Raw genomic sequence first — 56,045 nt, 5'->3', positions numbered from 1 at the left:
CGCCGCGGGGGCCGCCGAGGGGTACACGGCGCCCGCGCACGAGATCCGGGCGCGACGGGCGCAGCATCGCCGTCGCCGATCTGGCCACCGACCCGCGGTGGCCGCGGTTCGGCCCGCGGGCCGCGGCGCTCGGGGCGCGGTCGCTCATGGCCGTCCGGCTGTTCACCGACGACGAGGACACGATCGCCGTGCTGAACCTCTACGGCACCCGGCCGCACGCCTTCACCGCGGCCGACGAGGACACCGTCGCCATCCTCGCCGCGCACGCCGCCGTCGCCATCGACGCCGCGCGCACCCGCGTCCAGCTGCAGGAGGCCGTCCGCAGCCGGCAGGTGATCGGCGAGGCGATCGGCATCCTCAAGGAGCGCTACACCATCAGCTCCGACGAGGCCTTCCGCCGCCTGCGCCGCGCCTCGCAGGACCTCAACGTCAAGCTGCACGCCATCGCCCGGCACCTCAGCGAGGAGGCCAACCGTGCGGCCGCCCGGCACAGCGCCTGACGCCGTCCGCCTCAGGCCGCCAGCAGCTCGAGGAGCCGGGCGCGTTCCGGGCCGGGCGGCGCCGGCGGGACGTCGCCGGTGTGCCGCTCGACGGCGGCGCGCACGGCCGGCCGGGCGAACACCTCCGGCGGCTGGGCCGTGCAGAGCACGATCTCCAGCACGCCGCGGAAGGCGTCGGGATCGACGGCGGCCGCGGCCAGCAGGGACATGGTCGCCGGGTCCGGCGCCGGCGGCGCCGTCCCCTCGCGCGCGGCCGTCATCTCGGCGATCCGGATCCGGTCCGCGCCGATCTGGTTCCGCACGAAGGGTGCGACCACCGCCTCGGTCCGCCCGTGGAAGTCGTGGGCCAGCGCCGCGGGGTCGGCGAGGTGGGCGCGCACGGTGTGCCGCAGGAGCTGCGCGTGCACCACGCCGACCGACAGCCCGCGACCCGCCGACGGGTTGGTGCAGGCCCAGGCGTCGCCGACCGGGACGAACCCGGTCACCACCGGCCGCCCGTCCACGACGTAGCGGCGGTGCGAGTCCAGGATCCCGGCCATGGGGCGGACCCCGCCCACCGGCGTCCCGTCGAGCCAGTGCGCCTGCAGTGGGCAGTCCGCGACCAGCCGGTCGAAGACCCGCGGCTCGCGCAGGGCCCGCAGGGCGTGGTCCGCGCTCGCCCCGAAGACGGTCACCGACCACGTGTCGTTGTCGCTGCGCAACGTCAGCAGCGAGATGCTGCCCATCGGCATGATCGCCCGGCCGCGCAGCTGCGGCGGGGTGTCCCCGTGGAAGAAGCGGGTGTAGTAGACGAAGCCGCGGTCCTCGGACTCCTCGCGCAGCGGTCGCGCCCCGACGCCTCCAGCCAGGTCGCCGCCCGCGTCCGCCGGCCCGTCGCGTCGACGACGAGGTCGGCGGGCAGGGTCTCCCCTCCGGTCGTGACCACGCCGGTGACGTGCGGGACACCGTCGAGCGCCGACGCCCCGGTCGTCACTGCCGCGACCTTCGTGCCGCGCCGCACCTCGACCCCCGGCTCCCGGTCGGCGAGCTCGGCGAAGACCGCCTCGACGACCGGGCGCCGCCCCGTGACGAAGCGCAGGTCCTCGTCGCCGGGGCGCGGGGTCCGGTCGCGCAACGTCGGCGGCGCCGCGGCCAGGTAGTCGACCCACACGCACCCGGCCTTCTCCAGCAGCCCGACCACCTCGGGCAGCTCCTCGTCGCACACCTGCCGGAAGCGGGCGAACAGGTTGTGCGGCTGGCGGAACTGCGCCACCCCGGTCCGCCTCCAGCTCCCCCACGCCTCCTCGGCCGTCGCCGGTGCCCGCTCGGCGTCGCCCTCCAGCACCGTGACGTCGTGCCCGTCCCGGGCGAGCATCACCGCGGCGGCGAGCCCGATCACCCCGCCACCGCACACCACGATCGACCCCACCGCGTCACCACCCCGCTCCGGCCCGTCACTCCGGGCGAACCACCTGTTCCGGGAGGGGAGCAGTCCGATCTCGGGGCTGATACGTCCTTTCGGTCCGCTTGTCCCCAGCCGTCGCCACCTCGGCCCAGCGGCGGGCCGAGGAGGGGTGACCCCGGGCTCTCAGCGCTCGTCCACCACCCGCCGGGCCTTGAAGGTGGTCTCCGGCAAGGTGCCCGGGGCCAGGATCGTCGCGGGGACCCGGATCCCGAGCACCCGCTTGAGCGCCTCCTCGGCGGGTGCACGCAAGGCGGGGTCGCCCTCGGCCTCGACCGTCATCTCGTCGAGGGCGCCCTCCTTGCGGACCCGGATGCGGAACTCGGGGCCCAGCCCGGGCACGGAGCGGAGGGCGGTCTCGACGGCGCTGGGGAAGACGTTGGCGCCCCGGATCACCAACATGTCGTCGAGCCGCCCGAGCACGCCCTCCGGCATCCGGGGGTAGGTCCGGCCGCAGGGGCAGGGATCGGTGGCGAGGTAGGTCTCGTCCCCGGGGGCGAAGCGGATCATGGGCTGCGAGTCGCGCCAGAGGTGGGTGTAGACGACGGCCCCGCGCTCGCCGACCGGGACCGGTGCGTTGAGGTCAGCCGGCGCAACGACCTCGGTGAACACCTCGTCGGTGTAGAGGTGCGTGCCGGTCCCCTCCTCGCACCCCACGCTCGTCTGGAAGGGGTACATCTCCGAGGTGGAGCCGGCGTCCGCCACCGTGGCGCCCCAGCCGTCGGCGATGATCCGGGCGGTGCCGGGCAAGGAGCCCCCGGGCTCACCGCCCACCAGCAGGTGCCGGATCGTCGACTCCCGCAGGTCGATCCCCATCTGCTCGGCGACGGAGAGCAGGTGGATGCAGTAGGACGGCGTCGCGCTGAACACCGTGGACCCGAGCCGGGCGATCAGCTCCAGGTGCTTCTGCGACTCGGTGATGCCCAGCGGGAACAGGGTCGCGCCGATCCGTTCGGCGCCCTGCACCACGCCCCAGCCGCCGAAGAACAGACCGAAGGGGAACCCGACCTGCACGATGTCGTCCGGCCGGACGCCGGCACACCACTGCGCCATCGCGTGCACCTCGCCCGCGCGCTCCCAGTCCGCCTTCGACACCGCGTACATCGTCGGGACGCCGGAGGTGCCGGACGAGCCGTGGATCCGGGCGATCCCGCCGGGCGGCAGGTCACGGGCGTAGCTGCCGAACGGCGGGTGCGCGGCCTGGTCCGCGACCAGCATCTTCTTGGTGATGACCGGGACCTTCGTGGTGAAGTCCTCCAGCGACCGGACCTGGTCGGGGTGGAAGCCGTGCGCGTCGTAGTGGCGGCGGTAGAAGGGCAGCTCCGCGTAGGCGTGGCGGAGCTGGTGCTGGACCCGGTCGAGGATCAGCGCGTCCCGCTTGGCCGGGTCGAGGGTCTCGCGCTCCTCGTCCCAGAACCGGGGGAACCCGCGGGCGTCGGTCCGAACGGAACGGGGGCCGGTCATGGACACTCCTCAGCCGATGGCCCGGTCCCGGCCCGCCCAGTGCGGCGCGCGCAGGACCTTCTTGTCGATCTTCCCGAACGGCGTCTCCGGCAGGTCGGCGACGACCTCGACGGACTTGGGCCGGGCGTACGCCGCGAGCTCGCCGCGCGACCAGGCGACCAGCTCGTCGGCATCGAATCCGGCCCGCGGCACGACGACGGCGTGCACCGCCTCGCCCCAGTCCTCGTGCGGTACCCCGATCACCGCCACCCGCGCGACGGCCGGATGCCGGGCGAGCGCGTCCTCGACCTCCCGGCAGTAGACGTTCATGCCGCCGGAGATGACCATGTCGCTGGTGCGGTCGCGCAGGTGCAGGTAGCCCGCCGCGTCCAGGAACCCGACGTCCCCGGTGCGGATCCAGCCGTCGGGCAGGAACTTCGCCGCGGTGGCCGCCGGGTCGTCCAGGTAGGACTCGAGTGTGTAGGGCGAGCGCAGGCAGATCTCGCCGGTGTCCCCCACCGGCAGCGGGGTGCCGTCCTCGGCGACGACCTGCACGTCCGCCATGATCGATGCCCGCCCGCAGGAGCCGAGCAGCTCAGGCCGGGCGGGGTCGTGGTCGGACTTCGCCAGCCGGGTGCCCCAGTTCGGGCACTCGGTCTGCCCGTAGAGCTGCACGAACACCGGGCCGAACGCGTCGAGGGCCTGGGCCAGCCGGGACGGCGCGATCGGGGCGGCGCCGTAGACGACGGTTCTGAGCTCCAGGGTCTCGGCGGAGGCGGAGCCGACCCTCGACACGGAGGCGGAGCCGACCCTCGACACGCGGGCGGAGCCCGCGGAGCCGACCCTCGACACGGAGGCGGAGCCCGCGGAGCCGACCCTCGACACGGAGGCGGAGCCCGCGGAGCCGACCCTCGACACGGAGGCGGAGCCCGCGGCGAGGTCCAGCAGCCGGTAGATCATCGTGGGCACGAGGAAGGTCCACGTGATGCCGCGGGTCCGGAGCAGCTCCAGGGTGCGGGCGGCGTCGAACCCGGGCTCGATCACGCTCGTCGCGCCCCGGATCAGCGCCGACTGCGCGAACAGGCCCGCCGCGTGGGCGAGCGGCGTCGACAGCAGCAGCCGGTCGGACTGCGCGATCTCCGCCTCGACGATCTGCGCGTAGTGCACGGCGACGGCGGAGGCCTGGGTGTGCACGACCCCCTTCGGCAGCCCGGTGGTGCCCCCCGTGAAGTAGATCGCGGCGCGGCCCCCCGGCCCGACGCCCGACCGCTCGGGAGGGGCGACGTCCTGCGGACCGGCCAGGCGCTCGGCGGGGGGGTCGCCGCCGTCGTCGGACACGCAGAGGTCGGCCCGCCCGCCGAGGCTGGTCGCCCCGATCACGGCGCGGGCCTTCGACGCCCGCAGGATGTGCGCGACCGTGGCCTCGGGCAGCAGCGGGTTGACCGGGACCTTCACGGCCCCGAGCCGCGCCACCGCGACGTCCGCCACCACGAACTCGACGCCGTTGGTCAGGTGCAGCGCGACGGCGTCGCCCGCCCCGACACCCCGGCCGCGCAGCTGGGCGGCCACGGCGGCGGACCAGCGGTCGAGGTCGGCGAAGCTCCAGCTCCGCCCTCCCACCTCGACCGCGATCCGCTCCCGGTAGCGCGCGAACGCGGCCTCGAACTCGTCCCCGAGATTCCGGCGCACCGCTCAGGTCGGCCTCTCGACCAGGCCTTGCGCGAACGCGACGTCCCAGTACGAGTGCAGCCCGCGGACGTGCTGGCCGCCGTCGACCGGGATGAAGTGCCCCGTGATCCGTTGCGCCGCAGCGGACATCAGGAACAACGCCACGTCGGCGATGTCCGACGGCTCCTGGTTGCGCTTGTCGGCGACCAGGGTCCGGTCGGTGAACTCCTGGCCGATCTGCCCGACCGAGAAACCCTCGCCGAGCGGGGTGTTGACCAGGCCCGGGCCGATCGCGTTGACCCGCACGTTGCGCCGGCCGAGCTCCCCCGCACAGACCTCGGTGAAGCTCTTGACCCCGGCCTTCGCCGCGCAGTAGCTCCCCATCCCGTCCGTCGCCGCGATCGCGTTGAGCGAGGAGATGTTGACGATCGAGCGGGGCGCGCCGTCGTCGGGCAGCTGCCGCGCGAACGCCCGCGTGCACAGGAACGTCCCCTTGAGCAGGGTGTCGACGATGAGGTCCCAGTCCTCCTCCGTCGTGTCCTCGACGAGCGCGACCGTGGCGGTGCCGGCGTTGTTGACCAGGTGGTCGACCACGCCGAACCGCTTCGCGGCCAGTGCGAACGCCGCCTCGACGTCCGCCGCGACGGACACCGAACCCTCGTGCCACGCGATCCGGTCCCCGCCCCCGAGCTCCTCGGAGGCGGCCTTGATGTTCGCGGGCTCGATCTCCAGGACGACGACGTTGGCGCCCTTCTCCAGCAGCGCGGCGGTGATCCCCTTGCCGATCCCGCTGCCGCCGCCGGTGACGACCACGGTGCGGCCCGCGAGCTCCGGCACCGGCGAGGACAGCCCTGCCGAGGTCGACCCGGCCATCAGGCGAGCCCGAGCGCGACGTTCGCCAGCTTCTGGCGCCGGGCCAGCCGCTCCCGCTTCGTGAAGTGCGGCATGACGTACCGGGCGAACATCTCCAGCGACCGGTTCCACTTGTCCGTGGTCACCCAGTCCCGGACGTTGATCAGCAGCGTGCCGAAGCCGCCGACCTCCTCCTCCAGCTCCTTGATCTGCCGGACGCAGTCCTCGGGGCTGCCGATGATCCACGGGATGTTCTCGACCATCCAGTCGAGCGTGAGGTCGGCGTCCGTCATGCCGTCGCCGATCTTCATCAGCGCGCCCAGGCCGAGGCCGAAGAGGTAGTCGTAGGAGAGCTTGACGCCCTCGCGGATGTCGCGGAGCGCCTGGTCCTTGTCGTCGGTGACGTAGACCTCGCGCACGATCCGCCAGTTGTCCCTGGTCACGGCCGGATCGATGCCCGCCGACGCGCCCGCCTGGAGCATCGCGGCCGCCATGGCCTTGAGGTCCGGGGCGTCGGTGTAGGTGCCGTTGTCCGTGGGCGCGAAGTGCACCGAGAGCGGCTTCCAGCCCTTCTCGCCGCACTTGGCGTAGTTGTGGACGCCGGTGAGCCCGGCGATCGCGAACGGCGGCACGTCCTGGTACGGCCCGACCTGCAGCTGCCGGTTCTCGTACTTCCAGTACACGCCCTCGTAGGTGACCGGGTCCTCCGAGGTCAGCAGCTGCCAGATGATCTCCAGCGCCTCGTTGGTCCGCGGCGAGGCCTCGGAGGGCTCCAGCCCGAACAGCGCCTTGTCCGTGGGCAGGCCGCCACCGCCGAACCCGTACTCCAGCCTGCCGTGCGTGAGGTGGTCGAGGAACGCCATCCGCTCGGCGACCATGAACGGGTCCTGGTACGGCAGGTTGATCACGCCGGTGCCGAGCCGAATCCGGTGCGTGACCGCCGACGCCTTCGCGATCATGTACTCCGGCACCGGCACGTTCTCGTAGCCGCCGGTGTGGTGCTCGCCGATCCAGTACTCGTGGAAGCCCAACCGCTCCGCCTCCACGATGCCCGCGATGTCGCGGTCGTAGGACAACGTCCAGTTCTCGCGCGGCGGGTGCTCGGGCATGGTGAAGAAGCCGAACTTCATCGGTCGGGTCCTCTCGGGGTCCGGTCGCGGACCGGGCGCACGCAGGCACGACGACGTCCGGAACACGACATCAAGGACGAACACGGGTTTGCTGATCGCAGGCGAAATCACTGTGTCGCGGGCCACGATCCGTGTCAAGAGTGGCCGCCCGGGCCGTGTTGGGCACCCCGACAACCGTTGATAGCCGAACCGAGGTTTGGTTTCATGAGCCGCGTGACCACCCCCGACCCGCGCCCCCGGGTCGTCGCCGGAGCCGAGGGCGGCGGCCTGGTCGAAGGCCGCCGCTGCACGGCGTGCGCCGAGGTCGTCGCCTTCGCCTGGCCCGCCTGTCCGGCGTGCGGCGGCGCCGTCGAGCCCGCCCGGTTCGGGCCCGAGGGCACCGTGTGGAGCGCGACCGTCGTGCGGATCCCGGTGCCCGGCCGGACCCCGCCGTACGGGCTGGCCTACGTCGATCTCGACGACGGGCCGCGCGTCCTCGCCCACACCGGCGGGCCGGTCCCGATCGGGGCCCGGGTGCGCCTCGTCCCGGGCGGGAACGACGGCGACGTCCGCGTGGAGGTCGTCGGATGAGGGTCGGGATCGAGGGTGTCGGCACCTCCCACTTCGGCCGGCAGCCCGGCGTCGACCTGGTCGACCTCGCGTTCACGGCGGTCGACGAGGCGTTCCGCGCGGCGGGTGGCCCCCGGTCCGTCGACGCGGTGTGGATCGGCACGGTCTTCGGCCCGGCCGGGGTGGCGCAGCGGGTGCTGCGCGCGATGGGCGTGACCGGGGTGCCGGTGCTGACCGTCGAGAACGCCTGCGCCAGCGGCACCACCGCCTTCGCCGAGGCCTGCGAGGCGGTCCGGTCCGGGCGGTACGGGCGGGTGCTCGCACTCGGGATCGAGCGGATGGGCGACGGGGCGATCACGCCCGAGCGGAGCGACCCGGAGGGCCGCTCCGGGCTGGCGCTGCCCGCCCTCTACGCGATGGCGGCCGCGCGCTGGCTGTACGAGGGCCGCGTGACGCCCGAGCAGCTGGCCGCCGTCTCGGTGAAGAACCACGCGCACGCCCTGCACAACCCGCGCGCCCAGTACGCCGGCCGGTACACGGTCGAGGAGGTGCTGGCGTCGCGCATGATCGCCGACCCGCTCACGCTCCTGCAGTGCTGCCCGACCTCCGACGGCGCGGCCGCGGCGATCGTCGGGCCGGCGGCGCCCGGCCGGGTCACCGTGCGGTCGGTCGCGCTGCGCTCCGGTGCGCCCTGGAACCACCGGTCCCCGCACGTCTGGGGGCACGACGTCGTGCGGGACACCGCCGCGGCGGCCTTCGCGGCCGCGGGCGTCGGTCCCGAGGACGTCGACGTCGCCGAGGTGCACGACGCCTTCACCATCGGCGAGATCGTCACCACCGAGGCGCTGGGGCTCGCGGGCCCCGGGGAGGGCGGGAAGGCGGCCGCCGCCGGTCGCACCGCCCTCGGCGGGGAGCAGCCCGTCAACCCCTCCGGCGGGCTGCTCTCCCGCGGTCATCCGCTCGGCGCGACGGGGCTGGCCCAGCTCGCCGAGATCGTCCGGCAGCTGCGCGGCGAGGCCGGCGCCCGGCAGGTCGACGGGGCTCGGATCGGGCTGGTGGAGACCATGGGCGGCGGGGTGTCGGTGCTCGACGGGAACGCCTGCGTCGTCGCCGTCCTGGAGGCCCCGTGACCGTGCCGGGGCCGGGCACGCAGGCGGACCTCCTCTCCCCCGAGGCCGTTGCGGACCCGTACCCGCTGCTCGCCGAGCTGCGCGAGCACGATCCCGTGCACTGGAGCGAGCGCTACCGGTCCTGGTTCGTCACCCGCTACGCCGACGTGGACGCCGCGCTGCGCGATCCCCGCTTCTCCTCCGACCGGATCTCGCCCTACCGGCGCGCCCGGCTCGACGGCCCGGACGCCGACCCCGGCGTGCGGGCGGCGTTCGGGGTCCTCGAGGACTGGATGGTGTTCAAGGACCCGCCGGACCACACCCGGCTGCGGAAGCTGCTGAGCCGGGCGTTCACGCCGCGGGCGGTCGAGCGCGTCCGCCCCCGGATCGGCGCGCTCGCCGCCGAGCTGCTCGACGAGCTGTCCGGTTCGGCCGACCTGATCGGCGACTACGCCTACCCGCTCACGGCCTCCGTCGTCGCGGAGCTTCTCGGCGTGCCCCGGGCCGACCGGGCCCGGTTCAAGGAGTGGTCGGACCGGATCACGGGACTGGTGTTCGGCGGGATGGGCGACCCGGACCGGCACACCGACGGCGCCGCGGGCATGGCCGAGCTGACCCGTTACCTCGGCGAGCTCGTCGCCCGGCACGATCGCGAGCCCGCCGACGACCTGCTCGGCGCCCTGATCCGGGCGCGCGACTCGGGCGACGCGCTGACCCACGAGGAGGTCGTCTCCACCGGGGTGCTGCTGCTGTTCGCCGGCCACGAGACGACCACCAACCTGATCGGCAACGGCTTGCTCGCGCTGCTGCGGCACCCCGGCGAGCCCGCCTACGCTCCCGGGACCGTCGAGGAGGCTCTGCGCTACGACGGCCCGGCCAAGACCATCGCGCGGATCATGGTCGCCGACGTCGAGCTGGGCGGCCGAGTCCTCCGGCGCGGCGACCGCGTGTTCCTCTGCCCCTCCGCGGCCAACCGGGATCCCGAGGTGTTCGCCGATCCCGACCGCTTCGACGTGACCCGCCGCCCCGGCCGCCAGCTGGGCTTCGGGATCGGGCTGCACTACTGCCTGGGAGCACCCTTGGCGCGGCTCGAGGCGTCCATCGCGATACCCGCCGCGCTGCAGCGCTTCCCTGCGCTCCGGCTCGCCGACGAGCCGCTGCGGTGGCACCCGGTGTTGCTCTCCCGCGGCCTGCTCCGGCTGCCGGTGCTCACGACCTGACGGCGCGGACCTGCTCCGTGAGGCCGCTTCTCAGCACCACTGTCGTCGGATCATGATCGAACGACGCTGGTGCCGATCTCACGGCGGCGGCGGACAAGGAGGGGCGCGCTCGACCGGGTTGGTGGTGAGGGCCAGGGCGGTGTCGTACGCCTCGGCGGCGGCGTCGGCCTCCCGGAACACGGCATCCCGGAACGCCGCCTCCACAGGACTTACTCCGGCAGGTCCATGACCGGCCGGACCTCGACGTTGCCGGCCGGGCACAGCGCCGCGAGCCGCAACGCGACGTCCAGGTCGGGGGCGTCGAGGACGGAGAAGCCGCCGAGCGCCTCCTTGGTGTCCGCGAACGGCCCGTCCGTCACCAGCGGCTCGCCGGAACCCGTGCGGACCGTGCTCGCCGTCGACGAGCGTTCAAGGGCCTCGCGGCCGAGCACCGTCGCGCCCGCGGCCTTCACGGCCTCCATGAACTCCTCGTGGAGCCGCATCTCGTCCGCGACGGACTGCTCGTCCGCGGTGTCGTACCAGTCCTCGGCGTCGTACATCAACACGTAGCGGGCCATGGGGAATCCTCCCGGAATCGTCCGATTCGGTCATCCACCCGACGAACGGGTCCCGGCGGATCGGACACTCAGCGCATGGACCAGCCGCCGTCGACCGTGAGCGTGCTGCCGGTGATGTAGGAGCCCGCATCGGACGCGAGGAGCAGGAGGGGGCCGTCGAGCTCCTCCGGGCGGCCGATCCGGCCGAGTGCCGCGGACGCCGCGAGCTGCGCCGCCCGGTGCTCGCGCTCCAGCAGCGGTCCGGTCATCTCCGAGGCGAACCACCCGGGGGCCAACGTGTTCACCCGGATCCCGTGCCGCGCCCACTGCGCGGCGAGGTCCCGGGTCATCCCCGCGACCCCCGCCTTCGACGCCGAGTACGCGGCCTCCGGGAGCGGCCCGGTCGTGCTGCCCAGCGCCGACCCGATGTTGACGATCGACCCGCCCTCGCCCTGCGCGATCAGCGTGCGGCCCACGTGCACCGCCATCTGGTACGCACCGAGGAGGTTGACCGCGAACAGCTCCGCCGCCCGCGCCGGGTCGTCCTTCTCCGACCGGGCGGCGTAGCCGATGCCGGCATTGTTGACCAGGACGTCCACCCGGCCCAGCTCCTCGACGGCGGCCGCCACGAGGGCCGCGCAGTGGGCGTCGTCCGAGACGTCGGTGGGCACCGCCGCGCACCGTCGTCCGGCCCCCTCGACGGCCTCCCGAGCCAGGGCCAGCCCCTCCGCACGCCGGGCACCCACGGCGACGTCCGCGCCCGCCTCGGCGAGGACCCGGGCGAACCGCAGCCCCAGCCCGGACGACGCGCCGGTGACGACCGCGACCCGGCCGTCGAGCCTCACGGGGACTCCGGGCGGGGCTCCGGGAGGGACCGGGCGATCCCGCGCATCCCGCCGCCGGACACCAACCCGCCCAACGCGAACGCGAACAGCTGGTCGGCGAGCTCCCGGTCCTCCTCGGGTCCCCGCGGCACGAACCAGTGCTGCATCCAGTCCAGCATCCCGACGACCGCACGCGCGACCGTCCGCGGGCTCCCGGCGAGCGAGAACTCCCCCGTCCGGGCGCCCTCGGCGACGAGCGCCTCGATCGCGGCCATGTAGCGCGCGTCCATCTCGCGGAACTCGGCGAACAGCGGCGCCGTCATCCGGCCGATGTGCTGCAGGTACACGAAGGCCGCCGGATAGAAGTCGCCGAAGATCCGCACCTGCATCCGGATCAGCTCGCGCAGCCGCACCGCGACGGTCTGCCCGGTGTCGGCCTGCAGGCGTTCGAGGTCGGCGAGCAGCTGCTTGGCGGGCTGCTCGACGACCGCGAGGAGCAGCTCCTCCTTGCTGGCCACGTAGTTGTAGATGCTGCCCTTGAGGATCCCGACCCGGGCACCGATGCCCTCCAGGGTCGCGTTCTCGTAGCCGCGGTCGCGGAACTCCTCACCGGCGGCGGCGAGGATCTCCGACCAGCGGCTGGGGCGGGGCACCCGCGCAGCCTAACGCCGGCCGGCGATCACGGGCCCGCCTCGGTCACGCGGGCTCGAGGCGGAACGCGGCGCACCGCCCTGCCAGGGCGGCGAAGGTGTCGGGGTCGAGGTCGGGGACGACCCCGGCGTCGCGCATGATCTTCGCGCCCTGCGGGATGCGGACCGGCCAGGCGCGCAGGACCGGGACGGCCTCGTCCGCGGAGAGCTCGACGAGCCGGACCCGCTCCTCCTGCCGCCCGACGGCCAGCGTCCCGACCCCGGCCGCCCTCGCGTTGGCCGCCCAGTCCGCCCCGGGGAAGCCGGCGAGCAGGTACCGGCCGCCCTCGAACTCCAGCACCGAGACCGGCGTGTGCCGGAGCTTTCCGGTGCGCCGGCCGGGCAGGACGAGCACGGGCAGCTCGCGGGTCCAGCCCAGCCCGAACCGGCGCGCCACGAGCAGGACCGCGTTCACCGGCTTGAGCCAGCGCGGCGGGACGATCTTCTCGGGCATGCCGGGCGCTCTCAGCCGCGCTCCTCCTGACGCCGCGCGAGCGGGGCGCCCGCCAGGTCCTCCTCGTTGCACAGCAGCTTGACCTCGTAGTACGGCGCGCCGGCACGGTCGTCGTAGTCGAGGTGGATCGCAATGACGTCGAGCGGCTCGCCGAGCCACTCCTGCGCCCCGCGCAGCCACTCCGCGGAGCGGGCCAGCGCCGACGGGAGGTCGTCGTCGCGGAACACCACGGGCCGGAAGGGCACGTCCTGGATCTCGTCCTGTTTCCCACCGTGGGGCCGGGGCAGGTCGCCGGAGAGGCCGGCGTCGTCGAGCTGCAGTTCGACCAACTTGTCGCTCACGCCCCGAGCCTCCTGGTTCGGGCGGGGCGCGGCAAGTGCCACGGCCGGGTGTGCCGCCCGCCGTGTCGCGGCCGACATCCGGGCAGGGCGGACGGGGAGTCGAGCGGCACGCCGCCCGCCGGCCGTGCACTCCCCTCAGGAGGTCGGCGCCCCGCCCCCCGTCGCGCGATCCGGTGGGGTGGTGGCGGGCGGGCGGGTGCGAGGGAGCCGGGCCCGCACGATCCATCCGTCGCCGGCCGCCCCGGCCTCGACGTCGCCACCCAGCAGCGCGGCGCGTTCGCGCATCCCGACCAGTCCCAGCCCCGACCAGTCCCAGCCCCGACCCGGCCGTGGCCGGCACGTGGCCCGGCAGCACCCCGGCGTCACGGATCTCCAGCGCGACCTCGTCCGGGCTGTGCCGCACCATGACGGTGCTCGGGGACGACCCCGCGTGCCGCAGCACGTTGGTGAGGGCCTCCACCACGATGCGCTGCGCGAACAGGTCCGCCTCCCCCGGCCCGGCCGCGGGCTCGCCCACGACCAGCACGGTCACGGGGAGCCCGGCCGCCCGGACCGGGGCCACCAGCTCCTCGACGCCCGCCTCGGTCAGCGGTGCGCTCCGCACCGCGGGAGGGGCGAGGTCGGACAGGCCGGCCACGGCCTCGGCGATCCGCCGCCCGCCCTCCTCGATGTGCCCCAGCGCCTCGCTCAGCGCTGCGGGACCGGTCCGTGCGGCGGAGGTCTGCACCGCGACCGCCGACACGTGGTGCGCGACGAGGTCGTGGAGCTCGCGGGCGACGCGAAGCCGCTCGTCGGCGAGGTTCGTCCGGGATCGGCGCGCCGACTCGTCGGCCCGCCGGCGGCGCCTGCGCCGGGTCGAGACACGCACGAGGACCCCGATGCCCCACAGCACGAGCGGGCCGGCTGCGGTGAGCGCCGCGTCCGCGGCGGGAGGCGCGCCGGACGGCGGATCGTTACCGAGCAGGTGGGCGGCGGTCGCGGCGGCCGCCACCGCCACGACGACCGGTCCGGACACCCGGGCCGGCACGGCAACGCCCACGCGGTAAGCCAGCACGAACCCGCCGAGCTGTGCGATCGCGTTCGCCGCACCGGCCATCCGCAGCACGCAGTCCGCCGCCGTCGCCACCACGAGCGCGGGCACCGGCGCGCTCCGCCACCAGGCGACCGTGGCGACCTGGACGGCGAGCAGGCACAGGAGCGCGGGGCGGTCGACGGGCAGCCCGAGGGTCGGGACCAACGGATCGAGCTCCGGCCTCCTGCCCGGCTGCAGATCCAGCCCGGCGACGAGCACCATGGCGACCCCGCCCACCACGACCAGGAGGAGCCCCGACGTCGACGGCGGCCGCGGCTCCCACCACCGTCGCGGCGGCGCCGCCGGGACGGCTCGACCTCGGCCGAGCGCAGCACGGTGACGACGCGCCGCATCGCGGCGAGTGCGCGGCGGGCGACCCGACGCAGCTCGGCGAGCACCGGCTCGGCCGCACCCGTCGCCGCGGCCGGGCGCACCGCGTTCGTGAGCTCGACGAGAGTGCGCAGGTCGGCGAGGACCACCGCACCCAGCTCGTCGGCGATGCGCCGGCGCTCCGCGCTCACCAGCTCCGCCTGCCGCGCCTGCTCGGTCGCGGCGTGGCGGCGCTCGCCGCGCTCACGGGCGGTGCGGCGCAGCCGTCCGAGCGCCCAGAACAGCACCGTGACCAGCAGCACCGTGACCAGCAGCATCGTCGCCGCGAAGCCGACCGTGACGGAGGCCGGATGCCGCCAGCCCGAGACCACGACCGACACCGTGAACGCGAGGGCGAGCACGGCGTCGTCACCACCGTGCAGCCCGACGAGGAGCGCGAGCAGCGGCCACGCGAGCAGCCCGGGTCCGAGATCCAGGCCGGGCACCGTCGTCGCGATCGTGAGCGCCACGACGGCGCTCACCGGGGAGGTCCGCACCAGCAGGAGGGCCGCCACGCCGACGAGGGTCCCCACCACCGCGAAGGCGGTCGCCGCCGGCGACGGCGCCGCGCCCCCACCCGGGGCGCGGCGTCGCCGTGCTCTCGGGGTGTGCCGCGTCAGGGCAGGGGGCCGGTGGCCGGCATCGCGGCGCCCGGGTCGAGGTCCCGGTCGTCGGGGGCAGGGGTGCGGCCGGGGAGGAGGACCGCGGCCGCGACCGCGCCGCCGAGCGCGAGGAAGGCCAGCACGAACACGGCGAACCGCTGCCCCTCGACCGACGCGCCGAGCGGGGTGTTGCCCGCGGCGAGCGCGCGTGTCGTCGCGGTCGCGGTCAGCACGGTGACCACGGCGATCGTCACCGCCGCGCCGATGGCCTGCGTGCTGTTCAACACGCCCGCGCCGACGCCGTGCCGGGACCGCGGGACACCGGACATCGCCGTCACCGTGCAGCTCACGCTCGCGGCCCCGGTCCCCGCGCCGAGCAGCAGGAACGGCACCAGCAGGTCGGGCACGAACGCCACCGAGGGACCGTAGGCCCGGGACAGCAGCAGGGCCCCGGCCGCCGAGACCAGCATCGCGGTCGGCACCAGGACCCGCGGCCCGATCAGGTGCAGGGTGCGCGACGCGACCTGGGCGACCACCGCGGTCAGCGCGGCCCACGGCACGAAGGCCAGGCCCGCGCGCAACGCCGACCAGCCGAGCGTCTCCTGCATGAACAGCGAGGTGGTGAAGTAGGCGCCGATCCCGGTGCCCGCGGTGACCAGGACCAGCGCGAACGCGAAGGAGGTCCGCCGGCGGAACAGGCCGAGCGGCAGCAGCGGCTCGGGGCTGCGCACCTGCGAGACCACGAACGCGGCGGCGAGCGCGACGGCCGTCCCGAGCAGGACCGCCGCGACCGGGAGCCCGCCCGAGACGCGGAGCTCGCCGAGCCCGAGCACCAGCGCGGCGACGGCGGCGGTGCAGGTCGCGCCGCCGAGCAGGCCGAGCCGCGGCCGGCGTCCGCCGGGGACCCCGGCAGGGACGAGGACCAGCACCGCGGCGCCCGCGACGAGGCACACCGGCACGTTCACGAGGAAGATCCACTGCCAACCGCCCGCGGAGGTCAGCACGCCGCCGAGCACGTTGCCCAGCGTGGCGCCGATCGCACCGACGGCGGCCCACGCCCCGAGCGCGGTACTGCGGTCGCGCGGCGCGACGAACACCGATGTCAGCAGCGCCATCGCGGCGGGCGAGGCCATCGCGGCGCCCAGCCCGGCGAGGGCCCGCGCCCCGATCAGCACCCAGGACCGGTCGGCGACCGCGCACAGCAGCGACCCCGCCCCGAACACCAGCAGCCCGGTCAGGAACAGCCGGCGCCGGCCGAAGACGTCCGCGCACCGGCCGCCGAGCAGCAGCAGGCAGCCGAACGTCAGCGGGAACGCCGTCAGCACCCACTGCAGCTCGCCCGCCCCGAGCCCGAGCTCACGGCGGATGACGGGCAGCGACACCGTCACCACGGTGCCGCCGACCAGCATCATGAACTGCACGCTGCACATCAGGACCAGGAACGCGCCACGCCGGGCGACGACCGGCGCCACGTCGGGCGGGGCCGCGCCGGACGGGGCTGCGCCGGACGGAGCTGCGGGGATCGGGCCCACCCGTCAGCCGGCCCGGTCGACGGCTCGGTCGACCGCTCGGTCGACCGCGCCGACCGGGTCGACCGCGCCGACCGGGCCGAGGGCCGGCGCGCTCACCGGTCGCCCCCGAGGTAGGCGGTGATCGCCGCGAGGGTGTCGTCGAGGTACTCCACGACCATGCCGTGCCCGCCCCGCGGCAGGACCTGCAGCGTGCCGTGCGGCAGCAGCTCGGCCATCTCCACGGACTGCGCGACGGGCGTCAGCACGTCCTCGGCGCCGGCGAGCACCAGCGTGGGGGTGGTCGCCGAGGGCAGGTCGGCGCGGGAGTCGTAGACACGCAGACCCGCGGCCTGCGCCTCGAACCCGGCGAGCGTCGTCGGGTGCGGGTCCTTGCGGGCCAGCTCCGCCTGCGCCTGCGCGGCGGCGTGGTCGGCGAGCAGGCGCGGGGTGAACGCCCACGGCATCCCGTGGATCCCGACGGACACCGGGTCCACGCCCGCCCGGCGCAGTGCGAGGCCGGCGTCGAGCCAGGCGTCCTGCACGCCGGTGTACGAGGGGAAGGCGTTGAGCAGCACCGCCTTCGACAGCACGTCCCCGTGCCGGACCAGCATCGACTGCAGCACCGAGCCGCCCAGCGACCACCCGACGGCTCCGACCGGGCCGAGCCCGAGGTGCCGGACCAGCGCGGCGGCGTCGTCGCCCAGGGTGTCGATCGGGTACGGACCGGGCGGGACCTCGGACAGCCCGGTCCCCCGGTTGTCGAACGTGATCACGGTGAAGCCCTCGCGGAGCCGCGGCGCGGCAGCGGCCCACGCGAGGGAGCTGAGTCCGAGCCCCGCGATCAGCAACAGCGGCGGCCCGTCGCCCTGGACGTCGTAACGGAGCCGGACGCCGTTGACCGTCGAGGTGCTCATGCGCCCGTGACCAGCGACGGAGCCCCGACCCGGGCCTGGCTGACCGCCGGGGTCCAGTGGTCCGGCTGGTCCGCCCACAGGTCCCGCAGCTGCGGGATCACCGTGGTGCCGAACAGGTGCGTGTTCATCGCGGCCGTCTCCTCCGGCAGGTTCCCCATGTGCAGCGACGCGATCAGCTGCCCGACCCGCAGCTCGGTGGCCAGCTCGCGGAGCCGCTGCGCCACCCGGTCCGGGGTGCCGGCCACGATGTAGCCCTTCTCGTCGTACTCCCAGAAGCTCATCTCGCCGCTGACCGCCCGCCGCTTGTCCTCCACGGCCTGCGGCGACGTCGTCCGGCCGAGCATGCCGCGCAGGGCCGCGGACGAGTGGTAGCCCGGTGGCGTCGCCCACCGCGTCGCGGGGTCCCGGACGCGCTGGAAGTAGCGCACCGCCTCGGCGTACTTCTCCTCCGCCTCCCGGTCGGTGTCGGCGACACAGACGATCTGCGTGAACGCCATCCGGTGCGGGTTCATGTCGCCGTCGTGGGCCGCCACGTAGTCCCAGTAGCCGTCGACCAGCGGCTTGGCGGCCTGCAGGCCGGAGAAGGACAGGTGGCCGTAGCAGTAGTTCTCGCGGGTGACGAGCTCCCAGGTCTCCGGGCTCGTCGAGCCGGGCACCCAGATCGGCGGGCGCCGCTGGATCGGCCGCGGCCAGAGATTGACCTGGCGGAGCTGGGTGTAGCGGCCGTTGAAGGTGAACGGCTCCGGTTCCTCCCAGGCGCGCAGGATCAGCTCGCGCGCCTCGTGGAAGCGCTCGCGGAGCTCGATCGGCGGCCGCCCGTAGGCGTGGGTCGAGTCCATCGGGGTCCCGAACACGAACCCCGCGATCAGCCGCCCCTCGGACAGGCAGTCCAGGTAGGCCATCTCCTCGGCGACGCGCGTCGGCGGGTTGTAGAGGGCCAGGGAGTCGCCGATGACGAGGATCGCGGCCTTCTCGGTGCTGCTCGCGACGCTGGCCGCGAGCAGGTTCGGCGACGGCGTCATGGCGAACGGGGTCTGGTGGTGCTCGTTGACGGCCAGCCCGTCGAAGCCGTCGCGATCGGCCTGCTGCATGAGCCGGAGGAACATCCGGTAGTTGGCGCCGACCCGCTCGGCGTCGGCCATCGCGATCGGGCTGTCCACCCAGCCGCCCTGCCCCGGCGCCGGGAACCCGGGCGGCAGTCCGTCGTACGTGACCTCCGCGAACCAGTGGAACTTCACCGTTCCGCCTCCTGACCTCACCGCGGCGCCCGGCACCTGCCGGGCCCGGGGCCAGCGTGGGCGGCTGGTCGGCGGGCCGACAATGGGGATCCGCACAGCAGTTCCGGCGTCGTCGTGGGCATCGTCCCAATGCGCCGGCCGGATCGACCGGGAAACGGGGCCCGAGCGATTCTCCGGCGAAATCGGACGCGCCGCCCATTGCCCCCCACCGGTCGCCTCGCTTAGCGTCCGTTCCCGACGCCGACCGTCGATCCCCCTGCTGAGACCGGCCCGAAGAACCCGCCGACGGGTTCTGCCGTCCCCTTCCCGGGCGACCCCCGGAATGGGCCGAGTGCTGCCCGGAATTTCCCGAGAATCGATGCGCCGACTTCAACGAGGAGGTTGAGCATCCCGTGCTGAAGTTCTTTCTGACGCGCGTGGCGACCACCGTTCCCGTACTCCTGCTGGTGACCTTCGTCGTCTTCGGCCTCGTGCTGCTGATCCCGGGCGACCCGGCCGTCACGATCGCCGGCCCGGAGGCCACGGTCGAGCAGGTGGTGGCCGTGCGGGAACGGCTGGGGCTCGACCGCCCGATGGTCGTGCAGTACTGGGACTGGATCACCTCCGCGCTGTCGGGCGATCTGGGCACCTCGCTGTTCACCAGCCGCCCGGTCGCCACCTCGATCGGCGACGGGCTCCCCGTCACGCTCGCCCTCGCCGGGTCCGCCCTGGTCATCTCGCTGCTGATCGCGGTGCCGACGGCGATCCTGTCGGCGCTGCGCCGCGGGACCTGGCTGGACCGGATCTCGAGCATCGGCTCGTCCCTCGGCATCGCCCTGCCGTCGTTCTGGCTCGGCCTGATGTTCGTGCTGCTGTTCAGCCTCACCCTGGGCTGGCTGCCGGCCACGGGCTACGTCCCGATCGAGGACGATCCCGGCGCCTGGCTCGCCCACATCCTCCTGCCGGCCCTGACCCTCGGCATCGCCGGCGCCGCCGAGAGCGCCCGGCAGCTGCGCGGGTCGATCATCGGTGTGCTGCAGCAGGACTACGTCCGCACGGCACGGGCGAAGGGCCTGCGGGGGCGGGTGGTGATCGGCAAGCACGTCATGAAGAACGCGAGCGTCCCCCTGGTCACGGTCCTGGGCCTGCAGATCACCGCGCTGCTCGGCGGCGCCGTGCTCGTGGAGCAGATCTTCGGCGTCCCCGGCCTCGGCCAGGTCGCGCTGAACGCGGTGACCACCCGCGACATCCCGGTGATCCAGGGGATCGTGCTGGTCGCCGTGCTCGTCGCGATGCTCTCGAACCTGCTCGTCGACCTCACGTACGGCTACCTCAACCCGAAGGTGCGGCCCCGATGACCAACGTGGAGAAGAAGTCGGCGGCCGCCCGGGAGCCGTCGGCACAGGTCGCGCCGGAGGCACCCGCGGCCTCGGCGATGCCGGCCGGCGCCCCCGCGTCGGTCTCGGCCGAGGCCCTGGCCCACGGCGGCGGGGCGTGGGCGGACTTCCGGCGCCGGGTCGGCGGGAACCGGGGCGCGATGATCGCGCTCGGCGTCCTGTCCCTGCTGGTCGTCGTCGCCCTGATCGGGCCGTTCATCACCCCGGCGGACCCGAACGCGCAGAACCTGCGTGCCGTGCTGCTGGATCCCTTCTCCCCCGGCCACGTCCTGGGCACCGACCAGCTGGGCCGCGACATCCTGAGCAGGCTCATCGTCGGCACCCGGGTGTCCCTGCTCGCGATCGCGCTGGCGCTGGCCGTGGCGATGGCGATCGGGGTGCCGCTCGGCTTCCTCTCCGGTTTCCTGTCCGGCCGCTTCGACCAGGTCGTCATGCGGCTCAACGACGCGGCGATGAGCTTCCCGCCGCTGCTGCTCGCCATCGCCCTGGTCGGCGTGCTCGGCCCGAGCCTGCGCAACGCCATGTTCGCCGTCGGGATCCTGATGGCCCCGCGGTTCCTCCGGCTGGTCCGCGGCGTGGTCCTGGGGCTCAAGGAGGAGACCTTCGTCGAGGCCTCGCGCAGCATCGGGACCCCGACATGGATGGTCATCCTCCGGCACATCCTGCCGAACACCCTGTCCCCGTTGACCGTCGCGATCGCCGTCACCGCCGGCTACGCGATGCTCTCGGAGGCGGGCCTGAGCTTCCTCGGCCTCGGCGTCCAGCCGCCCGACGCGAGCTGGGGATCCATGATCCGCGAGGGCTTCCTCTACTTCGGGCGCTCGCCGTGGCTGGGCATCTTCCCGGGAGTGCTGATCGCGCTGACGGTGTTCACGTTCGTGACGCTCGGCGACGGCCTCCGCGACGCCCTCGGCCGCGAGGAAAGGACCGAGTCGTGACGGCGACCCCGAACGCAGCGACCCAGAACGCAGCGAACCGGAACGCAGCGACCCTGACCGACACCACCCTCGAGGTCGACAACCTCGTCGTCGACGTCCTCACCGAGTCCGGGTGGGCGACGGTCGTGGACGGGGTGAGCTTCTCGGTCCGGCGCGGTGAGACGCTCGGGATCGTCGGCGAGTCCGGCTCCGGCAAGAGCGTGACCTGCCTGTCGATCGCCGGTCTGATGCCGCCCAAGCAGACCCGGGTCCGCGCCGACACCCTGCGGCTGCTCGACCACGACCTGACCCGGCTCTCCCCGAAGCAGATGTCCGACGTCCGCGGCCCGACGATCTCGATGATCTTCCAGGAGCCGATGAGCAGCCTGAACCCGGCGTTCACCGTCGGCGACCAGATCGCCGAGGTGCTGCGCCGGCACGAGGGCGCGAGCCGGCGGGAGTCGAAGCGGCGCGCGGTCGAGCTGCTGGACCGGGTGGGGGTGCCCAGCCCGGCCCGGCGCGCCACCCAGTACCCCTTCGAGTTCTCGGGCGGCATGCGCCAGCGCGTGATGATCGCGATCGCGCTCGCCTGCAACCCCGACGTCATCGTGGCCGACGAGCCGACCACGGCCCTCGACGTCACCGTGCAGGCCCAGATCCTGGAGCTGCTCCGGGAGATCCAGCGCGAGCACGGGATGTCGGTCATCTTCATCACCCACGACCTCGGCGTGGTCGCGGACGTCTGCGACCGGGTGCTGGTGATGTACGCCGGGCAGATCGTGGAGAGCGCCGGGCTCCACGAGCTCTTCGAGGACCCCCGGCACCCCTACATGGAGGGGCTGCTCGCCGCCATGCCCCGGATGGACAACCCGTCCGAGGCGCTGGCGAGCATCCCGGGCCATCCGCCCCGGGTCGGCGCCATGCCGGAGGGCTGCCGCTTCCACCCGCGGTGCCGGTACGTCGCCGAGGACTGCACGGGCGGGCCGACGCCGCCGCTCGAGCTCGTCGCCGCCCACCACACCACCCGCTGCCTGCGCCACGCCGAGCTGACCCTGAGGGGGAACCCGTGAGCGACCGGTCCCTGCCCGGGAGGGCGGAGCCGCTGCTGACCGTCCGCGATCTCGAGGTCACCTTCTCCCCGCGCAAGCGGCTGTTCCGCGAGCGGATCGAGCTCAAGGCCGTCGACGGCGTGAGCTTCGACCTGACCGAGGGCGAGACGCTCGGCCTGGTCGGCGAGTCCGGTTGCGGCAAGTCGACGACGGCGCGCGGCCTGATGCGCCTGGTCGAGCCGACCGGCGGCTCGGTGCGGCTGGAGGGCCGCGAGCTCCTCGGCCTGCCCGCGAAGGAGCTGCGCACCGCCCGCCGGGACATCCAGATGGTGTTCCAGGACCCCTACTCCTCACTGGACCCGTCGATGCTGGTCCGGGACTCGATCGGCGAGCCGCTCGACGTCCACGTCAGGCTGGGACGCACCCAGCGCGTGGAGCGGGTCGCGGAGCTGCTGCGCCGGGTGGGGCTCCCGCCGGAGTACATGACCCGCTACCCGCACGAGTTCTCCGGCGGCCAGCGCCAGCGGCTCACCATCGCCCGCGCGATCGCCGCCGACCCCAAGATCCTCGTGCTCGACGAGGCCGTCTCGGCCCTCGACGTCTCCACCCAGAACCAGGTCATCGGGCTGTTGGAGGAACTCTCGGCCCAGATCGGTCTGACGTACCTGTTCATCGCGCACGACCTGTCCGTCGTCCGGCACATCTCCGACCGGGTGGCGGTGATGTACCTCGGGCAGATCGTCGAGCACGGCGACGCCGCGCGGGTGTTCGACGCCCCCGCGCACCCGTACACCGAGGCGCTGCTGTCCGCCGTGCCCGTGCCGTCGCCCCGGACCCAGCGCAGCCGCGAGCGGATCGTGCTCTCCGGCGACCCGCCGGACCCCTCGCGGGTGCCGCCGGGCTGCCGGTTCCACACCCGGTGCACCTACGCGATGGACGTCTGCCGCACCGAGGTCCCGCGGCTCACCCCCGCCCAGGGCTCCGGCGAGGTGGCCTGCCACCTGCACACGGCCGGCCCCCGCCTCGCGGGCGCGTCGGTCCGGACCCTGACCCGGGTGCCCGCATGAGGAGCGCGGTCTGGGAGGGAGTGGGGCGGATCGGGCTGATCGAGGTCGAGGATCCGGTCCCCGGACCCGAGGACGTGGTGCTGGACGTCGCCGCCTGCGGCATCTGCGGGTCGGACGTGCACGCCTTCGCCGAGGGCGTCTGGATCGCGCCGGGCGCGCCGATGGGCCACGAGTTCTCGGGCACGGTCTCCGCGGTCGGGACCGGGGTCCGCGGCCTGAAGGTCGGGGACCGGGTCGCGGTGAACCCCATGGGCCCCTGCGGCTCCTGCCGTCAGTGCTCCCTGGGCCGCACCAACCTCTGCGCCGCGCCCCCGAGCAGTGCCCGCGGCGGACTGTCGGACAAGGTCCTGGTCCCCGCTGCCGAGTCGGGGGCGCGGCTGCACCGGATGCCCGACTCGATGAGCGTCGAGGAGGGCGCCTTCCTCGAGCCGCTCTCCGTCGCGACCCGGGCCGTCGCGACCGCCGCGCCCGAGCTCGACGGGCCGGTCGTCGTGGCCGGGCTCGGCTCGATCGGGCAGAGCGTGCTGCGGGTGCTGCTGGCCTACGGCGCGCGGGACGTCGTGGGGATCGACGTCTCCCCCGCGCGGCTCGCCGCGGCCTCGGGGCTCGGCGCCACGGTCCTCGACGCGCGCACCGACGACCCGCGGACGTACCTGCTGGACCGGTGGGGCACGTCGACCTCGCCGTACCAGGTCGCGGGGAACGTCGGCACCTTCTTCGAGTGCTCCGGCGCCCCCGCGATGACCGCGCTCGCCACCGAGGTCGTCCGGGCGGGCGGGACGGTCTCGATCGCCGGCCTGGTCGGTGCGAGCCCGCCGGTCGACCTGGACACGGTGGTGCAGAAGGAGCTCCGGCTGCTCGGCAGCTTCGCCTACACCGGACCCGACGCGACCGAGGCCTTCCGGTTGCTCGCCGACGGCCTGGTCGACGTCGCCCCGCTCGTGTCCCACCGCGTCCCGCTGAGCCGGGTCGCCGAGGCCTTCGGCACCCAGCACGCCGTCGACGGCTCGGTGAAGGTGCTCGTCCTGCCCGACCCCGTCGCTCCCGAGGAGACCTGAGATGTACGCCGTCGGCATCCCGCACCCGGGTGGTCCCGAGGTGCTGCGGCTCGTCGAGCTGCCCACCCCCGAGCCCGGTCCCCGGGAGCTCCGGATCCGCACCACCGCCGCGGCGGTCAACCCGACCGACACCGCCTTCCGCCAGTGGGGCCCGCGGGCGTCGGAGGGCCTGCCCGCGCCGTGGGTGCCGGGGATGGAGATGGCCGGCGTGGTCGACGCCGTCGGCCCCGACAGCGCCTGGGCCGTCGGCGAACGGGTGATGGCGATCGTCATGCCGCGCCGCGCACAGGGCGGGGCCCAGGCCGAGTACGTCGTGGTCCCGGACAACGCGGCCGCGGCGGTCCCGGACGGCATCGGCGACGTCGAGGCCGCCACGCTCCCGATGAACGGCCTGACCGTCTACTCCGCACTGCTGCACCTCGGGCTCACCGCCGGGCAGACGCTCGGTGTGACCGGGGCGGCGGGAGCGGTCGGCGGGTACGCGATCGAGCTGGGCCGGATCGCCGGCCTGCGGGTCGTCGCCGACGCCTTCGCACAGGACGAGGAGCTCGTCCGCGGCCTGGGAGCCGACGTGGTGGTGCGGGCGTCGCGCGACGTGACGGAGGAGGTCGCCGCGTTCCGTGCGGCCGTGCCCGCGGGGGTCGACGGGCTGATCGACGCCGCGGTCCTCGACGCGGGGGCCCTGCCGATCGTGCGCGACGGCGGTGCCCTGGCCACCGTCCGGTTCTGGGCGGGCCCGACCGAGCGGGACATCCGCATCCACCCGGTCATGGTCCGCGACCACCTCACCGACGGCGCGGAGATCGCCAAGCTCGCCCAGCTCGTGGTCGACGGACGGCTGACCCTGCGCGTCGCCGACACCTACCCGGCCGCCGAGGCCACCGCGGCACACCGACGACTGCAGGCGGGCGGCACCCGCGGCCGGCTCGTCCTCACCTTCTAGGAGGAAACCCATGGCCATGCTCGACGGCAGACTCGACGGCGGACTCGTCGGCAGACTCGACGGCAAGGTCGCCGTGATCACCGGAGGGGCGAGCGGCATCGGGCAGGCGACCGCGGTGCGGTTCGCCGAGGAGGGCGCCGACGTCGTCGTCGGCGACCTCCGGGACGGTGCCGAGACGGTCGCGCTGGTGGAGAAGGCCGGCCGCTCCGCGCGGTACGTGCGGACCGACACGACCTCGGAGGCCGACTGCGAGGCGCTGGTCGCCGCCGCGGTCGAGGCCTTCGGGCACGTCGACGTCGGCGTGGCCGCGGCGGGCGTCGCCACGGCGCAGGGGGCCAGCAACATCCAGACCCGCGCGGCGCGGGGCGACGCCACGCACGTCGTCAACCTCGAGCCGGACAACTTCCGCCGCGTGCTCGACGTGAACGTCCTCGGCGTGCTGTTCACCGACCGGGCGCTGGCCCGGCAGATGCTGGACCAGGGCACGGGCGGGTCGATCGTCAACATCGCCTCGACCGCGGCGAAGATCCCGCTCGCCGGCGCGTCGCCGTACTGCGTGTCCAAGGCCGGGGTCTGGATGCTCACCAAGGTCATGGCCCTGGAGCTGGCGCAGACCGGGATCCGGGTCAACGCCGTCGGCCCCGGCTACACGGCGACGCCGATGATCGCCGGGCTCGAGGACAACGAGCCCGCCTACGCGACGGCCATGAGCATCACGCCGATGAACCGGCTCGGCACCGCGACCGAGTCCGCCGACGCGTGCCTGTACCTCGCGAGCGACGAGTCCTCGTTCACCACCGGGCAGATCCTGCACCCCGCCGGTGGCCAGTTCACGGGCTGACGCCCCGACCCGAGAGGAGCGCCCGGTGAGGGCTCCATCGTCCCGGCGGCTGATCGCCGGGCTGATCGCCGCGTTCGCGTTGCTCGTCACCGCCTGCGGTGGCGGTAGCGGCGCGGGCTCCGGCGCGGCCGCGCAGCCGGACCCGAACGCGATCCTGCGCTACGCGTTCGTGCAGAACGTCTCCAGCTTCGACCCGCACCGCTCCAGCAACGCCTGGGACATGGTGAACCTGCGGCTGGTCTACGACCAGCTGCTGCAGGAGGACCAGAACGGCGAGATCGTCCCCATGCTCGCCACCGGGTACGAGTTCCTCGACGACGGCAAGGTCCTGCAGCTGACCCTGCGCGACGACGTCACCTTCCACGACGGCACGAAGTTCGACTCCGCCGCGGTCAAGGCCAACCTCGAACGCGCCAAGACCCTGGAGACCAGCGCGGTCAAGGGCGCGCTGCGGGCGATCACCTCGATCGACACCCCCGACGCGACCACGGTCCGGCTGAACCTCGGCTCCCCCGGCGGCAACCTGCCCGCGCTGTTCACCGAGCGGCACGGGTCGATGATCAGCCCCGCCGCGTTCGACAACCCGGACCTGGACCAGAAGCCCGTCGGCTCCGGCATGTTCACCATGACCGAGTACGTCCCGGGCCAGGTGACCCGGTACGCGAAGGCACCGAACTACTGGGACCCCGACGCCGTCAAGGTCGCCGGCGTGGAGGTCTACGTCCAGACGTCGTCGCCGACCCGGCTGAACATGCTGACCACCGGCCAGATCGACATGACCTACCTGGACCCGTCCACCCAGGACCAGGCGGTGGCCGCGGGCCTGAACGTCGAGCCGTCGCAGAGCACGACGATCTTCCGGATGACCGTGAACACCGCCAAGGCGCCCTTCGACAAGCTCGAGGTGCGGCAGGCGATGGAGCACGCCATCGACCGCCGGGCGATCGTCGACGGCGTCCTGTTCGGCATCGGCGCACCGACCTCGCAGCTGATCCCGCCGGGGCACTGGGCCTACGACGACGAGGTCGCCTGGGACGGCCCGGACTACGCCTACGACCCGGAGAAGGCGAAGCAGCTGCTGGCGCAGGCCGGGTATCCGGCGGGGGCGGACTTCGAGATGCTCATCCCCGCGCTCGACGACCACCGCGCGGTCTCCGAGGCCGTCATCCCGATGCTCGAGGCCGTGGGCCTGCGGCCGCGGACCCGGGTGATCGAGCCCGCGACCACGCCCGCCACGTTCTTCGGCCGCCAGGAGGGCAACGCCTACATCGGCGCGAGCGCGCCGTTCGTCGACCCGTCCACCCAGTACGAGTCGAACCTGACCGGGCAGTTCACCAACCCGTGGAACACGACGTCACCGGAGTTCACCCAGGCATGGAACGACTCCCTGGTCGGCGCGACGCGCGAGGAGCGGCTGCCCGCGGTCCACCGGATGATCGAGGACGAGAAGGACCTGCGGCGCCAGTTCGGCATCTACGCGGCCCAGCCGCCGAGCGTCTGGACCGACAAGGTCATCTTCCCGCCGGGCTACCGGCCCGCGTACGCGCCCGTCTTCCGCGGCGTCGCGGTGGCGGCGGGCTGATCCGGACCCGCCGGGCCCCGGCGGTCGGTCGAGGAGACGAGGGAGCGCAACCGTGCGTGACAGGAGAGCGTCGTCGAGGGTGCTGGCCGTGCTGGTCGCCGTGGTGGCGTTGCTCGCCGCCGCGTGCGGCGGCGGCAGCGGGGGCGGGACGGGTTCGGGGCAGGCCACACGGGCCGACCCGAACGCCACCCTGCGATTCGCCTGGTCCCAGGCGGTGTCGACCTTCGACCCGCACAGGTCGGGCAACCCGTGGGACAACGTCGTCTACCAGCTGCCCTACGACCACCTGATCCGGGCGGACACGTTCGGCGAGCTCGAGCCGCAGCTCGCGACGAAGTGGGAGTTCGTCGACGACGGGAAGGCCCTGGTGCTCGACCTCCGTGACGACGTCACGTTCGTCGACGGCACGAAGTTCGACGCGACCGCCGCGAAGGCGAACCTCGACCGGGCGCGGTTCTCCGAGACCAGCGCGGTGAAGGGCCTGATCCGGGCGATCCAGGACGTGCAGGTCGTCTCGCCCACCCGGGTGCGGATCAACCTGAACGGGCCGGGCGGCAACCTGCCCAACTTCCTCTCGAGCTCGGCGGGCGTGATGATCAGTCCGGCGGCCTTCGACAACCCGGACCTGGACCAGAAGCCCGTCGGGTCGGGCATGGCGACGCTCGTCGAGTACGTGCCGAACCAGGTGGTGCGGTTCGAGCGGAACCCGAACTACTGGGACGAGGACGCCGCCAAGGCCGCGAAGTACGAGATCTACGTGCAGCCCCAGGCCACCACCCGGATGAACATGCTGATCGGCGGCCAGGCGGACATCGCCAACCTCGAGGCCTCCCAGGCCGACCAGGCGAAGGCGGCCGGGCTCAACGCCGATGCCTCGTCGAGCACCGCGATCCTCAACTTCTTCATGAACCCGGGCAAGGCGCCGTTCGACGAGCTCCAGGCCCGGGAGGCCCTGGAGCACTCCATCGACCGCACCGCGATCGTCGACGGCGTGTTCTTCGGCTACGGGACCCCCGTCGCCCAGTTCCTCCCCCCGGACCACTGGGGCTACGACCCGGCCGTCACGCCGGACGCCCCGGACTTCAACCACGACCCGGCGCGGGCCAGGCAGCTGCTCGCCGAGGCCGGGTACCCGAACGGCGTCGAGATCGAGTTCCTGATCCCCGGCATCGACAGCCACCGCTCGGCGGCCGAGGCCCTGATCCCGATGCTCGAGGCGGGCGGGTTCCGGGTGAAGCCCCGGGTCATCGACGCCGCCACCACTGCGGACACCTTCTTCGCACGAGAGGAGGGCAACGCGCTGATCGGCATGGGATCCCCGGTGGGCGACCCGACGACGGCCTACCTCCCGGAGCTGCCGGACCAGTTCTACAACCCCTGGAACGTGAGCACGCCGCAGTTCGTGACGGCGTACGGCGCCGCGCTCCTCGGGACCGACCCGCAGGCCCGCACCCCGGCGGTACGGCAGATGGTCGAGAGCGAGAAGGACATCCGGAAGCGGGTGCCGATCCACCAGCACACCCCGCCGATGGCCTACACGAGCTCCGTCGTGCTGCCGACCGAGGGCTACCGGGTGAACTACATGTTCAGCCTGCGGGGCGTCGGGGTCGGCACGTGACGGCCCACCGAGATCCCTGCGACGAGGAGAGACGTGTGACCACAGCAACGACGCTGCGCCGCACCCGTTCGAGAGTGGCGGCGGTCCTGCTGGCCGTCCTGGCCGTGGTGCTGTCGGCCTGCGGCGGCGGCACCGGGGCCTCCGGCGGGGCCGGCGGGTCCGGGGGCGGGACGCTCGACCCGAACGGCACGTTCCGCTACGTCTTCGTGCAGAACCCGTCCACGTTCGACCCGCACAAGTCCGCCAACCCCTGGGACATGATCTTCTTCCGGCTCGTCTACGACCAGCTCATCCGGGAGAACGAGAACGGCGAGCTCGTGCCGCAGCTCGCCACCTCGTGGGAGTTCGTCGACAACGAGACCGCGCTGGTCATGAAGCTGCGCGACGACGTCACCTTCTCCGACGGCACGAAGTTCGACGCCGCGGCGGTCAAGGCGAACATCGAGCGGATGAAGACCCTCGACGGCAGCACGCAGAAGGGCGCGATGGCCCGCGTCGCGGGCGCCGACGTCGTCGACCCCACCACCGTCCGGATCAACCTGTCCGGCCCCGGCGGCAACCTCCCCGCGCTGTTCAGCGGCACCCCGGGCAGCATGATCAGCCCGGCCGCGATGACGAACCCCGACCTCGACCAGAAGCCGGTCGGCTCCGGGATGGCGCGGCTCGTCGAGTACGTCCCCGGCCAGGTCAGCCGCTACGACCGCACCGAGGGCCACTGGGACCCGGAGGCCGCGAAGGCCGCGCACTACGAGATCTACGTGCAGACCTCGGCGCCGACCCGGCTGAACATGCTGCAGACCGGCCAGGCCGAGCTCACCTACCTGGACCCGTCCCAGGCCGACCAGGCCAAGGGCGCCGGGCTCAACACCGCCGAGTCCAAGAGCCTGTCGATCATGTCGATGTACATGAACACCGGCAAGCCGCCCTTCGACAAGCTGGAGGTCCGGCAGGCCTTCCAGCACGCGGTCGACCGCCAGGCGATCGTCGACGGCGTGTTCTTCGGCCTCGGCAAGCCGGTCGCGCAGTACATGCCGCCCGACTACTGGGCCTTCGACCAAGCCGTGACGCCGGACAACCCGGACTACAACTACGACCCGGCCAAGGCCCGGCAGTTGCTCGCGCAGGCCGGCTACCCGAACGGCGTCGACTTCGAGATGCTCGTGCCCAGCCTCGACGACCACCGCGCGGTGGCCGAGGCGCTGGTGCCGATGCTGGCGGAGTCCGGGCTGCGCGCCACGACCCGGGTGATCGAGTCGCCGACCACGCCGCAGACCTTCTACGGCCGCCAGGAGGGCAACGCCTTCCCGGGCATGGGCGCGCCCTTCCAGGACCCGACCACCGTGTACCAGGCGAGCCTGCCGGGCCAGTACGCGAACCCGTGGAACACCACCACCCCGGAGTTCGAGAAGGCGTGGCTCGACGCGCTCAGCGGCGCGACGCGGGACGCCCGGCTCCCGGCGATGCACCGGATGATCGAGGAGGAGAAGCGGATCCTCAAGAGCTTCCCGCTGCACGCCCACTACCCGCCCTCGGCGTGGACCGACCGGGCGGTGTTCCCGGAGGGCTACCGGCCCGCCTACGCACCGACCTTCTACGGCGTCGGGGTCACCGCGGGCTGACGCCGACGGGCCCGGTGGGGACGGGGCGCACCCCGCCGGGCCACCGCGGCGGCGCGGGTGGAGGAACACCCACGGATCCCGCCCGAGGGGTGGGCGTCCGTCCGTTGTCCCTCCCCCGCGCCGATCGCAGACTCGATGCGGGGCGACGCTCGTCAGGACCGGCCCCGCAGCCCATCCCACCAGCACGGGAGGCCCGGCATGCGGCTCGACGGCAAGGTCGCGGTGATCACCGGCGGCGGTTCGGGCATCGGCGCGGCGACCGCGCGGACCTTCGCCCGGGAGGGCGCGGCCGTCGTGATCGCCGACATCGACGAGGCGGCGGGCGAGAAGGTCGCGGCCGAGGTTCGCGAGGCGGGCGGGACGATCGAGGCGCGGGTCTGCGACGCCTCCCGGCCCGAGGAGATCGACGCCCTGATCGGGTTCGCGCTGGACCGCCACGGGGCGCTCGACGTGCTGCACAACAACCACGTCGCGTTCGAGTCGGGCCGCGTCGGCGACCTCTCGCTGGAGGGGTTCCGGCGCTCGCTCGACGCGAGCCTCGTCGCCTACTGGTACGCGACCAAGGTCGCGCTCGTGCCGATGCTGGCGCAGGGCCGCGGGGCGGTCGTCAACACCGCGTCGGTGTCCGGGCTCGCCGGCGACTACGGGCTGGGCGCCTACAACGTGCTCAAGGCCGGCGTCGTCAACCTCTCCCGGGTCACCGCGATCGAGTACGCCCGCAAGGGCATCCGTTGCAACGCGGTGTGCCCGGGCCCCATCGGCACCCCGCCGATCGACCGGCTGCACGACGCCGCCCCGCAGATCTGGTCGGACATCCGGGAGGCGATCCCGATGGGCCGGTACGGCCGAGCCGAGGAGATCGCGAACGCCGTGCTGTTCCTCGCCTCCGACGAGGCGTCCTTCGTCACCGGCACCCACCTGGTCGCCGATGGCGGGCTGTGGGCCCACTCGGGCATGCCGCCGATCGGCGGGCTCGGCCCTGACTTCTGACCCGACTTCTGACCTGCTCCACACCAGAACCTGCTCACGAACCGGGAGCGACATGACCACGCTGGAGATCCCGAACATCGGGACGTTCGACGTCGAGCTGTGGGAGGAGGGCTCCGGTGCGCCGCTGCTCTACCTGCACGGGTACGAGCGCCATCCCGGCGGCGCCGGGTTCCTGAAGCGGCTCGCGACGGACCACCGGGTCCTCGCGCCCGAACAGCCCGGGTACGGGAGCTCGACCGGCTTCGAGCACTTCACCGACGTCCAGGACGTCGCGCTGTACTACCGCGAGCTGGTCGAGTCGTGGGGGCTCGGGTCCGTCGACGTCGTCGGCCACTCCCTGGGCGGGATGTTCGCCGCCGAGCTCGCCGCGATCGCCCCGCAGCTCGTGCGCCGCCTCGTGCTCGTCAACGCCTACGGCCTCTGGCTCGACGACGAGCCGACGCTCGACCCGTTCGGGCCCGCCGACCAGGTGAAGGCCGCGAAGTGGCACGCGGGACCGCCCGACGTCGAGCCCACCAACTTCGTGCCCGACCCGCACGACCCGCACGCGCCCGTCCTGTTCTCGGCCCGCAACCTCGGGTCCGCCACCAAGTTCATGTGGCCCATCGCCGATCGCGGGCTGCGCCGCAGGCTGCCGCTGATCGACGCGCCCACCCTCGTCGTCCACGGGACGTCCGACGGCCTGCTCCCCGTCTCGTACGCCGAGGAGTTCGTGCGGCTGATCCCGGACGCGCGGCTGCACCGCATCGAGGCCGCCGGGCACTACCCGATGGTCGAGCAGGAGGACGAGTTCGTGTCCGCCGTGTCCGCGTTCCTGGCCGGCTGAGGGAGGGGATGCACATGGGACGGGTACAGGGCAAGATCGCGCTGGTCACGGGCGGCGCCGCGGGGATCGGGCGCGCGACGGCCCGGACGCTGGCGCGCGAGGGGGCCACCGTCGTGATCGCCGACATCAACGTCGACGCGGCGAAGCAGGTGGCCGCCGAGATCGGCGGCGAGGCGGAGGCGGTGCACTTCGACGCCACGGACGCGTCGTCCGTCGAGGCCCTCGTCGCCACGGTGATCGCGACGCACGGGCGGGTCGACGTCATCCACAACAACGCGGCGCTCGTGGGGCCGGACGCCTGGTTCACCGACGGCTCGGTGATCGACACGAGCCTGGAGATGTGGGACCGCGCCTTCGCCACGAACGTCCGCAGCATCTTCGTGATGTGCAAGCACGCCCTGCCGCACATGGTCCGGAACGGCGGCGGGTCGATCATCAACATGGCGTCGGTCGGCGGGCTGCGCGGCAGCCCTGCGCTCACCGCGTACGGCACGACCAAGGCGGCGGTCGTGGGCCTCACCCGGTTCGTCGCGGCCCAGCACGGCAAGGACGGCGTGCGCTGCAACGCCATCGCCCCCGGCGTGATCCGGACCCAGCAGCTGCTCGACGCCGTGCCCGAGCTGCCGGTCCGCGCGCTGGAGGGGGTGGCCTCGCCACGCGTCGGTGAGCCGGAGGACATCGCCAACATGGTGCTGTTCCTCGCCTCCGACGAGTCCGCCTTCGTCAACGGCGAGACCTACCGCGTCGACGGCGGCGCCATGGCCACCGCACCCGCCAACCGCACCCTGGAGACGCAGACGTGAAGTTCCACTGGTTCGCCCAGCAGTACTACAGCAAGCTGCCGCCGGAGTACGGCGACACCGTCGAGAGCTCCTGGGTGACCCCGCCGGCCTCCTACGCGGACCCGCGCCAGGTCGGCGAGGACTACCACACCTACATCCGGCTGATGCAGCAGGCGGACGGTCTCGGCTGGGACTCGCTGCTGCTCAACGAGCACCATCAGACCTCCCTGGCGATGACGCCGTCGCCCAACCTGATCGCCTCGATCCTGGCCGCGACCACGGAGAACGCCGCGATCGCGCTGTGCGGCAACTCCCTCGCCCTGTACAACCCGCCGATCCGGGTCGCCGAGGAGATCGCGATGCTCGACGCGCTCTCCGGCGGACGGATCATCGCCGGGATCGTGTTCGGCACGCCCATGGACAGCGCCTTCTCCTACGGCGTCCCGCCCGTCGAGCTGCGGGAGCGGTTCCACGAGGCCCGCGACCTGATCACCCGGGCCTGGAAGGCGACGGGGCCGTTCGCGTTCAACGGGAAGTACACGCAGCTCCGGTACGTGAACCCGTGGCCGCGGCCGGTCCAGGACGAGATCCCGGTCTGGATCCCGGGCAGCGGCAGCGTCGAGACCTGGGACGTGGTCAACGCGCTCGACTACTGCTACGGCTACCTCTCCTTCTCGGGCCGGCAGTCCGCCGAGCCGATCGTCAAGGGCTTCTGGGAGCACACCGAGGCCACGGGCGGGAACATGAACCCGAACCGGATGGCCTTCACCCAGGTCATCTGCTGTGCCGACACCGACGAGGAGGCGGAGCGTCAGTACTCGGAGGCGGTCAAGTACTTCTACCGGCAGAACCCGACGGCGATCTGGCAGGCCACCCCGCCCGGGTACACCTCGCAGGCCTCGATCCGGGAGAACCTGACCCGCGCGAAGACGATCTCGGCGGAGGAGCGGCTGAAGGCGCAGCGCGGCGAGCTCAGCTTCTGGGAGTACGACGAGCTGGGCTACATCATCGCCGGCACCTCCGAGCGCGTGGAGCAGCGGGTCCGGGCGCTGTGCACCGACCTGCGGATCGGGCAGCTCATCACGTGCATGCACGTCGGGAACCTGCCGGAGGACGTGGCGGCGAAGAACAACCACCTGGTCGGCACGCAGGTGATCCCGAAGCTGCGCGACGTCTGGGCGGACGAGGAGGACCGCTGGACCCCGAAGGTGAGCCAGGAGCGGGTGGCCGCCAGGTTCGGGGCGCACGCGCCGGTGTGACGGCCGGGGTCCGTCGCCACGCACCCCGGATTGGGCTGTTCGTGGGATCCCGCTCGGGGTGCACCGCTCCGTAGGCTTCCGGTGACTGAACGATCGATCAGCCACCGGTAGCCGGAGGGATCCGTGCCCGACGAGGACCCCAGTGTCGAGGAGACGCTCGCCCGGTTGCTCCGCCTGCTCGCCACAGAGGCGCCCGACGAGGCCTTCCACCGGCTGGCGGAGCTCGTCGAGGCCCGGGAGCCCGGGCCGGGGCGGGAGACCCTGCTGCACGCGCTGCGGCGGGGCGCGGTGGTGCGGACGAGGCTCCAGCGCCGCCGGCGGCGCGAGAAGGAGACCCAGGCCCTCCTCGAGACCGCCCGCGGGCTGGCCGCGCTGCGGGACGTCGACGAGGCGCTCGACGCCATCGTCGCGCAGTCGCGCCAGCTCCTCGGCACCGACGCGACCTACCTCGCGCTGGTCGACCCCGTCCGCGGCGACGTCGTCATGCGGATCACGCTCGGCACGGTGACCAGGGCGATCGAGTCGGTGCGACAGCCGAAGGGCAGCGGTGTCGGCGGGATGGTGGTGGCCACCGGCGAACCCTTCGCGACCCGCGACTACCTCGCCGATCCCCGCATCACCCGGGACCCGGCGGTGGCCGATGCGGTCCTGCAGGACGGCATCGTGAGCATGGCCGGCGTCCCGATGCGGCTGGGCGACGAGGTCATCGGCGCGTTGTTCGTGGCCAACCGGCACGAACGGGGTTTCGAACGCGACGAGATCTCCCTGCTCTCCGCCCTCGCCGACCACGCGTCCATCGTCATCGAGAACGCGCGGCTGTTCGGCGACGCGGAGGCCACCGCGCGCCGGCTGCGCGACGCGAACGCCGAGCTCGCCCGGCACGGGGACGCCCTCGAGCGTGCGAGCGCCGCGCACGAGCGGCTGATCCCGATGGCACTGCACCGGGCCGACCTGGCCGATCTCGTCGGCGCGGTGGCCGAGATGCTCGACGCGGGCGTCGCCGCCGTCGACCCGGACGGGGCGGTGCTCGAGGCCGCCCCCCGGCCCGGCTGCCCCGGCCCGCTGACGCCGTCGGACCCGTCGGACGGGCTCACCCCGGACGCGGCCGCAGCGGTGCGCCTCGGGCCCGCGCGGTGGGCCGCCCCGATCCGCGCCGGCGGGGAACGCTTCGGGCATCTCGTCCTCGAGGCCGCGGGGCCGGTGCCGGACACGGACGTGCGGATCCTGGAGCGGGCGGCGCAGACCGCGGCCCTGCTGCTGCTCATGGAACGGCAGGTGTCGCTCACCGAGCAGCGGCTGCGCGGCGAGGTGGTCGAGGAGCTGCTCGCCGAGCGCGAACCGGACTGGGCCGCCTTCGACCGCCGGGCCCGCCGCGCCGGGCCGCGGGGCCTGGACCTCCGGCGCCCGCACACGGTCCTGGTCGTGACGGCCGAGGGCTCCGGGCGCCGGTCCCTGGTGCGCGCGGCGTCCGCGCAGGCCTCCCGCCGGGGCGGTCTCGCCCTGGAGCACGGGGCCCACGTCGTGGTGCTGCTGCCCGGCGTCGACCCCGCCGTCGCGGCTCGCGAGGTCCCGGAGCAGCTGAGCCGGGCGACGTCGGCGCGGGTCACGGCCGGCGTCGCCGGGCCCGCCGCCTCCGCGCGCGAGCTCCGGGCCGCCCACCGGCAGGCGGACCGCTGTCACCGGCTGCTGCTCGCGCTGGGCCGGGAGGGCGAGGGCGCCACCACCGACGAGCTCGGGGCGCTGGGCCTGATCCTCGACGGGACCTCCCGGGCCCAGGTCCGCGCGCTGCTCGCCCAGACCGTCGCACCCCTGCAGCGCTACGACGCGGAGCACGGCGCGGAGCTGCTCCGGACCCTCGACGGGTACTTCGCCGCGGGCCAGAACCCGCGCGCCGCGGCGAAGGCACTGCAGCTCCACCCGAACACCGTCTACCAGCGGATCGACCGGATCGACCGGGTGCTGGGCCATCGGCGCTGGCGCGAGCCGGACGGCTCCCTGAGCGTCCAGGTCGCCCTGCAGCTGCACCGGATCCTCGACCACATCCCCCTCGAGGACCTGGTCCCCGGCTGAGCCCGCGCACCGTTGTCCGGACCGCGCCCGCCCGCCTACACTCGCTGAACGATCGTTCGTCAAGTCCGTGCCACGTCCCGGAGGGCCGACGATGTCCCCCCTGCAGTCCCCCGAACGACCGGCCCCGGCGACGACCGTCGCCGACACCCTCACCCGCGTCGTCGAGCTGCTCGCCGACGACGCCCCGGCCGAGGCCGTCACGGCCGCGGTCGCCGGGCTGCGTTCGCCCGTCGCGGCGAGCGCGGCCGCCGACGCGCTCGCCGTCCGCGACCTGCTCGACCTGCGCCGCCGCCGGGAGCGGGAGGGCGCGGCCCTCTACGCGACGGCCCGCGACCTGACCTCGCTGCGCAGCAGCGACGAGGTGCTGCGGGCGATCGTGGAGCGGGCCCGCCGGCTGCTCGGCTCGGACTCCGCCTACATCGCCCTGGTCGACGCGGCCACCGGCGACGCCTACATGCGGGTCACCACCGGCACGCGGACCGAGGGCATCCGGGCCGTCCGCCAACGGCCCGGGTACGGGGTCGGGGGCTTCGTGATCCAGACCGGGCAGGCGCTGGCGACCCCCGACTACCTCGTCGACGAGCGCATCCGCCACGACCCGCTGGTGGCGGCCGCGGTCGGGGCCGACGGCATCGTCAGCATCGCGGGCGTGCCCATGAAGACGGGCACGACCGTGATCGGCGCCCTCTTCGCCGCGAACCGGGTCCGTCGCGACTTCGACCAGGCCGAGATCGCCCTGCTCTCCTCGCTCGCCGCCCACGCGTCCGTCGTGATCGAGAACGCCCGGCTCTACGAGCGCACCCAGACCGTCACCGCCGAGCTGCGCGAGGCCGGGGCCCGGCTCGCGGCCCAGCGGCACGCGCTCGAGCGGGCGGCGTTCGCCCACGAGCAGCTCATGCCGCTCGCCCTCGAGCGGACGGACGTGGCCGAGCTCGTCCGCGTCGTCCGGCGCGTCCTCGGCGGGAGTGCGGTGCTCCTCGCCGCGGACGGCACGGTGCTCGCCGAGTGCCACGAGGAGCCCGGCGCCGACGACCGGGTGGCGCACGAGGTCGAGATCCGCGTGGGCGAGGAGTCGCTCGGCCGGCTGCGGCTCCTCCGTCCCGGTCCCCTCTCCCCCGCCGACGAACGCACCCTCGAACGCGCCGCGCAGACGGCGGCCCTGCTGCTGGTGATGGGGCGCCAGACCGCGCTGGTCGCCCGCGAGCTGCGGGCCGAGCTGCTGGCCGACCTGCTGGCGGACCGCGCGCCGAACTGGGCCGTCCTGCAGCGGCGCGCAGAGCGCTCGGGCATCGCGGACTTCGACCGGCCGCACACGGTGGTCGTCGCCGGCGGCCCAGCGTCCGAGGAGCGACCGGCCGGGATCCCCGAGCCGGACCATCCGCTGCTCGGCGCGGCCGTCGACGTCGCGGAGCGCCACGGCGGGCTGGCGGGGACGCACGGCGACACGGTCGTGCTGGTCCTGCCCGGGCTCGACGCCGACGACGCCGCCCGCCTCGTCGTGGACGAGCTGACCGCCGCGAGCGGGCGGCCCGTCACCGCGGGCGCGGCCGGGCCCGGGGCGACCGCCCGGGTGGTGCGGGGGCTGCACCGCTCGGCGGCGCGCTGCCACCGGCTGCTGCTCGCCCTCGGCCGGGAGGGGCACGGCGCCTCGCTGCCCGCGCTCGGGATGCTCGGCACGGTGCTCGAGACCGCGGACACCCAGCAGGTCCGGGGTCTGCTGGACCGCACCCTCGGCCCGCTGACGGAGTACGACCGCGCGACCGGGTCGACCCTGCTGACCACCGTCGAGGCCTACTTCTCGGCAGGCCAGAGCCCGCCCGCGACCGCCCGGGCGCTCGGCGTCCACGTCAACACCGTGTACCAGCGGCTGGAGCGCATCACGGCCGTCCTCGGCGGCACGCGGTGGCGCGAACCGGACGGCGCCGTCGAGATGCAGCTTTCCCTCGCCCTGAACCGGCAGATGGGTGAGCCGCTGGGGTGAGGCGCGCTCACCGCGAGAACAGGTCGCCGTTGAGGTAGATGTCCCAGTCCGCCGCGGTCAGGCCGTGCCCGCCGGAGCGCAGGTGGTAGCTCATCGCCGGGCCGCGGAAACCCTTGTCCGTGGGAGGCCGCCAGCTCGTCGAGGGCAGGCCGGTGTCGCCCAGCCCGTAGAGCTCGTACACCTGGGCCGCGGCGACGTACGCCAGGAACTCGCCCTCGGGGTCGGCGTTCGCGTCGTCCGTGGCGCTCGCGACGACGACCCGGCGCGGTGCCATGAGCGCCACCAGCTCGTGCTGGTCGACGGGCAGCGAGTCCACGCGGTCGTTGTAGGCCTTGTACGTCTGCGGGAACCAGTGCGGGAACGAGCCGTTGATGCGCGCGACGGTCTCCGCGCCGACGCCGCCGTCGCCGCGCCGGGCGAGCTTGGTGCCGGTGGATCCCGAGTTGTTCGGGATGGCCACCGCGAAACGGGTGTCCTGCGCCCCGGCCCACAGCGCGGCCTTGCCGCTGCGCGAGTGGCCGATGACCGCCACCTTCGTGGGGTCGATGTCGGGATCCGTCTGCAGGTAGTCCATCGCCCGGCTGGCCCCCCACGCCCAGGCGCTGATGGCCCGGCCCGCGTCCGCGGGCAGCTCCTCGTCGGAGGGATGGAACAGGTCGATCATCGTGCTGCGGTAGCTGCCGCTGTCGTCGGGAGCGACCTCGCCCGCGTCGAAGGCCGCGAACGCATAGCCGGCGTCGGTGATCGTCGACACCGGCGCGATCCCCGACGACCGGTCCGGGTCGTCCCCCACCTCGCCGCGATGGTCGATCATCAGGAACGTGCCCCGGGGCTTGGCGCCGGTCTTCGGGACGAACAGCGTCAGGTCGACGCTGCCGGTGCCCTGCGGGCCGGTGACCGTGATCGTGATGATCTTGCGCGTGACGGCGGGGAAGTCGGTCGACGCGACCTCGAAGGTCTGCGTCGTCGGCGCAGGCAGGCTCTGTCCGTAGACGTTCTCGCGGAAGTCGGCCAGCAGTTCGGCGCGCCGGGTGTTCTCCCACTCCGCGGCGGTGGTGACGGCAGCGCCGTTGTGCAGCCGCAGCGGGTTCGGGTACTCCTCGCCGTCGATGGTCACCGTCCTCGGGGCCTGTGTCAGGGCCGCCGTCCGGACCGGCGCCGGCTGCAGCGCCGAGCCGCTGGCGGCGCACATCGCCACGACGACGAGCAGCGACGTCGCACATCTCGTCACGATGTGCAGTCGGTCGCGGTGACGCGAGTGGCTCGGGGTACGCACGAGGCGGAATCTACCCAGCCGCGATCACTCGGCAACTACTCTCGGCGCAGAGCCATCCATCGGATGACACTTCCGGGTATCGAACGAGTGGCCGCGCCCGGAGTCTCCTCCGGGGCGTGGGGCGGACGAGCTGGCCTGTAAGCCGGATCCTGTTCCCGGGCGCCTCGCGGCGCTCCGTTCGGCGACCATCCATCTAGGCCTGCCGTCGCCGGCAGGCTCGAGCGGCCTACCCGCAGGCTCGGACGGGCCGTCCTCGAACACCTGCGCAGCCTCCCGGGGGAGGCCTCTCGGCCTTGCTCCGGGTGGGGTTTACCGAGCCACCCCGGTCACCCGGGGTGCTGGTGGTCTCTTACACCACCGTTTCACCCTTACCGCGCGCCCGGGGGCGCACGGCGGTCTGTTCTCTGTGGCACTGTCCCGCGGGTCGCCCCGGGTTGCCGTTGACAACCACCCTGCCCTGCGGAGTCCGGACTTTCCTCGGCGGCGTGATGCCGACGCGGTCGCCCGGCCAGCTCGTCCGCGCCACGGATCGTAGCGCGTGGATCACGGCGCGGTACACGGGTGTCCGCGGACAGCGCGCAGGCCCCGAGGGCACGGCTCCGACCTGCGTGGATGGGCCGACGTCAGCTCGGCGGCGGGGTCGTGGTGGTCGTCGTGAGCGGGACGGCGGGCGGCGTGGTCTGGGTGGTCTGGGTGGTCACGGGCGTCGTCGGGGCGGGCGTGGTCGCGACCCGCTTCTTGGTCCAGGTCCGGGTGGGCGGGGTCGAGGCGGTGCGGGTGGACGCCGCCGTGGTGCCCTCCGTCGCGGGGGCGGGCGGGGTGGTGGACGGCCGCGGCGGTCGGGACCGCGTGGTCGTCGGCGTCGGCGAGGGTGTCGGCGGCACCGTCGCGCTCGACGGCGAGCTGGGCGCGGTCGGATCCGGCGAGGGCGTGGGTGCTTCGGGCGTCGGGCCCGTCGGGGCGGTGGGCCCCGTCGGGCCCGCGTTCTGGGCCGGAGCCGGCCCCTGAACGGGGTTCTGAGCGGGGGCGGGCCTCTGAACGGGCCGGGCGGCGACGGGCAGGGCGGGCCGGGCGGGCGCGGCCTGGTGAGTCGCCGCCGCGCCCTCGGTGCCGGCCGAGGTCCCGGCCGAGCTCCGGGCCGGCGGGGCGTCGTCGCGCGCCGCGGCCTGCTGTGCGGAGTCGCCCGTGTCCGCGGAGGCCCAGGGCCGCGGGTCCGAGAAGTCCGCGGAGTCCGACGTGTCCGCCTCCCCCGACGAGTCCCCGGAGTCGGCGAGGACCCGCTCCGGCGGTGGCGCGGCGGGCTGTTCCGGACCGGCCGCGACCGGCGGGGCCCCGGTCGTGCCCTCGGACGGCGCCGCCGACGACGAGGCCGTGGACGGAGCCGTGGACGGGGCCGTGGACGGGGCCGTGGACGGGGCCGTGGACGGGGCCGTGGACGGAGCCGTGGACGACAGTGCCGGCGCGGGGGCGGCCAACGGCGGGCGGGCCGCCGTCGTCGGACCGGTCACGAAGGTCCGCAGCGTGCCCTCCCCCGACGAGGTCCCCACCCAGGCCGCCAGCAGCGCCCCGAGCCCGACGACCGCGACCACCCCGGCCACCGCCGCCCGCACCGCCCGCGTGGCGCCCTCGGGCCGGTGCAGCAGCAGCCAGATCGGCACCACGCACCAGGCGAGGATCAGCACCGTCGCCAGGACCACACCCCACCGTTGCGTCATCGCGCCCTCCCCCACGGCACGGCCCCCCGGGACCGGCGACCTCACCCCATGGTGCTCCCGACCCCCGACCGTTGCGCCATGCAGTAGCTCGCACCTCCGGCACCCGGACGTTACGGACGACGGCCGAGCGGCCCGCCGACCGGCCGTCTACTGTTCCGGCCGTGGTGGGCGCGTCGCCGGGTCAGCTGGTCTTCCTCCTCGTCGCGGGGCTGGTGGCCGGCGCGATCAACGCCATCGCGGGCGGCGGCTCGCTGCTGGTCTTCCCCGCCCTGCTGGCGGTCGGGCTGAACCCACTGGCCGCCAACGTCACCAACTCGATCGCGCAGTGGCCGGGCTACGTCGGGATCGTCGTCGGCAACCGGCGGGAGCTGCGGGAGCAGCGTCGGCGCATCGTGCTGACCTGCATCATGGCGGCGCTCGGCTCGGTGGTCGGCTGCATCCTGCTGCTGGTCCTGCCCGGCTCGGTGTTCGACACCGTCGTGCCCGCGCTGGTCATCCTGGCCAGCATCGTCATGGCGCTCGGCCCGTACCTGAAACGCTGGATCGGCACCCCGGACCCCGACGCGCCGGACCGCACGGCGTGGCTGCTGCCCGCGGTGTTCCTCGCCGGCGTCTACGGCGGCTACTTCGGCGGGGCGCTCGGGGTCATCCTGATCTCCGTGCTGTCGCTGCTGGCCAACGACAGCCTGGTCCGGCTCAACGCGCTCAAGGGCCTGCTCTCGCTCGTGGCCGCGACGGTCACGGTGATCATCTTCGCGCTCCGCGCGCCGGTGGACTGGACCGCGGTCGCGATCCTGGCGCCCACCACGCTCGTCGGCGGCTATCTCGGCGCCCGGGTCGCCCGCCGGATGCCCGACGCCGTGCTGCGCTGGTTCGTGGTCGTGCTCGGGCTGGCCGTCGGCGTGTACCTGATCCTCACCTGATGGCGCTCGCCCTCGCGGTCGCGCTCCTCGCGATCGTGCTGGCCGTCGCGGTCCTGCGACCGCGCGGACTGCCGGAGGCCGCGGCGGCCGTCCCGGCGGCGGTCCTCGTCGTCGTGCTCGGGCTCCTGCCCCTCCCGGCGGCCGTCGCCGAGATCGGCGAGCTGGGCCCGACCGTCGGTTTCCTGGCCGCGATCCTGCTGCTCGGGCGGCTCGCCGACGCCGAGGGCGTGTTCGGCTGGCTCGGCGCCCGGCTCGCGGTGGCCGCCCGGGGCCGGGCGCCGCGGCTGTTCGGGCTGGTCTTCGCCGCGGCCACGGCGGTCACGGTGGTGCTGAGCCTCGACGCGACCGTCGTGCTGCTGACCCCGGTCGTCCTCGCGACCACGGCCCGGCTGCGGCTCCCCGCGCGCCCGCACGCCTACGCCTCGGTGCACCTCGCCAACGCCGGCTCGCTGCTGCTGCCCGTGTCGAACCTGACGAACCTGCTGGTGTTCGAGGCGTCGGGGCTGTCGTTCCTCGGCTTCGCCGGCCTGATGCTGCTGCCGTGGCTCGTCACGCTCGCGGTGGAGTACGGCGTGCTGCGCGGCTTCTTCCGCGGTGATCTCGGCGAGTCCGTCCCGGTGTCCGCGCGGCGCAACGGCGAGCGCACGCCCCGGTTCGCGCTCGTCGTCCTCGCCCTCACGCTGGCGGGGTTCGGCGCCTCGTCGACGGTGGGGGTGGAGCCGGTCTGGGTGGCGGCGGCCGGTGCCGTGGTGCTCGCGGTGCGGGCCGTCGTCCGCCGGGAGATCGGGGTCGCCGGCCTGGTCCGCGGGACGTCCCCGCTGTTCTGCGTGTTCGTGCTGGCGCTCGGCGTGGTGGTCGCCGCGGTCGCCACGCACGGGCTCGCCGGCTGGTTGGCCGGGATCCTGCCGGACGCGCCGACCCTGACCGGGCTGCTCGGCGTCGCGGCGGTGGCCGCGGTGCTGGCGAACGTGGTCAACAACCTGCCGGCGACGCTGGTGCTCATCGCCGCGCTGGGGCCGGCGCCGCACCCGGCACTGGTCCTCGCGCTGCTGCTCGGGGTGAACATCGGCCCGAACCTGACCTACGTGGGATCGTTGGCCACGCTGCTGTGGCGCCGGGTCCTGCCCCGCACGCCGAGCCTGCGCACGTTCACCGCCGTCGGCCTGCTGACCGTCCCCGTCGCGCTGACCGCGGCCACGGCAGCCCTCTGGGCGGTGTGGAGCCTGGTCGGTTAGGACGGGTCGCCGGGCACGTGGGACGTGTCGTTGACCAGCCGGACGGACGCCCCGCCGTCGGGGAAGAAGTCCGCGATGCAGAGCGACGCCAGGTCCAGGTGCAGCCGGTAGAGGATCGAGCTGCCGCTGGCCAGGGCCTCCTGCAGGATCAGCTTGATCGGCGTGACGTGGCTGACCACGACGACCGTGCGGCCGGGGAAGTCCGCGACGATCTTGGCGCGCTCGGCGGCGACCCGGACCCCGGCCTCGGCGAAGCTCTCGCCGCCGGGCGGGGCGACCTCCGTGCTGCCCAGCCAGCGCGCGAACACCTCCGGATCGCGCTCGCGGGCCTCGACGAAGGTCAGGCCCTCCCACTCGCCGAAGTCCGTCTCGATCAGCCCGTCGCGCACCTCGACCGGCAGCCCGGTGACCGCGGCGACGGCCTCGGCGGTCTGCCGCGCCCGCAGCAGCGGCGAGGTGAGGACGGCGTCGACGCCGCCGAGGGCGCCGATCCGCTCCGCCGCACCCGCGACCTGGGCCTCGCCCCGCGCGGTCAGGGCGGGATCGCCCAGGCCGGAGTAGCGCTTCTCCACGGACAGCGGCGTCTGGCCGTGCCGGAGCAGCAGCATGCGGGTCGGGGCACCCTTCTGCCCGGTCCACGCGGCGGAGCCCGAAGGGGTCGAGCCCGTCACAGCCCGGACTCCCCGGTCCGCACCAGGATCGCGCCGCACTCCTCGCAGTGGACCACGTCGTCGGCCGCCGCGGCCTTGACCCGCCCCAGGAAGGTGCGGTCCAGCTCGAGGCGGCAGGCGCCGCAGCGGCGCTCGCGCAGCAGCCCGGCCCCGGCCCGCCCCTGCTCGCGCCGCTTCTCGTAGACGGCGAGCAGGTCCTCGGGCAGGTCCGGGAGGATCGCCGCGCGGTCGCGGCGCCGGCCGCCCTCGCCCGCGTCGATGTCGGCGAGCGCGGTGTCCCGGCGCGCGGTCACGGCCTGCAGGTGCTCCTCGGCCTCGGCGAGCACGCGCCGGGAGTGGTCGAGGTTGCCGCCCAGGGCCTCGCGCTGCTCCATGACCTCCAGCTGCTCGTCCTCGAGGACGCCCTGGCGGCGCGCGAGGGTCTCGAGCTCGTGCTGCAGGTCGGCGGCCTGCCGGGCGCTCACCCCGGAGCCCGCGAGCACCGCCCGGTCCTTCTCGGTGCGCGCGCGCACGCCCTCGACGTCCCGCTCGAGCCGGCGGATGTCCCGGTCCAGGTCGCCCGCCGCGGTCTCGGCCTCGACCACGGCGTCCTTGCCCGCGCGGACGCGCGCCTCGGCCTCGGTCAGCTCCGCGTGCTCGGGCAGCGCCCGGCGGCGGTGCGCGAGCCGCGTGAGCTCCGCGTCGACCTCGGCCAGGTCCAGCAGCCGCCGCTGCGCGGCGGGATCGGCCTTCACGCCCCTCGTCCTCCTTCTCGGGTGGTCACGCGCCGAGGGTCCAGGGATCGGTCCGGAGCCGGGACACGCGGGTCTCGACGCTACCCCCCAGCGCCTTCTCGACGACGGCCGCCGCCTGCGCGCACCAGGGCCACTCCGAGGCCCAGTGCGCGACGTCGACCAGCGCCGGGGTCGGGCGGCCGGGCAGCGAGCCCGCCAGCAGGTGCTCCGACGCCGGGTGGTGACGCAGGTCCGCGGTCACGTAGGCGTCCACGCCGGCCGCGATCGCCGCGGACAGCGCCGAGTCGCCCGCGCCGCCGCACACCGCGACCCGCCGGACCGGACGGTCCGGGTCCCCGGCTGCGCGCACCCCCCACGCGGTCCGCGGCAGGGCGGCCGCGACCCGTTCGGTGAAGGCGGACAGCGGCTCCGGCTCCGGCAGCTCGCCCACCCGGCCGAGCCCGCGCGCCGACGGCAGTGCCGCCAGCTCGAACACGTCGAAGGCGGGCTCCTCGTACGGGTGCGCCGCGCGCAGCGCCTCGACCACCGCGCGCCGCCGGTGCCGCGGCAGGACCATCTCCAGCCGGGTCTCCGCGACCCGCTCCAGCTTCCCGACCTCGCCGATCGCCGGGTGGGCGCCGGCGTGCGGCAGGAACTGGCCGGTCCCGGCCGTGGCGAACGAGCAGTGGCTGTAGTCGCCGATCTCCCCCGCCCCCGCCGCGGACAGGGCCTCGTGCACGCTCCGCAGCGCCGGCCCGGTCGGGACGAACGCGACGATCTTGTCCAGCGGCTGGTCCGGCTGCGGCTGCAGCGGCGCCGCCACCCGCAGGCCCAGGGCCTCGGCGAGCGCGTCGGACACGCCGGGATCGGCGGAGTCGGCGTTGGTGTGGGCCGTGAACAGCCCGACGCCGCCGCGGATGAGCCTGTGCAGCAGCGCCCCCTTGGGCGTGTCGGCGCCGACCCCGTGCACCCCCCGCAGCAGCAGCGGATGGTGCGTGACGAGCAGCTGCGCGTCGGTGTCGAGGGCCTCCTCGACGGTCTCGGCCACGGCGTCGACGGCGAACAGCACGCGGCGCACCGGGTCGGCCGGGTCGCCGCAGACCAGGCCGACGGCGTCCCAGTCCTGGGCGAGACCGGGTGGGTAGGCGGCCTCGAGGGCCGCGGTGACATCGGCCAGCGATGCCGGAGGGTGCTCGCTCACGCCGCTACACCTACCAGGGCCGCGGCCAGTGCCTCGACCAGGAGCGCCACCCGCGCGGGCCCGCGCACCGCGACCCGCAGGTGGTCGGGCCCCAGCCCGGGGAAGGTGTCGCACCGGCGCACCGCGATCCCGCTGTGCCGCAACCGTTCCCGCACCTCCGCGCCGCGTCCCGCGGGCAGCCGCAGCAGCAGGTAGGGCGCCACGCCGGGCAGCACCTCGACGCCGGGCAGGTCGGCCAGGACGGCCGCCTGCGCCCGCCGCTGCTCCGCCAGCTCCTCGGCCACCCGCTCCGCCTCGGCGACGGCCGCGGGTTCGGAGCAGGCGATCACCGCCTCCAGCCCGAGGGTGCCGACCGGCCAGTGCGGCCGCGGGACGGCCAGCCGGGCGAGCAGGGCGGGGTCGCCGAGCGCGTACCCGGCCCGCAGGCCGGCGAGCGCCCAGGTCTTGGTCAGCGAGCGCATCACCAGCAGGCCCGGCAGCCGTTCCCCCGCGAGCGACTCCGGCTCCCCCGGCACGGCGTCGGCGAAGGCCTCGTCGACGACCAGCACCCGCCCCGGCCGGGCCAGGGCTCGCAGGTCGGCGGCCGGGTGCAGGACGCCGGTCGGGTTCGTCGGGTTCCCGACGACGACCAGGTCCGCCTCCTCCGGCACGGCGGCCGGGTCGAGCCGGTGCCCGTCCGCCTCGGCGGTGAGCACGTGGTCCACCGCGAGCCCCGCGCCGCGCAGGGCGGCCTCCGGCTCGGTGAACCCCGGGTGCACGACGACCGGCCGGCGCGGCGCCAGGCCCGGGAGCAGCGCGAACCCCTCCGCGCTGCCGGCCAGCACCAGCACCTCCTCGGGCGCCCGGCCGTGCCGCCGTGCGACGGCCTCGCGGGCGCGCCGGTCATGCCCGGTCGACGGGTAGCGGGCCAGGTCGTCGAGCGCCGCCGCGAGCCGGGCCCGCAGCCAGGCCGGCGGGGCGTCGCCCCGGACGTTGACGGCGAAGTCGACCAGCCCCGGCGTCGCCTCGGCGTCGCCGTGATGACGCAGCGTGTCGAGATCCGGACGCGCGGCGATGGCACGCGATCCGGACACAGTGGCCTTGATCTCCTCCGGCGGCTCCGGGACGCCCTCCATACCGGGGCACCCTACGGTGACGGGGTGCATGTCAGTTTCGTCTGTACCGGCAACATCTGCCGCTCCCCGATGGCGGAGAAGGTGTTCCGCGCCGCCCTGGACGAGGCCGGCCTCGCCGCCGGTGTGGCGGTGACCAGCGCGGGGACGGGCGGCTGGCACGTCGGCGAGCCCATGGACCCGCGGGCGGCCGAGGTCCTGCAGCGCCACGGATACGACACCGCCCACACGGCCCGCCAGATCGACTCGCACGTGCTCTCCGCGGACGTCCTCGTCGCCCTCGACCACGGCCACCGCCGCGCCCTGCGGGACTCCGTGCCCGAGCCGGACCGGGTCGTGATGCTCCGCTCCTTCGACGCCGAGTCCACGGACGACGCCGAGGTCCCCGACCCCTACTACGGCGGCCCGGACGGCTTCGACGAGGTCCTGCGCATGATCGAGGCCGCCGTGCCGGGCCTGCTGGAGCGGGTCCGCAAGGAGCTCTGACCCGCGTGACCGGCGCGCTCGCGGAGGTCGGGCTGGACCCGGGCGCCCTGCGGGGCGGCGGGGTCCGCCGGGCGACCCTGCCCGACGGGCGGGCCGCCGTCGTCAAGCGGGATCCGTCCGTGCCGGCCGAGGCCGCGGGCCTGCGGTGGCTGGCCGTGCCCGGTGGTCCGCCCGTGCCCGAGGTGTACGCGGCCGACGAGGAGTGGCTGATCAGCCAGGAGGTGCCGGCCGGGAGCCCCACCTCGACCGCCGCCGAGGACCTGGGCCGCCGGCTCGCCGCGCTGCACGAGGCCGGCGCCCGCGCCTTCGGCGCTGCCCCGCCCGGCGGCCCCGCCGACGCCTGGATCGGCGCCACGGGGATGCGCAACGAGCCCGCCGACTCCTGGCCCGAGTGGTACGCCGAGCACCGGGTCCTCGCCTACGTCCGGCGCGCCGATCTGCCGGACACCGCGGTGTTCGACGAGGTGTGCGCCCGGCTGCCGGAGCTCGCCGGGCCGGCCGAGCCGCCCGCACGGCTGCACGGCGATCTCTGGTCGGGCAACGTCCTGTGGTCGGCCGACGGCGCCTGGCTCATCGACCCGGCGGCGCACGGAGGCCACCGCGAGACCGACCTCGCCATGCTGGCGCTGTTCGGCCTGCCGCACCTCGACCGCGTGCTGGCGGCCTACGACGAGGTCGCTCCGCTGGCCGAGGGCTGGCGTTCACGGGTGCCGCTGCACCAGCTGTTCCCGCTGCTCGTGCACACCGTGCTGTTCGGCGGCGGCTACCCGAGCCAGGCGATGGCGGCCGCGCACGCCGCTCTCCGCGCCGCCTGAGATGTCGCAGTACGGAACCATGATGCGATCACGGCCCGAAGAATCGCGTTGTGGAACGCTACTGCGGCCTCAGCGCCAGTCGTCGATCACGAACACGTCGTCCCGGTCGTAGCCGGCGTCGTTGGGTGCGTGCATCGTGACGCCCGGGACGTCCGTGACGAACTCCCGCGCGACGAGGTGCCGGTAGGCCCGGTGCCGGGCGGTGTTGACCCCCACCACGAGCCGCTCCACGCCGAGCACCGCGGCGTGGGCCAGGCAGGCGTCGACGAGTGCGGCGAAGTCCGCCTCGGCGCCCGGCCGGACCAGGCCGACCTTCACGTACGCCACGCCGGAGCCCGCCTCGGATCCCGCGCCGTCGTGCACCACGGCCACGCCGGTGGGCGCCGCGGCCGGCCCGGCCAGCACGACCTCGCCGATCTTCTGGTCGAGCACGCTCGCGATCTCGCCCGCGATGTCGAGTCCCGGGTACACCGCGCCGGCGAGCCGCCCCGCCGCGGCCGTGAGCTCCTCCCGGCTCCGGGCGGACCCCGGCGCCCACTCCACGGCCGGCGGCGCGGCGGGCACCGGCCGGGACATCAGCGCGGTCAGGAACCGCGGCCAGTACCCGAAGCGCTGGTAGAGCCGGTGGTGGCGGGGGCTGTGGGCGAAGGTGAAGAGCCCGCGGCGGACCACTCCCCACTCCCGCAGCACGCCGTCGGCCGCGGCGAAGAGCTGCGACCCGATGCCGCGGTCCCACCACTCCGGCTCCACGGACAGCGGCCCCACGAACCCGACGCTCCCCCAGCGCGTGGCGAACGCCGACCCGACGAGCCGGGTGCCGGCGAAGGCGCCCAGGGCCGCCGTGTTCGGCGCGGCCCAGCGGGTGCGGACGAGCTCGGCGTCCCGCTGGTCGTCGCCCCCGACGAGGGCGGCGAAGGCCCGGCGTTGGATCCGGTCGGCGGCGTCGAGGTCCGGTTCGCGCAGCGCCCGGATCTCGCACTCCGCCCGGCGGCGCGTGTGGGGACCCATGCGCGAACGATGCACGCGCACCTGGCCCGCGGGAAGGCCTGCGGTGGACCGTTCAGCCGGACGTGCGCTCCGCCTCGGCAGCCGGTGCCTCCTTGAGCTCGGCGAGCGAGTCGTCGATCGCGGCGGCGAGGGTGTCGACGTCCGGGAGGGCGTCGCGGTCCGCGTTGAGCCCGTAGCAGACGGTGCCGTCGTACGAGGTCACGCCGACGGCGACGGCCTGGCCGTGGGCCAGCGGGACCACCGGGAACACGTCCCGCATCCGCGCGCCCATGGCGTACAGCGGCCGCGGCGGGCCGGGCACGTGCGTGACGACGACGTTGAACAGCCGGGAGGAGAGCCGGGAGGACAGCCGCGCGCCCATCTGGTGCACGGTGGGTGTGGTCAGCCCGGCGAGCCCGACCACGGCGGTGGTGCCCGCCGACCGGCCGAACCGCTTGCGCGCCTCCATCTGCACGGCGATCGACCGCAGCCGCTCGACGGGGTCGTCGATGCCCACCGGCAGCTCCACGAACACCGCGGAGATCTGGTTGCCGGAGGTCGCGGCACCGGAGCGGCCGCGCATGCTCACCGGCACCATCGCCCGCACGACCGTGTCGGCGAAGATCGGCTCGCCGCGGCTGATCAGCCAGCGCCGCAACGCCCCCGTCACCACGGCGAGCACCACGTCGTTGACCGAGCCGCCGCCCGCGCCGTGCCGCCGCCGGATCACCCGGTGATCGAACAGCAAGGTCTTGGCCATCCCGAAGCGGCGCTGCTCGCCGATCGGCGCGTTGAGGGCGCCGACGGGCCGGCCGCGGCGGGCGGTGCGCACGGCGTCGGCCAGCCCGCCGAGGGAGCGCCGGACGGACGACGCGGCCTGCCGCAGGTCCGCGGCCGAGCGCGCGACGGCGTCGACGGCGCTGCGCGGGCGCAGCATGTTCTCCACCACCGCCGACGCCGCCAGCTCCAGGCCGCTCGGCTCGCGGGCGGGCCGCCAGTCGTCCGGGTCGACCTCGCGGGGCTTCGGCGTGGTGTCGAGGAGGACGGCGCCGATGTCCATCGAGGCCAGCCCGTCGACCATCGCGTGGTGGGTCTTCGTGACGACCGCGAGCCGGTGCCCCTCGAACCCCTCGACCAGGTAGATCTCCCACAGCGGGCGCGACCGGTCGAGCTGGCGGGACAGCAGCCGCCCGACCAGCTCGCGCAGCGCCACGTCCGACCCCGGCGCGGGCAGCGCCGAGCGACGGACGTGGTAGCTGAGGTCGAACTCCGGGTCGTCGACCCAGACCGGCAGGCCCAGCCGCCCCGGCACCTCGCGCACCTTCTGCCGGTAGCGCGGCACCAGGGCGAGCCGGTCGCCGATGAGCCGGACGAAGGCGTCGACGTCGAAGGGCTCGTCCTCGTCCGACCCCGTCTCGAAGGTCATCACCCCGCCGACGGTCATCGCCGTCGTGCGCTCCTCCATGAACAGGAACGAGGCGTCCAGGGGGGTCAGGCGCTCGGGCACGGGGAAAACCCTAGTGCGCGCTCACCACACGCCCTCGGCGCGCCAGCCCCGCAGCGGCATGCCCGACGCGCCGTGCTCGCCCAGCCTCACGCCCAGCATCTGGTGCAGCTGGATGTTGTCGAGCTCGAAGCCGAGCCGGCACGCGGCCATGTACAGCCGCCACACGCGGGCCCGGCCGATCCCGACCTCGGCGACGGCCTCGTCCCAGTGCTCCTCGAGGTTGGCGCCCCAGTCCCGCAGGGTCAGCGCGTAGTGCTCGCGCAGGTTCTCCTCGTGCCGGATCTCGAAGCCGGCGTCGTTCATCTCGGTCATCAGCAGGCCGGGCGACTCGAGCTGCCCGTCCGGGAAGACGTACCGGCCGATGAACGGGTCGACCTTGCGCTTGTTCACGGTGTGCGGCTGTGTGATGCAGTGGTTGAGCAGCCGGCCCTCCGGGCGCAGCTTCCCGTACAGGAACCGGAAGTAGGAGCCGAGCTGCTTCTTGCCGATGTGCTCGGTGAGCCCGATCGAGCTGACCGCGTCGAACCCGGTCTCGGGGACGTCCCGGTAGTCCAGGTGCCGGACCTCGGCGAACTCCTCCAGGCCCTCGCGCCGGATCGCCTCCTGCGCCCACGACGCCTGCTCCCGGGACAGCGTCACGCCGAGCGCCTTCACGCCCAGCCGCGCCGCGTGCCGCACCATCCCGCCCCAGCCGCAGCCGACGTCGAGCAGCCGCATGCCCGGCTCCAGTGCGAGCTTGCGGGCGACGAGGTCGTACTTGGTCTCCTGCGCCTCCTCGAGCGTCGCGTCGGGACGCGGGTAGGCGGCACAGGTGTAGGTCATCGACGGCCCGAGCACCCACTCGTAGAAGCGGTTCGAGACGTCGTAGTGGTGCGAGATCGCCTGGCTGTCCCGGAACTTCGAGTGCAGCCGCCCGCGCGGCCGCGCCTCGAGCTCGGGCGGCGCCGGGCGGTACTTCAGCCACACCGGACCGACGGTCGCGAGCAGCTTCGCGAAGTCCGCCTTGGAGACCCCGTGGAGGGTCACGTCGGACAGTGCGGCCAGGGCGGCGTAGAGGTCGCCCTCCACCTCGATCTCCCCGGTGACGTACGCCCGCGCCAGCCCGAGCGTGCCCGGCGCCGACGCCAGCCGGGCCAGCGCCCGCGGCGACTCGATCCGCAGCGCCACCTCGGCGTCGTCCGGACCGGACTTGCTGCCGTCGTAGGCGATCAGCCGGATGGCCGCGTCCGCCCCGATGACGTGCCCGAACACCTCCGCGACCCGCATGCTCATGCTCCCCCTCCGACCTTCGTGTACAGATCCGGTACCCGCCCCGCGGGGTCGTATCGCTCCTTCACGGCCCGGTACGCCGCTCCGTTGTAGCGCTCCCAGAACTCCGTCTCGCCGTAGTGGACGGTCGAGTAGAGACTCTTGTGGCCGTCCAGGTCGGCCACGAGCTTCTCGACGAAGCGGTTGTGCTCCTCGCGGTCCGCCCCCACCGGCACGGACGACCAGAAGCCCACGTTCACGTACGGCGTGTGCGGCTCCATCGGGTAGAGCGGCCAGGTGCGCTCCCCGCGCAGCTGCAGCGGGCAGAGCCACACCGGCGCGATCCCGACGTGGGAGTGGAAGGCCGCGAGGAACTCGGGCAGCCGGGGCGTCGGGATCTCGACGTCCTGGATCACCATCTCCTCCTCGGGCCGGCCGAGGGCGCGCCGCACGGTGTTCGACGCCTGGTACCGCTGGTCGAGCGCGACCAGCCGGCGGTAGACGTCGGACCGGCGGTACCGCTTCGGCCACACCCGGCGCAAGGCGGGGACCTGCACGCCGAAGGCGCGCGAGCACCAGAACCAGTCGGTGTCCCAGCGCCACAGGTAGTCGTGGACGGTGAGGTGGTCGACGGGCCGGCGCTGCAGCGACCGGTAGAACACGTCCATGCCGGTGTAGTCGGAGACCTGGGCGCCCGGCGTGGGGGCGTCGACGAACCGGCCGACGCTCACGTAGTGCTCGTCCGCGGAGAACACCGTGCCGTCGACGAAGTCCGCGGGCCCGTCCGGCCGGGCGAACTCCGCCAGCGCGGCCGTGGCCTCCTCCGCGGTGCGGAAGCGATGGTGGGTGAGCTTGACGTAGGGCTTGACCGGCAGCAGCTCGATGCGCAGCCGCAGGGCGTAGCCGAGCGTGCCGTAGGAGTTGGCGAAGGCCGAGAAGAGATCGGCGTGCTCGTTGTCCGGTGCGGCCGTGACCAGCTCCCCGCCCGGCGTGAGGACGTCCATCTCCAGGACGGACTCGTGCGGCAGCCCGTGCCGGAAGGAGGTCGACTCGATGCCGAGCCCGGTGACGGCGCCGCCGAGGGTGATGGTCTTGAGCTGGGGCACGACCAGCGGCATCAGCCCGTGCGGCAGGGTCGCCGCGACCAGGTCCTCGTAGGTGCACATGCCCTGGACGTCCGCTGTGCGGGCCGCCCGGTCCACCTCGATCACCCCGGCGAGGCCGGAGGTGTCGAGCAGCACCGACCCCGCGGTGTGCGCGCCGAACCGGAACAGGTTCGACGTCCGTTTGCCGAGCCGCACCGGGGTGCCGGCCGGCACCGCGCGGTAGGCGTGGACGAGCTCCTCGACCGTGACGTCGTGCCGCCGCCGTGCCTCCGAACGCGCCGCCGGAACCGCCCCCACCCGCTCGATCGTGCCCACCCGGCCACGCTAACGCCGCAGAGGCGCCTCCGTCAGGGGTACTGCGTCACTCACCTGCGCGGGAAGCGCGGCGAAACGGACACCTCACCCGCGCCGGCGGGACGCGACGAGCTTCGGGATCGCCGGGAACCCCGTGATCGGCTGGTAGGCCTCGGCCGCGGCGGTGAGCCCCGCGTACTCCTCGTCGCTCAGCCGGATCTCCGCGGCCGCGACGTTGCTCTCCACCTGCGCAACGCTCGACGCCCCGGGGATCGCGACGACGTTCGGCGGGTGCACCACCCACGCCAGGGCGATCTGCGACGGCGTGGCGTCGTGCGCCGAGGCGACGTCCCGTAGGGTGTCGAGCAGCGGCTTGGCGGCGTCGAGGTTCTCCGGCAGGAACATCGCGTTGGCCGCGCGGACGCCGTTGGTCGGGCGGTGGTCGCGGTCGTACCGACCGGACAGCAGGCCCTGCGCCAGCGGGCTGTAGGCGATCACCAGGTGCCCGGTGCGCTGGGCCCACGGCAGCATCTCGGCCAGCGGTGCGCGCTGCACCAGGCTGAACTGCACCTGGTTGGAGAGGACCTTCGACCCGAACCGCGCCTCCGCGGACTTCCAGCGGGCGAGCTTGTAGTTGGACACCCCGACGTCCCGGACCACCCCCACGTCCCGCAGCGCCTGCATCCCGCGCATCGTGGTGCCGTCGCTGACCAGCGGGTTCGGCTGGTGCACCTGGTAGAGGTCGAGGGTCTTCACCCCCAGCCGCTGCGCGCTCGCCACTCCCCGCTGCTGCACCACCGCCGCGGTCGGCAGCACCGGGAAGATCTTGGTGGCGACCACCAGGTCGTCCGTCCCACCGGTCTCGGCGAGGGCCTTGCCGAGGATCCGCTCGGAGCGCCCGAACCCGTACACCTCGGCGGTGTCGAACACGGTGACGCCCAGCTCGCGGGCCCGAGTGACGATCCGGCCCGCCTCCGTCTCGTCGTACCCGCCGCCGTAGCCCCACTCCTTCGAGCCGAACTGCCAGGTCCCGAGCCCGATCACCGAGTACGGTTTGTCCGTTCCCACGTTCTCCACATGGCGCATGGACCCAGTGTGCCCACCCGGCGGCCGCCCGCCGGTGATCACTCAGTGCGCACTCAGGAACGCGTCCAGCGCGGGCCAGGTGGTGGTGCGCGCCCTGCGCCCGGTGAGGACGCCGAGATGGCCGCCCGGCGCGGTCTCGAACCGCACCTCGGGGGCGCCGGACAGCAGCGGGACCGCCCGCCGGACGGCCCGCAGCGGGGCGATGACGTCGTCCCGCCCGCCGACGGCCAGGACGGGCACCTTCACCGACGACAGCGAGACCTCCCGCCCGGCCAGCTGCAGGCTGCCGCCGGCGAGGTCGTTGCTGCGCAGGACGAGGTGGAACAGCTGCCCGAACACCCGGCCCGGGTAGCCGTGCATGTTGGCCATCATGTGGTCGACGGCCTCGATCTGGGCGAGCGTGTCCCGGTCGTCGAGCCGGGACAGGATCGCCAGCGGCCGGGTGACCATCTTGTCCACCGTGGTCAGCTGGAACACCGTGCTCACCAACGGCGCCGGCCAGCTGCCCACCGCGCGGTAGAGCGCCGACACCGCGCGGCCGCCGGCCACCTCCGCCAGCGGGCGCAGGGGTGCGACCAGGGGCACCGCGGTGACGTCGACGGGGCTGCCGATCGCGGCGACGGCGCGGACCGGCAACGGCTCCCCCGCCTCCTCGGCCGCGGCCAGCGCGAGCAGGCAGAACAGCCCGCCGAGGGACCACCCGACGAGGGACACCGGCCCGTCCGTGAGCTCGGCGACGCGCCGGACGGTCCGCGGCACCACGTCGTCGACCCAGTGCTCGATGCCCAGCCTGCGGTGCCCGAACGCGATCGGACCGTAGTCCACGAGGAACACCGGCCGGCCCTCGCCCAGCAGGTGCTCGACGAGCGAGCAGCCCCGGCGCAGGTCGTAGGCGAAGTCCGGGGCCCCGAGGGGCGGGACGAGCAACACGGCGGGCCCCGACTGCGCCACGCCGGGCAGCGGGTCGTAGCGGTACAGCGTCCCGCCGGGGTCCCGGGCGACCTCGGTGCGCGGCATGCGGCGCAGGTCGGCGACACCGCCGGCGACCGTCCGGTCCCAGGCGTTGGCCGCGGCGGCCCCCAGGCGGGAGCCGAGCACGTCGGACAGCGCACGGAGCACGGCGGCAGCCTACGGCCCGGGCGGGGGGGCGCCGGCCCCCGGGGGTTCCGACGGGGTTTGTTGTAAAGCCCCCAGGAGGCCGGCAAATTAGACCCCGCGCCCCTCGCCGTC

51 protein-coding genes, 1 other RNA gene and 1 pseudogene are annotated in these 56,045 nt (G+C 74.2%); 24 read left to right on the top strand and 29 right to left on the bottom strand.

Annotated elements, in window-relative coordinates; translation table 11 throughout:
• On the top strand, positions 1–500 hold a 500-nt coding region (locus AB0B41_RS20785), incomplete at its 5' end, for a GAF and ANTAR domain-containing protein (RefSeq protein ID WP_358205619.1).
• Between the two features lie 11 nt (positions 501–511).
• Here AB0B41_RS20785 and AB0B41_RS20780 read toward each other — a convergent pair.
• The 6 genes from AB0B41_RS20780 to AB0B41_RS20755 form a co-directional block, all read right to left on the bottom strand.
• The gene (locus AB0B41_RS20780) at positions 512–1,225 is read right to left on the bottom strand and encodes a hypothetical protein (protein ID WP_358205617.1); all 714 of its coding nucleotides are present in this window, start codon (positions 1,223–1,225) and stop codon (positions 512–514) included.
• Entirely contained in the window at positions 1,204–1,908 is a 705-nt protein-coding gene (locus tag AB0B41_RS20775) for an FAD-dependent oxidoreductase (RefSeq protein ID WP_358205616.1), read from the bottom strand. The genes AB0B41_RS20780 and AB0B41_RS20775 overlap by 22 nt, the downstream gene beginning before the upstream one ends.
• Positions 1,909–2,067: 159 nt before the next feature.
• The gene (locus AB0B41_RS20770; protein ID WP_358205613.1) at positions 2,068–3,405 is read right to left on the bottom strand and encodes an AMP-binding protein; all 1,338 of its coding nucleotides are present in this window, start codon (positions 3,403–3,405) and stop codon (positions 2,068–2,070) included.
• Positions 3,406–3,414: 9 nt separating this feature from the next.
• Entirely contained in the window at positions 3,415–5,073 is a 1,659-nt protein-coding gene (locus AB0B41_RS20765; RefSeq protein WP_358205611.1) for an AMP-binding protein, read from the bottom strand.
• Positions 5,074–5,076: 3 nt separating this feature from the next.
• Positions 5,077–5,925, bottom strand: a complete 849-nt coding sequence (locus tag AB0B41_RS20760) for an SDR family NAD(P)-dependent oxidoreductase (protein WP_358205609.1) — start codon at positions 5,923–5,925, stop codon at positions 5,077–5,079.
• Positions 5,925–7,034 (bottom strand): LLM class flavin-dependent oxidoreductase, encoded by a 1,110-nt coding sequence (locus tag AB0B41_RS20755; protein ID WP_358205606.1) that lies wholly within the window; start codon positions 7,032–7,034, stop codon positions 5,925–5,927. Before AB0B41_RS20755 ends, AB0B41_RS20760 begins: the two co-directional genes overlap by 1 nt.
• A 204-nt stretch (positions 7,035–7,238) precedes the next feature.
• Between AB0B41_RS20755 and AB0B41_RS20750 the strand changes: the two genes are divergently transcribed.
• Genes AB0B41_RS20750 through AB0B41_RS20740 form a run of 3 tightly spaced genes read left to right on the top strand, consistent with a single transcriptional unit; the run spans position 7,239 to position 9,912 of the window.
• Positions 7,239–7,604: an OB-fold domain-containing protein gene (locus tag AB0B41_RS20750; protein ID WP_358205604.1), complete on the top strand. Its 366-nt coding sequence runs from the start codon at positions 7,239–7,241 to the stop codon at positions 7,602–7,604.
• Positions 7,601–8,713: a thiolase family protein gene (locus AB0B41_RS20745; protein WP_358205602.1), complete on the top strand. Its 1,113-nt coding sequence runs from the start codon at positions 7,601–7,603 to the stop codon at positions 8,711–8,713. Before AB0B41_RS20750 ends, AB0B41_RS20745 begins: the two co-directional genes overlap by 4 nt.
• Entirely contained in the window at positions 8,710–9,912 is a 1,203-nt protein-coding gene (locus AB0B41_RS20740) for a cytochrome P450 (RefSeq protein ID WP_358205599.1), read from the top strand. The genes AB0B41_RS20745 and AB0B41_RS20740 overlap by 4 nt, the downstream gene beginning before the upstream one ends.
• A 78-nt stretch (positions 9,913–9,990) precedes the next feature.
• Here the strand turns inward: AB0B41_RS20740 and AB0B41_RS20735 are convergent, their stop codons facing one another.
• The 10 genes and pseudogenes from AB0B41_RS20735 to AB0B41_RS20690 all read right to left on the bottom strand — a co-directional run bounded on the left by AB0B41_RS20735 (position 9,991) and on the right by AB0B41_RS20690 (position 18,462).
• Complete coding sequence (locus AB0B41_RS20735; RefSeq protein ID WP_358205597.1) at positions 9,991–10,116, bottom strand: hypothetical protein; 126 nt, start codon at positions 10,114–10,116, stop codon at positions 9,991–9,993.
• A 5-nt stretch (positions 10,117–10,121) separates the two neighbouring features.
• Positions 10,122–10,469: a YciI family protein gene (locus AB0B41_RS20730; protein WP_358205596.1), complete on the bottom strand. Its 348-nt coding sequence runs from the start codon at positions 10,467–10,469 to the stop codon at positions 10,122–10,124.
• A gap of 68 nt (positions 10,470–10,537) precedes the next feature.
• Complete coding sequence (locus AB0B41_RS20725; RefSeq protein ID WP_358205593.1) at positions 10,538–11,293, bottom strand: SDR family oxidoreductase; 756 nt, start codon at positions 11,291–11,293, stop codon at positions 10,538–10,540.
• On the bottom strand, positions 11,290–11,925 hold the full coding sequence (locus tag AB0B41_RS20720; protein WP_358205591.1) for a TetR/AcrR family transcriptional regulator: 636 nt from the start codon (positions 11,923–11,925) through the stop codon (positions 11,290–11,292). The genes AB0B41_RS20725 and AB0B41_RS20720 overlap by 4 nt, the downstream gene beginning before the upstream one ends.
• A 43-nt stretch (positions 11,926–11,968) precedes the next feature.
• Positions 11,969–12,415: a deazaflavin-dependent nitroreductase gene (locus AB0B41_RS20715; RefSeq protein ID WP_358205625.1), complete on the bottom strand. Its 447-nt coding sequence runs from the start codon at positions 12,413–12,415 to the stop codon at positions 11,969–11,971.
• A gap of 11 nt (positions 12,416–12,426) precedes the next feature.
• Positions 12,427–12,756, bottom strand: a complete 330-nt coding sequence (locus AB0B41_RS20710; protein ID WP_358205589.1) for a hypothetical protein — start codon at positions 12,754–12,756, stop codon at positions 12,427–12,429.
• A gap of 661 nt (positions 12,757–13,417) precedes the next feature.
• Positions 13,418–13,852, bottom strand: a pseudogene (locus AB0B41_RS20705) (histidine kinase dimerization/phosphoacceptor domain-containing protein); the annotation flags it as partial.
• Positions 13,853–14,813: 961 nt separating this feature from the next.
• On the bottom strand, positions 14,814–16,271 hold the full coding sequence (locus AB0B41_RS20700) for an MFS transporter (RefSeq protein ID WP_358205586.1): 1,458 nt from the start codon (positions 16,269–16,271) through the stop codon (positions 14,814–14,816).
• Positions 16,272–16,423: 152 nt separating this feature from the next.
• Positions 16,424–17,224, bottom strand: coding sequence for an alpha/beta hydrolase (locus AB0B41_RS20695; RefSeq protein ID WP_358205584.1), 801 nt, complete (start codon positions 17,222–17,224; stop codon positions 16,424–16,426).
• Complete coding sequence (locus tag AB0B41_RS20690) at positions 17,221–18,462, bottom strand: LLM class flavin-dependent oxidoreductase (RefSeq protein WP_358205581.1); 1,242 nt, start codon at positions 18,460–18,462, stop codon at positions 17,221–17,223. The genes AB0B41_RS20695 and AB0B41_RS20690 overlap by 4 nt, the downstream gene beginning before the upstream one ends.
• A 392-nt stretch (positions 18,463–18,854) precedes the next feature.
• On the opposite strand from AB0B41_RS20690, the gene AB0B41_RS20685 reads away from it, so the two are divergent.
• The 16 genes from AB0B41_RS20685 (at position 18,855) to AB0B41_RS20610 (ending at position 38,440) form a co-directional block, all read left to right on the top strand.
• Positions 18,855–19,799 (top strand): ABC transporter permease, encoded by a 945-nt coding sequence (locus AB0B41_RS20685; RefSeq protein WP_358205579.1) that lies wholly within the window; start codon positions 18,855–18,857, stop codon positions 19,797–19,799.
• Entirely contained in the window at positions 19,796–20,776 is a 981-nt protein-coding gene (locus AB0B41_RS20680) for an ABC transporter permease (RefSeq protein WP_358205577.1), read from the top strand. Before AB0B41_RS20685 ends, AB0B41_RS20680 begins: the two co-directional genes overlap by 4 nt.
• Positions 20,773–21,825 carry an ABC transporter ATP-binding protein gene (locus AB0B41_RS20675; RefSeq protein ID WP_358205574.1) on the top strand — a complete coding sequence of 351 codons (1,053 nt, stop codon included), beginning with the start codon at positions 20,773–20,775 and terminating at the stop codon, positions 21,823–21,825. The genes AB0B41_RS20680 and AB0B41_RS20675 overlap by 4 nt, the downstream gene beginning before the upstream one ends.
• Entirely contained in the window at positions 21,822–22,871 is a 1,050-nt protein-coding gene (locus AB0B41_RS20670) for an oligopeptide/dipeptide ABC transporter ATP-binding protein (protein ID WP_358205572.1), read from the top strand. The genes AB0B41_RS20675 and AB0B41_RS20670 overlap by 4 nt, the downstream gene beginning before the upstream one ends.
• Positions 22,868–23,929, top strand: coding sequence for an alcohol dehydrogenase catalytic domain-containing protein (locus AB0B41_RS20665; RefSeq protein WP_358205570.1), 1,062 nt, complete (start codon positions 22,868–22,870; stop codon positions 23,927–23,929). Before AB0B41_RS20670 ends, AB0B41_RS20665 begins: the two co-directional genes overlap by 4 nt.
• Position 23,930: 1 nt before the next feature.
• Complete coding sequence (locus tag AB0B41_RS20660; protein WP_358205568.1) at positions 23,931–24,872, top strand: NADP-dependent oxidoreductase; 942 nt, start codon at positions 23,931–23,933, stop codon at positions 24,870–24,872.
• A gap of 10 nt (positions 24,873–24,882) precedes the next feature.
• Positions 24,883–25,713 carry an SDR family oxidoreductase gene (locus AB0B41_RS20655; RefSeq protein WP_358205565.1) on the top strand — a complete coding sequence of 277 codons (831 nt, stop codon included), beginning with the start codon at positions 24,883–24,885 and terminating at the stop codon, positions 25,711–25,713.
• Positions 25,714–25,738: 25 nt separating this feature from the next.
• Entirely contained in the window at positions 25,739–27,295 is a 1,557-nt protein-coding gene (locus tag AB0B41_RS20650; protein WP_358205563.1) for an ABC transporter substrate-binding protein, read from the top strand.
• Between the two features lie 52 nt (positions 27,296–27,347).
• Positions 27,348–28,913 carry an ABC transporter substrate-binding protein gene (locus AB0B41_RS20645; protein WP_358205560.1) on the top strand — a complete coding sequence of 522 codons (1,566 nt, stop codon included), beginning with the start codon at positions 27,348–27,350 and terminating at the stop codon, positions 28,911–28,913.
• A gap of 35 nt (positions 28,914–28,948) precedes the next feature.
• Entirely contained in the window at positions 28,949–30,532 is a 1,584-nt protein-coding gene (locus AB0B41_RS20640; RefSeq protein WP_358205558.1) for an ABC transporter substrate-binding protein, read from the top strand.
• A 198-nt stretch (positions 30,533–30,730) separates the two neighbouring features.
• On the top strand, positions 30,731–31,522 hold the full coding sequence (locus AB0B41_RS20635) for an SDR family NAD(P)-dependent oxidoreductase (protein ID WP_358205555.1): 792 nt from the start codon (positions 30,731–30,733) through the stop codon (positions 31,520–31,522).
• Positions 31,523–31,574: 52 nt separating this feature from the next.
• Positions 31,575–32,348 (top strand): alpha/beta hydrolase, encoded by a 774-nt coding sequence (locus tag AB0B41_RS20630; RefSeq protein WP_358205553.1) that lies wholly within the window; start codon positions 31,575–31,577, stop codon positions 32,346–32,348.
• A gap of 14 nt (positions 32,349–32,362) precedes the next feature.
• Positions 32,363–33,151, top strand: a complete 789-nt coding sequence (locus AB0B41_RS20625; protein ID WP_358205551.1) for an SDR family oxidoreductase — start codon at positions 32,363–32,365, stop codon at positions 33,149–33,151.
• The gene (locus AB0B41_RS20620; RefSeq protein WP_358205548.1) at positions 33,148–34,389 is read left to right on the top strand and encodes an LLM class flavin-dependent oxidoreductase; all 1,242 of its coding nucleotides are present in this window, start codon (positions 33,148–33,150) and stop codon (positions 34,387–34,389) included. Before AB0B41_RS20625 ends, AB0B41_RS20620 begins: the two co-directional genes overlap by 4 nt.
• 123 nt (positions 34,390–34,512) lie before the next feature.
• Positions 34,513–36,459, top strand: a complete 1,947-nt coding sequence (locus AB0B41_RS20615; protein WP_358205546.1) for a GAF domain-containing protein — start codon at positions 34,513–34,515, stop codon at positions 36,457–36,459.
• A 91-nt stretch (positions 36,460–36,550) separates the two neighbouring features.
• The gene (locus AB0B41_RS20610) at positions 36,551–38,440 is read left to right on the top strand and encodes a GAF domain-containing protein (RefSeq protein ID WP_358205544.1); all 1,890 of its coding nucleotides are present in this window, start codon (positions 36,551–36,553) and stop codon (positions 38,438–38,440) included.
• Between the two features lie 7 nt (positions 38,441–38,447).
• On the opposite strand, the gene AB0B41_RS20605 is transcribed toward AB0B41_RS20610, so the two are convergent.
• From AB0B41_RS20605 to AB0B41_RS20595, 3 genes are all read right to left on the bottom strand, one after another.
• Positions 38,448–39,671, bottom strand: a complete 1,224-nt coding sequence (locus AB0B41_RS20605) for an acetylxylan esterase (protein ID WP_358205542.1) — start codon at positions 39,669–39,671, stop codon at positions 38,448–38,450.
• 167 nt (positions 39,672–39,838) lie between these two features.
• An RNA gene (gene rnpB / locus AB0B41_RS20600) (RNase P RNA component class A) lies at positions 39,839–40,232 on the bottom strand.
• Positions 40,233–40,339: 107 nt separating this feature from the next.
• Positions 40,340–41,431 (bottom strand): hypothetical protein, encoded by a 1,092-nt coding sequence (locus AB0B41_RS20595; RefSeq protein WP_358205540.1) that lies wholly within the window; start codon positions 41,429–41,431, stop codon positions 40,340–40,342.
• A 161-nt stretch (positions 41,432–41,592) separates the two neighbouring features.
• On the opposite strand from AB0B41_RS20595, the gene AB0B41_RS20590 reads away from it, so the two are divergent.
• On the top strand, positions 41,593–42,354 hold the full coding sequence (locus tag AB0B41_RS20590) for a sulfite exporter TauE/SafE family protein (protein WP_358205538.1): 762 nt from the start codon (positions 41,593–41,595) through the stop codon (positions 42,352–42,354).
• On the top strand, positions 42,354–43,589 hold the full coding sequence (locus AB0B41_RS20585; RefSeq protein WP_358205535.1) for an ArsB/NhaD family transporter: 1,236 nt from the start codon (positions 42,354–42,356) through the stop codon (positions 43,587–43,589). Before AB0B41_RS20590 ends, AB0B41_RS20585 begins: the two co-directional genes overlap by 1 nt.
• On the opposite strand, the gene AB0B41_RS20580 is transcribed toward AB0B41_RS20585, so the two are convergent.
• Genes AB0B41_RS20580 through cobC form a run of 4 tightly spaced genes read right to left on the bottom strand, consistent with a single transcriptional unit; the run spans position 43,586 to position 47,289 of the window.
• Entirely contained in the window at positions 43,586–44,260 is a 675-nt protein-coding gene (locus tag AB0B41_RS20580) for a histidine phosphatase family protein (RefSeq protein ID WP_358205533.1), read from the bottom strand. The two genes, AB0B41_RS20585 and AB0B41_RS20580, sit on opposite strands and share 4 nt — an antisense overlap.
• On the bottom strand, positions 44,257–44,994 hold the full coding sequence (locus AB0B41_RS20575) for a C4-type zinc ribbon domain-containing protein (protein WP_358205530.1): 738 nt from the start codon (positions 44,992–44,994) through the stop codon (positions 44,257–44,259). Before AB0B41_RS20575 ends, AB0B41_RS20580 begins: the two co-directional genes overlap by 4 nt.
• A gap of 25 nt (positions 44,995–45,019) precedes the next feature.
• Positions 45,020–46,174, bottom strand: coding sequence for a Nif3-like dinuclear metal center hexameric protein (locus tag AB0B41_RS20570; RefSeq protein ID WP_358205528.1), 1,155 nt, complete (start codon positions 46,172–46,174; stop codon positions 45,020–45,022).
• A complete protein-coding gene (cobC, locus tag AB0B41_RS20565; protein ID WP_358205526.1) occupies positions 46,171–47,289 on the bottom strand; it encodes an Rv2231c family pyridoxal phosphate-dependent protein CobC in 1,119 nt (372 codons plus the stop codon). The genes AB0B41_RS20570 and cobC overlap by 4 nt, the downstream gene beginning before the upstream one ends.
• 24 nt (positions 47,290–47,313) lie before the next feature.
• On the opposite strand from cobC, the gene AB0B41_RS20560 reads away from it, so the two are divergent.
• Positions 47,314–47,772, top strand: coding sequence for a low molecular weight protein-tyrosine-phosphatase (locus tag AB0B41_RS20560; RefSeq protein ID WP_358205523.1), 459 nt, complete (start codon positions 47,314–47,316; stop codon positions 47,770–47,772).
• A gap of 77 nt (positions 47,773–47,849) precedes the next feature.
• Positions 47,850–48,587 carry a fructosamine kinase family protein gene (locus tag AB0B41_RS20555; protein ID WP_358205623.1) on the top strand — a complete coding sequence of 246 codons (738 nt, stop codon included), beginning with the start codon at positions 47,850–47,852 and terminating at the stop codon, positions 48,585–48,587.
• 69 nt (positions 48,588–48,656) lie between these two features.
• On the opposite strand, the gene AB0B41_RS20550 is transcribed toward AB0B41_RS20555, so the two are convergent.
• The 6 genes from AB0B41_RS20550 to AB0B41_RS20525 form a co-directional block, all read right to left on the bottom strand.
• Positions 48,657–49,595, bottom strand: coding sequence for a GNAT family N-acetyltransferase (locus AB0B41_RS20550; protein WP_358205522.1), 939 nt, complete (start codon positions 49,593–49,595; stop codon positions 48,657–48,659).
• Between the two features lie 52 nt (positions 49,596–49,647).
• Entirely contained in the window at positions 49,648–51,081 is a 1,434-nt protein-coding gene (locus AB0B41_RS20545) for a wax ester/triacylglycerol synthase family O-acyltransferase (protein ID WP_358205519.1), read from the bottom strand.
• A 21-nt stretch (positions 51,082–51,102) separates the two neighbouring features.
• Positions 51,103–52,347 carry a class I SAM-dependent methyltransferase gene (locus AB0B41_RS20540; RefSeq protein WP_358205621.1) on the bottom strand — a complete coding sequence of 415 codons (1,245 nt, stop codon included), beginning with the start codon at positions 52,345–52,347 and terminating at the stop codon, positions 51,103–51,105.
• Between the two features lie 2 nt (positions 52,348–52,349).
• The gene (locus AB0B41_RS20535; protein WP_358205516.1) at positions 52,350–53,750 is read right to left on the bottom strand and encodes an FAD-binding oxidoreductase; all 1,401 of its coding nucleotides are present in this window, start codon (positions 53,748–53,750) and stop codon (positions 52,350–52,352) included.
• 84 nt (positions 53,751–53,834) lie between these two features.
• Positions 53,835–54,815, bottom strand: coding sequence for an aldo/keto reductase (locus tag AB0B41_RS20530; protein ID WP_358205514.1), 981 nt, complete (start codon positions 54,813–54,815; stop codon positions 53,835–53,837).
• Between the two features lie 42 nt (positions 54,816–54,857).
• Positions 54,858–55,934 (bottom strand): alpha/beta hydrolase, encoded by a 1,077-nt coding sequence (locus AB0B41_RS20525; RefSeq protein WP_358205512.1) that lies wholly within the window; start codon positions 55,932–55,934, stop codon positions 54,858–54,860.
• Positions 55,935–56,045: the final 111 nt, after the last annotated feature.

Source organism: Pseudonocardia sp. NPDC049154 (assembly GCF_040648315.1).
Taxonomy (GTDB): Bacteria; Actinomycetota; Actinomycetes; order Mycobacteriales; family Pseudonocardiaceae; genus Pseudonocardia.
Note: the sequence above shows the minus strand (reverse complement) of the source record. Positions and strands in the feature narration are given on the sequence as shown.

What these genes read in the sequence shown, in the direction of transcription:
- AB0B41_RS20780 (WP_358205617.1), bottom strand. Translation starts at nt 1,225, where the DNA reads ATGGGCAGCATCTCGCTGCTGACGTTGCGCAGCGACAACGACACGTGG.
- AB0B41_RS20770 (WP_358205613.1), bottom strand. Translation starts at nt 3,405, where the DNA reads ATGACCGGCCCCCGTTCCGTTCGGACCGACGCCCGCGGGTTCCCCCGG.
- AB0B41_RS20760 (WP_358205609.1), bottom strand. Translation starts at nt 5,925, where the DNA reads ATGGCCGGGTCGACCTCGGCAGGGCTGTCCTCGCCGGTGCCGGAGCTC.
- AB0B41_RS20755 (WP_358205606.1), bottom strand. Translation starts at nt 7,034, where the DNA reads ATGAAGTTCGGCTTCTTCACCATGCCCGAGCACCCGCCGCGCGAGAAC.
- AB0B41_RS20750 (WP_358205604.1), top strand. Translation starts at nt 7,239, where the DNA reads ATGAGCCGCGTGACCACCCCCGACCCGCGCCCCCGGGTCGTCGCCGGA.
- AB0B41_RS20745 (WP_358205602.1), top strand. Translation starts at nt 7,601, where the DNA reads ATGAGGGTCGGGATCGAGGGTGTCGGCACCTCCCACTTCGGCCGGCAG.
- AB0B41_RS20730 (WP_358205596.1), bottom strand. Translation starts at nt 10,469, where the DNA reads ATGGCCCGCTACGTGTTGATGTACGACGCCGAGGACTGGTACGACACC.
- AB0B41_RS20715 (WP_358205625.1), bottom strand. Translation starts at nt 12,415, where the DNA reads ATGCCCGAGAAGATCGTCCCGCCGCGCTGGCTCAAGCCGGTGAACGCG.
- AB0B41_RS20695 (WP_358205584.1), bottom strand. Translation starts at nt 17,224, where the DNA reads ATGAGCACCTCGACGGTCAACGGCGTCCGGCTCCGTTACGACGTCCAG.
- AB0B41_RS20680 (WP_358205577.1), top strand. Translation starts at nt 19,796, where the DNA reads ATGACCAACGTGGAGAAGAAGTCGGCGGCCGCCCGGGAGCCGTCGGCA.
- AB0B41_RS20665 (WP_358205570.1), top strand. Translation starts at nt 22,868, where the DNA reads ATGAGGAGCGCGGTCTGGGAGGGAGTGGGGCGGATCGGGCTGATCGAG.
- AB0B41_RS20660 (WP_358205568.1), top strand. Translation starts at nt 23,931, where the DNA reads ATGTACGCCGTCGGCATCCCGCACCCGGGTGGTCCCGAGGTGCTGCGG.
- AB0B41_RS20655 (WP_358205565.1), top strand. Translation starts at nt 24,883, where the DNA reads ATGGCCATGCTCGACGGCAGACTCGACGGCGGACTCGTCGGCAGACTC.
- AB0B41_RS20635 (WP_358205555.1), top strand. Translation starts at nt 30,731, where the DNA reads ATGCGGCTCGACGGCAAGGTCGCGGTGATCACCGGCGGCGGTTCGGGC.
- AB0B41_RS20630 (WP_358205553.1), top strand. Translation starts at nt 31,575, where the DNA reads ATGACCACGCTGGAGATCCCGAACATCGGGACGTTCGACGTCGAGCTG.
- AB0B41_RS20625 (WP_358205551.1), top strand. Translation starts at nt 32,363, where the DNA reads ATGGGACGGGTACAGGGCAAGATCGCGCTGGTCACGGGCGGCGCCGCG.
- AB0B41_RS20610 (WP_358205544.1), top strand. Translation starts at nt 36,551, where the DNA reads ATGTCCCCCCTGCAGTCCCCCGAACGACCGGCCCCGGCGACGACCGTC.
- AB0B41_RS20595 (WP_358205540.1), bottom strand. Translation starts at nt 41,431, where the DNA reads ATGACGCAACGGTGGGGTGTGGTCCTGGCGACGGTGCTGATCCTCGCC.
- AB0B41_RS20585 (WP_358205535.1), top strand. Translation starts at nt 42,354, where the DNA reads ATGGCGCTCGCCCTCGCGGTCGCGCTCCTCGCGATCGTGCTGGCCGTC.
- cobC (WP_358205526.1), bottom strand. Translation starts at nt 47,289, where the DNA reads ATGGAGGGCGTCCCGGAGCCGCCGGAGGAGATCAAGGCCACTGTGTCC.
- AB0B41_RS20550 (WP_358205522.1), bottom strand. Translation starts at nt 49,595, where the DNA reads ATGGGTCCCCACACGCGCCGCCGGGCGGAGTGCGAGATCCGGGCGCTG.
- AB0B41_RS20540 (WP_358205621.1), bottom strand. Translation starts at nt 52,347, where the DNA reads ATGCGGGTCGCGGAGGTGTTCGGGCACGTCATCGGGGCGGACGCGGCC.
- AB0B41_RS20530 (WP_358205514.1), bottom strand. Translation starts at nt 54,815, where the DNA reads ATGCGCCATGTGGAGAACGTGGGAACGGACAAACCGTACTCGGTGATC.